A 57,671-nucleotide genomic window follows, 5' to 3' on the forward strand; every position below is an offset into this window, starting at 1 on the left:
GTCCTGATATTACTGTGACATTTTCTAATATTTAAAGAGGAGTTTAGCTATTATGAATACCTTAATAAGCTTGGTTATGATAGTATCAGATATTAATAACTTTCATTTTGCATTAAAAAACATTACATCTCAAAGCCTTATAAATTGGGAATTATTCTTAATATTTAAATCAAAAGATTTGAATATTATTACACCTTTATCTGATAGTAGAATTCATATAGTTGAAAGAAAAGATGAAACTTCTCTAATAAACTGTTTATTAACTTTATTTCCACATTTTGAAGGAGATTTAATAGCTATTTTAAATAGCTCAGATATTCAGCATCATAAAAGATTAGAGAGACAAAGTTCTTTTATGAAACAAAATAGTTCTTTATCTATTTGCTCATGTTTAGAACTACCACTTACTAGTAAGTCAAAACTAAAAAATATTTCAAATGACTCTAATAACTTTATTACAGCAAATGAAATTGATTTTGCAACCTTAGGAGGCTATGTTCCTCTAGATATATATACATTTATGATGCAAAAAAGTTTCTTGCTATCAATTACTAAATTTTTGTTAAACTACTCCTTAGACACCGAACTAGATTTTATACTATATCTTCTTCGTTATACATCTATAGAGAAAATACCCGAAGTCCTCTATTACTTTAGAAATGCACGAATACCCTATCCTGAAAGCATAATGATGGATAACAGTTTAAATAGTTCAAATAAGATATCTATATTCAATACAAATAAATGTATTGAATATAGAAATTATCTTTATGAAGCTATAATAAAGGATTCAAATATTAGCATTTTAAATAATGATATCAAATATAATATATTAGTTATTATAGATAGTTTAAATATTGGCGGTACTGAAACCTATATTTTTACTATTTCAATGGCATTACGTAATTTTGGGATATACACATATATTCTTACTTCCGGTGGCGTATTAGAGGATTTATTTGTCCAAAATAATATACCTGTACTCAAAATAAATCTACGTCAAACTAAAAATGAACCCCAATCTTATTGGGGTTTAATAAATTATATAAGAGAAATAATTGCAAAGTATAATATTAAGTTAATTCAATTTCATCTTCCTAATGATATCCCTTTATGCTGTGATTTGAAAAATTTTTCAGATATTCCTATAATATTAACACTACACGGAACCTTTTATTCTAAAGACCTTATTAAAAATTATTCAATATATCTATCAAGAATTATATTTGTTAGTAAGGAGGTTGAAACCTTCTATTCACACTGTCTACCAAATGATGATAAAGTATCTTATTCCCTAATACCAAATACTATTGAACCTTATGTATGTACACAATCAACTAACTTTCTTCACAAACTATTAAACCTACCTAATGATAGTAGAATCATACTATATTGTAGCAGACTTGCTTCCGGTAAAGCTCCTGCTGCAATTATGTTTCTTAAAAGCTTTGAAAAAATCACTTGTAATGACCCTAACCTTTATGCCGTAATTCTTGGAGAAGGAGATAGCAAGATACTAATTGATTCCTATGCTAAAACCATAAACTCCCTTTATAAATCTAAAAGAGTTTTTGTACTTGGAGCTGTATATAATGTTAATGATTATTATTCTGATAGCATTTTGGTTATAGGGACAGGTAGAGTTGCTTTAGAAGCAATGAATTGCTCTAAACCTGTAATAACTCTTGGGCTTAATGGGCTCGTTGAAATAGTTAATGAAAATAATATTTCAGATATGATTTGTACTAATTTTGGAGATCACACTTCAAAAGCAAACACTAAAAATTTAGGTATTTATTCAGAATATTTAACTCAAAGTATTACTTATCTGCTTAATAATACTAAGTTCTGTGAATCACTTGGGAGATGGTGTAAAGGCTATTGCAACAAAAATTTGAATTTAATAAATACAGCACATTCTATTAGTAAACTATTCGATGACCTATTAAATTTATCTGATATTTGAAGTTTTTTAAAAAATAAGCCCTTATATAATCTACTAAAAGTAAATTTATATAAGGGCTCATTCTTTTCTACAACATCACATTATTTTAACTATTGATATACTACCTGTCATATTTGAATTTACTGAAGATGACCTGATCAAAAAGTCTATATACCTCTTTGTCTCCATAGTTTTTACTAGAAAAGTAGCAGACATACTTATATTTCCACTCGTAGTATTATTTACATTTCTTACGGAATTTTCTTCTTGTTCAATACCGTCTAATCTCGCTATAACCGCTATAAATCCTGGTATATCTATAGTCGCACTTGTATTATGAGCTACCATATATATATGATTTTCAGCTAAACTAAACATTGTATTTGTTACTTGTATAATATCAGCTCCACTTACAAAATCCTTTTTATATGATATATTGCTATTATTTGGTGTACTCTTATTTAATATCGTTCCATTAAAAACTGTGTTAATTACACCAATGCCAGGATCCCCCTTTGGTCCCTGTAGCCCTATTGGCCCTATTGGTCCCATTGGTCCCATCGGTCCCATCGGCCCTACCCAACATTTTCCTGAGCATCTGTGTTCATAACAATAACATCTAAATCCTCTATTATAAAATCCTTGTATATTTTCAGAAATTCTTGTATCAAATTTGTTAATATACATTTCATGACTTTCAGCATAATAATCCATTTAAGCACCTCTTTTGCGAATATATTTTATCCCTACTATAATATATGTATTTTTTTAGTGTTTGTTCTTAACTTCTTACTTAACATTGCTAGATTTTCCATCTATTTTAGACAATGTTTTTTTATAGAAGATCGCAAAACATACCATTGTCGTGAGAGCTGCTAATATATCTGAAATTGGTTCTGCAAATAACACTGCTTTTAACTTGTCATCAAATAATGTTGGAAGTATAAACACTAGTGGTATTAATAATATTATTTTTCTAAGAAGTGCTAATATTAATGATATCTTAGCTTGCCCAAGAGCGAGGAATGTTTGTTGACATGCCATTTGTGCTCCAAATAAGAATATTCCTCCGAAGAATATTTTTATACTCCAAGATGTCATTTCTATAATCTCTGGCTTATCATTAAATATAGTTACAAATACTTCTGGGAAAATATTAAGTAATGACCACATAAATACTGTATACATTATTGCACATGTAAATAGTATTTTAAAAGTTTTCTTTACTCTTTCTATTTTCTTAGCACCAAAGTTATAACTCATTATAGGTTGCGCACCTTGAGCCAATCCAACAATAGGGAGTGTTACTATTTGCATGATACTACTCATTATAGTCATAGCACCAACAGCCAAATCTCCACCATACATCATTAATTTATTATTTAATGATATTAAAACTAAACTTTCTGTTGATTGCATTATAAATGGAGAAATTCCTAATGCTGTAATTGATAATACTATTTTCATATTTGGCTTTAAATATTTTCTCCTTATCTTTATTATACTTTTATCTCCAAACAAGAATTTCAATGCCCATATTGCTGAAATTAATTGAGCTATTATTGTAGCAAGAGCTGCTCCGCTAACACCCATGTTAAATCCAAATATAAATATGGGATCTAATACTATGTTTATACCGGCACCAATCAACACAGTTGACATACCAATTTTAGTAAATCCTTGTGTATTAATAAATGAATTCATACCAAGTGATATTTGAACAAATATAGTTCCTATTAAATAAATATTTAAATATTCTTTAGCAAATCCTATAGTAGTTTCGCTTGCTCCAAAAGCCCAAAGTAATGGTTCTGTGAATATTAAAAATCCTATTGTTAATATAATACCTATTATAATTAACATAGAAAAACTATTACTTATTATTTTTTCAGCACCATCATTATCTTTTTCGCCCATTTTAATAGCTGCAAGTGGAGCTCCACCTACACCAATTAGAGAACTAAAGGCAGATATTATTATTATTATTGGAAATGCTATTCCAACTCCAGCCATAGCAATATCTCCATCTATCATTCGTCCTATAAAAATCCTATCCACAATGTTATACAATACATTTACAATTTGAGCTATAATTGCAGGTAGTGCAAGTTTAAACAATAGCTTGCCTACATTATCTGTTCCTAAGTTAATTTTATTTTTTTCTTTTATTTCCATTTTTTCTCCTTACTTATTGACTATAAATCTATATTTTAAAATATACTATCTAGTATATACTACTTAGCGGTATATACATATAAAAAAGCCCTTGAATTAAAATTCAAGGGCTTTTACATATATAATAAGGGGTAATCATTATATATAATATTTATTTTGGTTATGTAACTATTATACTACTTATTATTTAATTATAAAAGGTGATTAAAGTCCCTTTTCCTATATGACGAAAGTCCCTATTTTTATAATATTTTTATCATTAATTGTCTAAGAGACAATAAAATAATCAGAAAGTCACTATACTAGTCTATTTTTTCATATCTCTAAAACCTTTAACTTTTTATTAACTACACCAATTACTGTTTTATTATTTTCAATATACTTATTTATAACTTTAATAATTTCTTTAGAAATTATTTCACCAGCACAAATTAATGGAATTCCAGGAGGATATGGAACTATTGCATCCTTAGATATTTCCCCTTCACACTGTTCTATATCAACAAATTTCCACTCACTCTCAAATACTTCATAAGGTTCCATTACCTTACTTGGTATCACATTATAATATTCTATATTACTATTTTCTTTTAAACTATTTAAATCTAATTCATTTATAGAATTATATATATATTCAAAATCCTTCTCTGCATTAAAAGGGGATAAAATCAATACTACTCCAGAAGAAAAGCTCATTTCTGCTTGTATTTTTTTAGTTCTTAAATAATCTAAAAGCTTATGTCCACTATATCCATCTTTAAGTACAATTAAATACCTACTTAAGTCTAAATCATATCCATCTTCCAAATCATCTTTATTTAAAATATGAACTTTATTAATAGTATTTATTTTTTTCTTCCACTCTTCTGCTAAAATAATTAACTTTTCATAATCCTGATCTGCATATTTATCTAAATAATATCTTCCATAATCTAAAGAGGCCATTATCAAATAAGAAGGTGACGTAGTCATAAAGGCACTTATATAAAATTCAATATTATTATTATATTCATTAACTAATAAATATGATCCTTGAGTTAATGCAGGCAATGTTTTATGAGCACTCAAGACAACATAATCTCCTAATGCCACTATTGATTTAGGTAATTTTTCACTAACCCCAAAATGGGCACCATGAGCACCATCAATTATTATTTTCATACCTTTACCCTTCAAATTTTTTATAACATTTTCTATGTCATAACAAATCCCAAAGTAATTAGGATATGTTAAAATAATTCCCTTTGGGTTATCAGCCTTTTTTAAAGCTTTATATATATTTTCTTCATTAGGAGGAAGAAAAATTCCATTTTTTTTATCTATAATAGCCTCTATATATGTAACTTTAAGTTTCCTAAGTATTAACCCATTATATATAGATTTGTGACAATTTCTTTCAACTAATACTTCATCTCCCTCTATAAAAGCTGAGAATATGGAAACTAAATTCCCACCTGAACTTCCATTAACCATAAAATAAGCTTTCTTGACCCCATAAGTTTTACTTAGTAGATCTTGAGCTTCTTTAATAATTCCCTCAGGACAATGAAGATTATCTAAAGGTTCAACTTCTGTTATATCTAAAAAGCCTAAATTATTTACAAATTCACGTCCTATATCATCTCTTAAAAATCCTTTTCCACACTTATTTCCAGGCATTGAAAGGATTAAATTATTTTCTTTATGATACTTTAATAATTCTTCTAATAAAGGTAATTCTTTTTTAACCATGTTATCTCCCTAATCTCTACTACAAACTATTTCGATAGATGGATTTTGCAATATATTGCATGCAGTTCTAACTATAAATCTACTTGTAAGTTCATCTAAACCATTAAATTCTTCTGAATATACTTTATAATCATTAAACATTGTACTATAAATAGATAATTCCTTAGCTAATACAATACCTTGCTCTTCTCTAAATAATCTTTTTAATTTTAATGTTTTTATAAATTGTTTAATTCTATGTTGATCTATATAACTTTCAAAATCTTTTACTTCATCTATACAGTCATTAACTAATCTTAATGCTTCATTTAAATTTCCCTTTGAAGTGCTAAAATTAATTTTATATAGTTTAATATGTTTTTCATATGCAATTTTTGTAATTACATCATAAACAAGTCCATTTTTAGTTCTTAATTTATCATAAAGTACAGAATTCACACCTTCACCAAAATACTCATTAAATATTCTAAGGGCTTTTAATTCATTATTATCTAATGAATGTATTGGAAATATAATTTCTATCTTACAAGTATTTATTCCATCTCTATAATTTATACAAGTTTTGACTTTAGGATTTTCATATATTACATTTTCTATGCTTTTATAACTAATATTATTCCAATTTGCAAAGTAATTCCCAATAATATCTTTAACTTTTTCAAACTCCAATGATGATACTACAGCAATGGTCATATTTCCTGGGTAATAAAATTCTTTATGAAAAGACTTTATTTGTTCTAAAGTGATAGATTTCAAACTTTCTGAAGTTCCTATAATAGGATACTTTATTCTTCTATCATTAAAAGCATTTAGAAATAAACAATCTTCACAGTATTGCTCAACTTCCTCATCCCACTCTTTTAGTTCTTCAATAATTACATCCATTTCTTCTTTAAATCCAGCTTCTTTAAATGTTGGATTTATAAGTATATCTGAAAATATTTCTACTCCAGCTTTGAAATCTTTACTTAACAAAGTACCATAATAAATAACATAAGGATAATTTGTCATTGCATTTTGAAATCCAAAAATATTAGTTAGATCTTTATTAATTTCACTTTCATTTCTTTTGCTAGTTCCCTTGTAAACCATATGCTCAGTAGCATGGGCAATGCCGAGGCTTTTCCCATCTACTGCAGCTCCAGCATCTAAAGAGATTGAAATAGAGGTTAACTTAGAAGTTGTTTTTTTATATATTATTTTTAAATTATTTTCTAAAATATACGACTTCAAAATACACCTCCAAGATTTTTTTTAAGATACCTTATTCAGACTTTAATGCAATTGCACATTCAATTCTTTTCTTTTGCATTTTGCATCCTATTTCATAAGGAACATTCATATCTCCATTAAAACTAACGTTATTTGCTTGGCATCCACCACTACAGTAGAATCTTGCCCAACATTCTCTGCACTTAGGCTTATTGTATATATGAGCCTTTTTAAATTCTTTTCCAAGCTCTGCATTATAACTATCATCATAAATAGTTCCAAGTTTATATTCTTCTCTTCCTACAAATTGATGACATGGATATACATCTCCTTGAGGAGTTATTGCAACATATTCAAACCCTGCTCCACAACCTGATATTCTCTTATAAACACATGGTCCACCATTTAAATCTACGTTAAAGTGATAGAAGTTAAATTCGTCCTTACCAGTTCTCTTTCTTTCTAACATTTCTTCATATAATTTATCATAATTATCCATTATTTTTGGTAGATCTTCTTCCGTAATAGCAAGTGCATGTCCCTTTTCTAAAACAACTGGTTCAATTGAAACTTGATCAAAGCCTTCATTTACCATAGCCATTACATCTTCATAGAAATCTGTATTTGCTCTAGTGAAAGTACCTCTAACATAGTACATCTTTCCTTCTGTTCTTTTCTCAATCATTTTCTTTATATTTGGGATAATATCATCATATGATCCACTTCCATCTATTTTAATTCTTACATTATCATTAACTGATTTTCTTCCATCTAATGAAAGAATGATATTCCCCATTTCCTTATCCATGAAATCCATCATATCATCATTTAAAAGAGTAGCATTTGTTGTCATTGTAAATCTAATATTTTTCTTCCAAGCTTTTTCATTTTCTCTTGCATATTTTATTATTTCTTTTATAGTACCCATTATCATAGTTGGTTCTCCACCAAATAAATCTATTTCTAAATTTCTTCTTGGGCCACTTCTTTTAACTACATAATCAATAGCTTGCTTTGCAGTTTCAAGTGACATAATACCTTTATTCCCATGATATTCTCCGTCTTCAGCAAAACAATATTTACATCTTAAGTTACAACCATGAATTATATTTAAACATACTGCTTTTATATAATCTCTATCATCCATAGAGCTATGTGCTATTTCTTCATAGTTATCAGTTGAATATAATATATTTTCACTGACAAGTTCCATTATTTCATCATAAGCCTCTGAAATAATAACCTCACCATATTTATTACCAAACTTATTTATAAGTTCTTCTTTAGATTCCATCTTTTCTTCATTTACTAAATCATATACTAGCTCATCTACAATATGAACTGCACCTGTACTTACGTCTAAAACAAAGAAATTTTCACCTTGTTTAAATTTATGAATTGAAGCCATGTTTTTTCCCTCCATTTATATTAACAATTTATATTAATAACTATCTATTTTAATTTTTCTACTAGTTTTAATTTACAATAAAGTAAGCAGTAACAATAAAGTTACTGCCCTTAAAAATTTAGTTTTCACATTCTAAGTTTGCAACTGTACAAGAAGTTTTACAAGCTGATTGACATGAGTTTGCACATTCTTTACATCCTGGTTTTGCTAAACTATTTTTGATATTTGGTTTGTTTATTGTTTTTATGTGTTTCATACTAATCCTCCCCTTTTTGCGAAATATAACATCTAATTATAACATAATTTCACACCATAACATAGTCCTATATGCAAGCCTTTATTTACCTTATTCTAGGATAATGCTTATAAAATCTCAATATTCATTAACTTTTTTCCAAATAAATAACTTCTCAAATTTAAATAAAGTTTTTTAAAAAAATATCCTATTTGTATATCATCCACCTCTTTACTATTTTGATATTTATGGTAAAATTAAAAAGTCAGTATTCTAATATGAAACTGAACCTAGTATTTTAAAAATTTTTACGAATTATATCCTAAAAGGAATAATAACGAGGGGGATTTATACAATGATTCAAAGCAAAGAAATTGGAAAATCGAGAGAACAAATTAGGAAAATGGTAGTAATCGCTATGCTATCAGGTATATCTATATTTTTAGGAGTCTCAGGATTAGGTTTTATAACATTACCAGCCTTCAGACTTACTATAATGCATATACCAGTTATAATTGGTGGTATAATTGAAGGACCTATTGTAGGTGCTCTTGTAGGGCTAATATTTGGTTTATTTTCAATGTATCAAAATTTTACAGCTCCTGGTCCAGTATCATTTATATTTTGGAATCCTATAATCGCACTTGTCCCAAGAATACTTGTAGGAGTAGTAGCCTTTTATGTTTATACTCTATTAAAAAACAAATTAAAAAAACGCAAATTATCAATTGGTATAGCTGCCGTTATAGCAACTTTAGTTAATACAATTGGTGTTTTAGGTTTTACATACATATTCTATTTGGATAGGTATGCTACTGCTTTAGGACTATCACCTAATATTGTAGGCACTACTTTGATAGGTATTGGTCTAAGCAACGGACTATCAGAAGCTCTATTATCAGCAGTAATAACCATTCCTGTTGTAATAGGAATATTAAAGATAAAGAAAAATTAATTATATATATCCAAAGCTCAAAACTATGTTTTGAGCTTTTTTTAATACACTTTTACTCATTTTATTACAATATTTTCTTTTTGTTATTCTTTTTCCCTATATTGGATTAATCTTTGCAGGTTATATATTTTACTTATGCACACAATAGTATTGTAAAGCAGAAACGCTTTACAATATAAAATATTAAATAATAAGGAGGAATTTATTATGGCACAAAGTGTAGTACCAGAAGCAAAAAAAGGTTTATCAAAATTTAAAACTGAAGTAGCTAGTGAAATGGGTGTTCCATTCACAGATTACAACGGAAATCTTTCTTCAAAACAATGCGGTAGTGTTGGTGGAGAAATGGTTAAGAGAATGGTTAATCAATATGAATCTGGAATAAAGTAATATTATTTACCAATTAGTTAAATGCGTTTATACTCTTTGTCCAATGAGTATATTAATTTATAATTTTAAACTAAATACGTTCATACCTTTTGTCCAATGGGTATATTAACTTGTAACATTAAAGTAAAAAAATATTTAATAGTTCATAAAATGCGTTTATACACTTTATCGAATAGTGTATTTGGTCACAACATTAAAGTAAATAAAAAATCTCTTAAATTTAAGGAGGAATTATCATGGCACAAAGTTTAGTACCAGAAGCAAAAAATGGATTATCAAAATTTAAAACTGAAGTAGCAAATGAAATGGGAGTTCCTTTCACTGACTATAATGGTGATTTATCTTCAAAGCAATGCGGTAGTGTTGGTGGAGAAATGGTTAAAAGAATGGTTAATCAATATGAATCTGGAATAAAATAAACTATTCATATTTACTCTTTAATTACATTAACTAATAAAAAAGTATTATAGCAGGTAATTATTTTTCAAATTTAAGGAGGAATTTATTATGGCAAAAACATTAGTACCAGAAGCAAAAAATGGATTATCAAAATTTAAAACTGAAGTAGCAAGTGAAATGGGAGTACCATTTACAGATTATAATGGAAATCTTTCTTCAAAACAATGCGGTAGTGTTGGTGGAGAAATGGTTAAAAGAATGGTTCAACAATACGAAAGTGGAATAAAGTAAATCATATAACGATAAAAAAAAGAGAAACACTTAAGTGTTTCTCTTTTTTTTATTAATAATAAATTATTAATATTTATTTTTGGTGGCTCACCCGGGAATCGAACCCGGGACACCTTGATTAAAAGTCAAGTGCTCTACCAACTGAGCTAGTGAACCAAGTATATGGTGCGCCTTAAGAGATTTGAACTCCTGGCCCATGCCTTAGAAGGGCATTGCTCTATCCAGCTGAGCTAAAGACGCTTGTTACTACTTATCCTATAATACAGTGTTTTCCTTTAATGGTCAACACTATTTTTGTTTTTTTAAAATGTTGTAATTCCGCAACAATTCATACTATTCAAAATCTCACTTAAGTTTATTTTTTATTTTCTTTTATCTAACTTATTTTTTTAAACATGACTTATATTTTACTATAAGCTATAAGTTGGGTATAATAGCTATATACTAAGAAAAGGTGATGTTTTATGAGAAAAGAATATATAAACTATCCATTAGATTTACCAATTAAAATTTCATACGCTAATATAAAAGAATATCCAATACATTGGCATAATTCTATTGAAATTTTATATGTATTAAAAGGAAGTATTAATATTAATATAGATACGGATTCTTTTGAAATTAAAGAAAAGGAATTAGAAATTGTAAATGTAGATGAAGCTCATAGAATTTATAGCAATGAAGATAATAAAGTACTTATTTTTCATATAGATCCTTATTTTTTCGAAAAATATTATAAAGATATAAACAATATTTTCTTTTATGCAAATTCTACTGACGATGATGCTCAAGAAAGCGAAGAATATTATGAACTAAAAGCCTTCCTTGCTCGTATTTTATGTGAAACTGTTCAAAAATCTGAAGATTATGATCAGGAAGTCGAATCCTTACTTGTTCATTTACTTTATCATTTAATTAATAATTTCCACTATTTAACCTATGAACAAGAGGAACTTAAAGAAAAAACAGAACAATTAGCTAGATATCATAGAATATCTAAATATATATTCAACAATTATAATAATAATATTACACTACAAGACATAGCTAAAAAAGAATTCTTAAGTCCTCAATATTTATCTCATGAAATTAAATATGCTACAGGAAAAAGCTTTACAGATTTAATAAATATTACAAGAGTTGAGGAATCTGTTAAACTCCTTCTTGATTCAGACTTGAGCATTTCTGATATTTCAGATGTGGTTGGCTTCTCTCATATAAGATATTTAAATAAAAATTTTAAAATTTATTATGATTGTACGCCACTTCAATATAGAAAGAAAAATAAGCTAAGTGAAAAGGCTCTTGAAAAGCTTAAAAATATTGAGTTATTTCAATTAGAAGATGCTTTAGATTGTTTATCCTATGATCTTGAAGATTATGAAAGATTTAATTACGAAAATAAGCTTTGGAAAGTACATATTGACATGGATGAAAATATCGATGTCTTTACTCCTCATTATAAAGAAATAATTAACATTGGTGAAGCTTTTGATTTATTAATTGAAGACAATAAAGATATTTTAGAAGGTATACAAGACGATATTCATTTTAACTATGGCAGAATAGAAAATTTATTTAATAGTGATATGGGGATATTCACAAGCTCAGAATTTTGTAACTGGAATAGAACTAAAAGTGTTATTGAATATTTAGACTATATTAGTTTAAAACCTATTATAGTTCTTGATAATCCACTATTTTCATTAGATAGGTTTAGACAAGTTCTTAATAGTTTTTTTAAATATTTTTCTAAAATTGATTTTATAAATTTATCTACCTTTAAATTTCAATTTTCAACTACTATAACAGATGAAATTAAAAATGAAATAACTAATTTATTAACTACTAAATATAATTGTGAAATTTTAGAGGATACTTTTAGCTCTGTAAAAAACCTAAACAAATTATATGATACAGCCTTTATGATTCCTTATATAATTCATAATAATATATTTAATAAAGATTCTTTAGATTTTTTAAGAGCTTTTGATGTTTTAGAAAAAGAAGTCTATCTAACTAACGAAGTATTTATAGGTGCTCCTGGAATAGTTAATGATATGGGAATTAAAAAACCTTCTTATTACGCTTACTATCTTTTAAGTAAGCTTGGAGATGAAATTGTATGTATGGATCCTGGCTGTATTGTAACTAAGAAAGATGATAAATTTTGCATACTATTGTACTCTCATAATGATGATGTAGAAAACGAATTAAATTATACGGAAATTTATAAAAAGAGATCCAAAGCAAAAGCTTCTAAAAAGAAACTTTCCTTAAATATAGTTAATGTTAAAAATGCCTCTCGTATAATTACTTATGAGGTTAATGAAGAAATAGGTTCCTCATATAATTATTGGTTATCTATGGGTTCGCCCGATAGATTAAATAATGAAGAAAAAGAAATTATCCATAAAGCATCCTTTCCTAAAATTGATTTTAAGTATGCTAAAAAAAGTACCATTCTTAACATAGTTGTTGAGTTAAAGGGATATGGAGCTAAACTAATTGTAATTAAAAACTTAAAATAATATTTTAAAAGTCTAAAAAAAATAACAAGTCAATCTATTTGACTTGTTATTTTTCTCTAAAATTTTCTTTCAATTTTCATTGCAAGTGTAAAATACTTTAAAGAGTCCTTTGGTTCATTTAAGTTATAATAGAGTTCTGCCATATTTAAATACCTCTTATACATCTTTTCTTTTGTACCACATTTAAATATGAAATCTAAAGAAAGGTTCATATACATTTCAGCTTGCATATACATACCTTTTTTTTGCAGTATCATGCCCTTTAAATAATAAGCCTCTTCCATTAATTCATTAACTTTAGTATTAATAGACATATCTACAGCTGTTTCTATTAGTTCATAAGCCCTATCATACTCTTTATTTTCATAAAGGGTATTTATACATTCGTTCAAGAATTTAACATATTTTTCCTTATTATCAATAGGAAAAGTTTCAATTCCATCTAATATCTCTTTTATAGCCTTTTCTCTCTCTCCTACGCAAAAATAACATTTCCCATTTTTACTTTTTGAAATTGCTAAAGCTATAGGATTATCCTTTTGATATTTATATGCTAAATCCTTATATAAATGTGCATCATCTTTACCTAAAACTATACTTAAACTAGCATAGAAATGATATATTTCACCTTTATCTATGTCATCTTGTATACTATTTATATATTTAATAGATTCACTTAAAATAGTGTATGATTCATTTATCATATTAATTTTTTCATAAACTACACTTTGATTATAACAAATATAAGCATATATACTTTTGTTTTTAATTCCACTGGCTACAATAACTTCTCTAATTCTACTATAATAATTTATAGACTCATTAAACTCTCCAATACTTAAAAAGAAAGTTGCCATATCTCTATAATAGTGAATAGTACTTTCTTCAGTATTATTTTTTTGATATAAATCATAATACTGTGAAGTTATAAGTTGTATTTTTTCAATTTTATTATGTTCAACATAATATAAAAATAATTTATGCATTAATTCAAATGCTAAATCATAATATTTATATGCTAAAGAATAGTGAATGTTATGATTTAACACTTCTTCTACTTCTTCTTCTCTAATTGAATTATTATTAATCAGACCTATATTAACTATTATTTCTTCATGTACATCTTGAACCAAATAGCTATAATCTACTGACAGCCTGCTCGCTATATATCTTAATATGCTCTCATCTGCTTTAATCTTACTATTTTCTATACAACTCATCTTAGAAATAGATATTTTATCTTCACATAATTCTTTTAGAGTAATATCTTTATATATTCTAGCCCTTTTTATTTTTTCACCTGTTGATAGTATTTCCATTTAAACCCCCGGTTGAATTACTCTTTAAGAATTCCAATTTTCTTAAAAATAGTAACTCCTTCATCTAAATATTTAGCTGCCTCAAAATCTTTCTTATTATCAATGTAATATTTGCCAATCATAATAGCAACTTGACCGGCTTTATTTAATAAGTCATTTGTCTTAGCTAGTTTATACGTATCTATTAGTATATATTCCGCTTCCTTATCCATTTCCTTTATTGTATAAATTCTGTACCATAAAAGGTTAACTTCTATTAACTCTTCAATGTCCTCTTCTCCTAAATAGTTTTTAATTTCTTCTAATATTTGTTCACACATATTAATATTTTTAAGTTTAATATAATTTTCACAAATATTAATTAAAGTTTCAATTACCTTATTATCTTTACGTCTAACTCTAATATCTTTTGAAATCTCATAATGCTTAAATGATTCTTCTAAATTATCAAATTCATAAAATAATTTCCCTAAGTTATTTTCAATTTGAGATACATTGCTTAATTCATCAAGTTCTTTATAAACTTCTAAAGTCTTATGTGAATATTTAATAGCATTTATCAAATCACCTTTTTTATTATATTCTTCCGATAATAATAATAATGTTTTAGCATATTCTTCTCTATTTTGAACTTGTTCAAACTTCTTTTTAGCTAAGTATGAATAGTTTATAGCTTTATCAATATGTTCTGTTTTAAAGTAAGCTTGTGCCATATAGTAGTATATTTCTCCCAATAAATCATCGCTTCCGCTCTCATTATCTAAATAAACTTTTTCAGCTTGCCTCAAATAACTACTTGAAGAATGATACGCTTTTAAACTTAGAGTAATTTTTCCTAAATTCAAAAATGTATTTACTATTTCTACATAATTGTTATTTTTTATAAAAATAACATTCGCCGATAATAAAAATTGCTGGGCCAATACTAATTCTTCTTTAGCCATGTAAATTTTTGACCTTAAATAAAGATTTTTAGCTTTTCTATACTCTATATTATATTTTTCTGCATAATATAATGCATTTTCAATATATTTTTCTCCGGTTGTATAATCACTACCTAATATGTATGATTCCGCTACTTGTTCATAATAAACACTTATTTTTTCTGCTTGAGTTTCTTCTGATTCCATTAAATACTCAACAGATGTCTCTAATGCCCCTGCTAGATACTCCAATAAATCCATTGAAGGATTTGATCTTCCTGATTCTACTAAACTTATTTGTCCTGGAGTAATTCTATCTGCTGCAAGATCCTTAAGAGTCATGCCCAATTCTTTTCTTCTTCTTTTAATTTTTTCACCTAATGCAAGAATTTCCATTGTTCACTCATCCTTTTTTATTCGTATCTTTATCTTAATGTTATAATTTTCTAAATCTTGTGTATTTATTCAATTGTATCACATATACAGCTATTACAATATAAAATTATTGTTTTTTAATTGAAAATCTAACTTATTTTTGTCAAAATACAGTATATTTTCTATTCTACTATGTTTTTTTTATATTTATTATATTATATCATTATAATACGGTAATAAACCAGTCATTTTTTTCCTAACTATAAAATACATTCCATTAATAATTAACTATTATTTAGTACTATCTATTCCTATTTCTAGCTCTATGCTATTATTATTTTTAAAACACCTTGTATAAGGTTTTTTTTAACTCATTCTATAACAATACATTTGTTTCCATAAGAAAAAAGGTATCGATGACTTTTTCATCGATACCTTTTTTCTTATAAAAATACTATTAATCTAAATATTTTTTAAAACATCCTATTTCATATAGTCTAAAATATTTCCATATGCGCCTTCAGCCATTCCCATCACTTTTCTTTTAGTCTTTTTAATTCCTCTTTGTGTTCTTCTATCTAATTGTGGGAATGCCATAATACCTACTGCAGCTCCAATCATTGCTCCTGCTGCTAGACCTTTAATCATTTTTGCCATAATAAACACCTCATTTAATTATTTTTACTTGGTACAATTATTATGTGTAATAAAACTAATGTTACTCCAAGAAATTTATGGCAAACTATTATTGATCTAATGCATCTTCAAAAATTTCACTTGTTATTTCCCTTCATATCCCTAATGTTTTAGAATAATTTAATACCTTCAATTGATCTTCTACTGATAATTTAAACAATATCTCATTTATATTCCTAATTACCTCTGCTCTATTCACTATATTTTCAACACTTTTATTATTACATTTTGTTTCTGTATTTATAACATTTAATACTGAGCCCTTATCTTTAACTACTACTATATTTACTTCTCTACCAGGTGCAATTTTTATAATTTCTTCTTTTACTTCCTCATTTGCAACTTGTATAATATTTTTATCTAACCACTTTGCTACTGTTTTGTCTGAATCTATTCCTAATTTTTCTTTACATTTTTCATCCACAAGTTCATTAAACAAATCTCCAGTATGACTATCCACTTTAACAAATATAACTTCAACCCCGGATCTCATTAATTCATTCATCTTGACATAATAATTTTTAGAAGACTCTTCTCTTCTTTCCCAAAAACCTGTTGCATGATAACAAATTCCTGCATAATCATGGAATATTACTACAGATTTTTCACCATTTAATAATGCATACTCAACACCTTTAACAGCACCTTCAAGTTCTCCTGCTATTTGTCTTATATTTCTCTCTGATTCATTTTTAGAGGCTCCACTTTCGATATGTAAAACCACATTATTTTTTATAGCAACCATTCCATAAGAATACTCTTCTGTGGCAGTGTTATAGCTACCATCAACATAAACATGAAGACAATCCATAGGATATTCATTATTCTCTTTTCTTAATAACTTTTCCCCATTATTTAAAAACTTCTTAGCCTCATTAATATCTTCAAAGCTTTTATACTTAGCTCCCTTTACCCCTTTTACAAATGTCAAACACTCCGCCCAAGTATTTACTATTATATTTTCTATTTTTTTACTGCTTTTAGAATCAAATCCTTCTTTTATAGCATAAACTTTTTTACCCATTAATTTTTTCTCCTTATAAAGATGCTAATTCATCTATAACACTATAGATTTTTTCAACATTTCTTGCGCCTGTAAAGTTTGTTACATATTCTATTATGCTCTTTAATGCACTAATAATATCAGTTTTACCTTCCCAATTTTCTAAAAGTATATGAACCGGTACATCATTTACTATTCTATTTAAAGCAAAAAATGTTACAGCTAGCTCATCTATTTTTCCTATGAAAGGAATATTATTTGGTATTATATCTGTTGGAAATGCAATATACGCAACTGATGCTGATATAATTAATTTCGTTTTAATAGTTACTCTACTATCTTTTAATAACCTGTATAATAAAGCTACTAAATCTGGAAGAATAAATATATAATCACTAACTTTCTTAACCTTCTGAGGAAGTTTTTCACAAGTAAAGTCTCTTGCAACCGTATATCCATCCTCTACTTTTTCAATAACAGTTACTTCCTTATTTTCTTCAATGACTTTTTGCTGACTTTCATCTATTATAGCTTCTTTTATTAATTTACCTTTTAATGATACATTTATGTTCTTAACTTTAACATTTAAAACTGAGTTTCCTATATATATATCATCCACATCAAAATCAACAAAAGGAACATCTTTTAATACTTTTTTAATATTTATAATTGTTTTTCCCTTTTCATAATGAATTCCCTTGTCTTCAAATGATTTAATAGCATACTTTAAGGCAAGTTTTCTAAACACAGATAAAATTCCTATATTTAATATTTTGAATCTAACTATTTCTCCATATATCTTATCCTCTTCTACCTTTCCTAGTTTAATTTCACCTGTAAAATTAATAGATATACCTTTTTTAAATACTCCTGTAATCTTTATATCCTTATTTATTTCAATTTTTGATATACTTAAACCTTCAACTTTAACAAATTCATCTAATATACTTAATAAATCATCGCCTGTTAAATTTACATTTGCTCCTGAAATATTCATATTATTTCCTCCCTTTTTTAATAATCCACTTTCAACCTTTTTATGCTATATTCAATAGCGTGTCCCTTATGTATGTATTACTAGTTATTTTTTAAAACTCCCTACCTTTATCCCCTTCTTTTCTATTCTTACATTTATAACAACTTTAATTTCTTCTATATCTAGTTGAGTCTTATGTTCTATATTTTTAATAGTTAACTCCATATCAATTATATTACCTATTATCATTTACCTAAATTGCCTTTTAAAAAACATCTATATAGCTTTCTTGATTATTCTATACCCTAAGTACTTTCTAATATATATAAAGTATACTCTATTTAATTAAGATTTAAAAGATTCTATTTACCTTTTTTACATTTTAGCCATAACTTACATTGGTAAATTATATGATTATGAATAGACTAAAATTTTAAAAATGTTATAATCTTTATTAGCAAGACAAATGATTATGAATTTTGGCAATTTTCAATTAACTAATTTATTAATTTAAAAAAAGTCTAATATCTGCATTTAGGAGGCAAACATGAATAAAATTAAAAATAAATTTATTCTAATACCTATAGTTACTGCGGTTCTTTCGTTATGCACTCTAGGCTTTTTTAGCTTACAAACAAAATCAAACTTAAGTAAAGAGTATACCAGCTTTTTATCAGATATAAGCGTGGATACTGTTTCTAAGGTAGTAATAAATAAAAGTGCAAATTTAACTGTCTTTTTAAAAGATGGTACAAAGTATATTACAGATAATCCAAATACATCTACTTTAAAAGAAGATTTACTACTTAAAAATATTCAAGTATTAGATGAAAATACAGAACCTTTAACTAAAACAGTATCTTCATCAATTCTTGTAATTTCAATTTTTGCTATAGTATTTATGACTTTAAACAAAGGTAGATCCGGAGCTTCATCTATGACTAACTTGGATGTTCAGGATTTTAGTGAAGATAATAATAAGAATTTTGGATTTCATACTGTGGCTGGTAATGAAGAAGCTAAAGAAAGCTTAATGGAGGTTGTAGATTTCCTTAAAAACCCTGATAAATATACTAAATATGGTGCAAGAATGCCTAAAGGAGTTATTCTTTATGGCGCTCCAGGAACTGGAAAAACTCTTTTAGCAAAGGCTGTAGCTGGTGAAGCTAAAGTTCCTTTCTATGCTCTAAGTGGTTCAGATTTTGTACAAGTTTATGTTGGTGTTGGTGCTGCAAGAATAAGAAGCCTATTTAAAAAGGCTAAAGCTAAAGGCAAAGCAGTTATATTTATTGATGAAATTGATGCAATAGGTAAGACAAGAGCCAGTGGTGCACAATCTCAAGGTGGTAACGATGAAAGAGACCAGACTCTAAATGCTCTTTTAACAGAAATGTCTGGTTTTGCAGAGCAAGAAGGAATAGTTGTTATTGCTGCAACAAACAGATTAGACACACTGGATCCAGCCTTATTAAGACCTGGTCGTTTTGATAGACATGTAGAAATTTCTCTTCCTGATATTAAGGCAAGAGAAAAAATTATTTCATTATATTTAGAAAATAAACCCTGTGGAGAATTGAATGTATATAATATAGCAAAGAAAACAGTGTACTTCTCTGGTGCTAAACTTGAAAATTTAATTAATGAGGCTGCTATACTTGCTGCAAAAGATAATGCAGATACAATAAATAATGAACATATAAATAGTGCCTATTCAATAGTTCTAGCTGGAAATGAAAAGAAAGATAGAGACCATTTATTATATGAAGATAAGCTTTTAACTTCTTATCACGAAGCTGGACATGCACTGATATCACTATTAAAGTTACCTGAAGATAATGTTTCAAAAATAACAATTATACCTACTACAAAGGGTGCAGGTGGATACACCATTACAATACCTAAGGACAGATCTTATCAAAGAGCTGATTACTTAAAGAATAAAATCATGGTCCTTTTAGGTGGAAGAGCCTCTGAAGAACTCCACTTTGGAAAAGAAAAAATTTCAACAGGAGCACAAGGAGATATTACCCAAACTACAGAGATGGCTATGGCTATGATAACAGAATACGGAATGGGTGAAACCCTTGGATTATTAAAACTATCAAGCCTTGGATCTTTAGCTTCAAGCTATGGAAACCCTGTAGTTGAAGAATGTAGAGAGCTTATAAACTCACTATATACTGAGACATTAGAAATCTTACAAAATAATAAATCTATACTAGACAAGCTAGCAACAGCTCTACTTGAAAAAGAAACGCTGGAAGATGATGAAATCCTATCACTAGTTAGCTAAGTTTATAATATTACTGAAAATTTTCATTTTCAGTAATATTTTTTTATAATGACTCATCAAAAAATAATAGTATTTTAAAAAAATCTGGATAAGCTTATAGTTAATAGTTAATAGTTTTCCTTTGTGAAATCACCTGTTCTTTTTAAACTAATTCGCCAAAGTCTAACTTTATGCAAATATAAAATCATGACAGAAAATGAATGTTTTTGACGGTTTTATGTAAACATTATATGAAAACATAAACATTTTAATTTTTTTATTCCTTTTTTCAACATTTTATGCTATTATTTATTTCGTACTTGATTGTATTTGAGTGCTATATATTTTATATAATATGGAGGTTTAAGTAATGAAAAAACTTAATTGTAAACAATTAACTAAGAAATTAGTATTCTTTTTTCTTGGTGTATGGATAATTCAAACAGGTGTTGCAATATTTATAGGAACTAATATAGGTTCTGATCCTTTTACAGTATTTACTCAAGGACTGGCTAAAATGCTTGGTATAACTCCTGGTATAGGAAATATGGCCATTACCTTTACTTTTTTAGTTATAATATTAATATTTTCAAGAAAATCTATAAATATAGGTACAGTTCTTGCAATGATATCTGCTGGGCCATTCATTGATTTAATGATAAGTCTTTTTAAAGATATTCATCTTGATAGTTATACTATGATAGTTAAAATGTTATTTTTAGTCCTTAGCTGTGTAATAATTGCTATAGGTTTTTCATTACTTAAGGCTACAGACCTTGGAGTTGCTCCAAATGATATTATTCCATTTATTATATCTGACAAATTAAAACTTGAATATCGTATAGTTCGTATAGGACTTGATGTAACTTTTGTTGTTGTTGGATTTTTACTTGGTGGCGTAGTTGGAATAGGAACTATAATTGGAGCCCTACTTACAGGCCCATTAATACAATTCTTTATGCCACGATTAGAAAAATTTGTTCATACAGTAGTGTATAGTGATGATAAGTTAGAACCAATGGCTAATGAGATAACTGAATAATTTATAGATAATTTTGAAGGGCGCTAATCTTAGTGCCCTTATTTTTATATCTATTCTAGTTGTTTTAAATAAATAAAAGTCGATCACTTTTTTGTGATCGACTTTTATTTAGCCTTCATATGGAACTATATATGCATCTTTAACTCCATTTTTATTGGCTTCCTCTAGAGCATTATGTGCATCATTATAATCTTTATAGTAACCTACACATATTCTCCAGGCTTTATTAGATAGTGGTTTTGGTTTCGTTATTGGAGTTTCAAGTATCACTTTATCAACCATAGCTAAGCATCCCTTAGCTACCATGTACCCATATTTTTTACTGTTGAATGTTTTCGCTACTTCTTCATTTGATAGAAAATCTGCTTTAATTAATACTGCTGGCATTTTTGTTTCTTTTAGAACACTAAAGTTAGCTTGTTTTATTCCTCTATCATCTGATTTTAAATTAGATAACACTTCATCTCGTATAAATTTCGTTAATTTTTCTGTCTTATTCTCTTTTCCAAATAAGAATATTTCTGTTCCTGTTATTAAATTATCTGATAACGAGTTCATATGAAAGCTTACAAAGTAATCTGCCTTCCAGTTATTTGCTATGTCAAATCTTCCCCTTGGATCAATAAATGTATCTGATTCCCTTGTTAATAAAACAGTCTCTCCATTTCTTTCTAAATGTCTTTTTGCTTCTAAAACCGCTTCTAAAACAATATCTGATTCTTTCCTACCATTTACACCTATTGCACCAGTATCATCTCCTCCATGCCCTGGATCTAATACCCACTTTGCCAATTAACTCCCCTCCTCATATACAACCTAAGCTATATATCTTTGTTATAATTATTCCTTTATATATTATATTAAATGGAGGGTCTGTTTGTTACTACTTAAACATAAATAAGGCATAGATTAAACTAAACTATGCCCTATCATCTATTAATATTTTTTCTAGTGTTAGAGCTCTTCAAAGAAATAACTAATCATATTCTGATGTATTTTCTTTTAGATCTCTTATAGTGGTAAGTCTTTTTCCTTAAATACCTTAATTCCCACTATATATAATACAATTCCAATGATAGTTAACACAATGAAATCTATCCCATACCCTTCTTTACTCATAATAGACTTTGTATCGAATAAAGTATTTAGTGTGAAATATTTCAAAAAACTTAGTTCATCAGAAAGGGTAGCCATAAGATTAATAACAAAAAATCCTAGAGGTACTCCTGCTCCAATTGCTAAGGAATTCTTTGATAAATTGAATATACAAGATGAAGAGAAACATATACTACTAATTGCAAAGTGATATAAAAAGCATCCCATATTCAGCATTAAAAATTTTTCTACATCTAAAGCATCTGGTTGAAATATTTCACCTGCTACAATACCAACAATAGATGCTATTATCCACATAAATGCTAGAGAACAGATAAAGTATAATGCTGAAGTAATAGTAATTTTATTTCTCTTAGTTGGAGTTGATAGTAAATATGCCATAGATCCCCTATCTACCTGACCTGCAATTAATCTATTACCTACTATTATTGAATACACCATAGGAAATATAATTGCCATCATTACATAGAAAGAATTTGACATGAATCCAATAAGCGTATTATTTCCAGCAAACATTTGTGCAATTACACTATCTGCTGCGATATTTTCAACGCCTTTTATAGTTGAAGGAGTAAAAACTATTGTCATAACAGTTAAAAACACACTTAATACCCCTGAGAAAAGTAACATCAATTTATAATTTGATTTTATTATTTGCTTAAGTAGCGGTTTACTTATCATATTCTTCGCCTCCGTAGAAATGCATAAAATAATCTTCTAATGTATGCTTAACTTCCTTTAAATATTTAATCTTATATCTTGATAATATTTGAATTAATTCATTAATTTCCTCGTCTTGCACATTTATATTAACTTGCTTTTTATCAATATTAACACTAATGAATTTAAGTTCTTCTTTACTGAATCTCTCGCAATGATCTTCACTTTCAAATTCAATTTTAAAGAATTTTTGCTTTCCATGTTTTAGTTTAGATGAATCAATTGTTTCTATAATTCTTCCTCTTTTTATAATTGCAATTCTATCACAGGTTTTCTCTACCTCTTCAAATATATGAGAAGACATCAATATAGTTTTCCCATTAGCTTTTTCAGATGCTATTAAACTTATAAATTTGCTTTGCATCAAAGGATCAAGCCCACTTGTAGGTTCATCTAAAATTAATATTTTAGGACTATGCATAAAGGCACACACAATACCAATTTTTTGCTTCATACCTTTTGACATTCTTTTCAAGTCGCCACTTGGGTCCAATTCAAAGATTTCTATAAGTTCCTCTGCTCTACTCATATTAGTCATTTCACGCATATCAGCAATCATCTTTATAAATGCAGTACCTGTCATATCACCAGGAAAAGTAATTTCACCAGGTAGATATCCAAGTTCCTTTTGAATAACTTCTGGCTTATCCCAACTATTAATCCCAAGAACTGATACGTTACCCTTTTTAGGTTTTGAAAATCCTAATATATGCCTAATAGTAGTTGTTTTCCCCGCTCCATTTGGTCCTAAAAATCCAAAAACTTCGCCTTCTTCAATCTCAAAGGATACATCAAATACGCCTTTATTATTACCATAATCTTTTGTTAAATTGTCAACTTTTAAAACTCCCATATTAGTCATCTCCTTATCTATAATGATCCAAAGAACTTGTTTCTCATTTTAAGGCATCTTCAAAAAACTAGTCTGTTTTTTTAAGATGCCTTAATTTATTGTTTCCTATTATTTAGATTTTACTTTGTTAAGTATAGATATACTAGTTTAATTGTATTCTCAATTCCTCTATAATGTGTTCTTTCCATACCATGTGAAGCATGAACCCCAGGTCCTATTAATGCCCCTCTAATATTATTTCCAGCCTTTAATGCAGAGCTCACATCCGAACCATACATCGGATAAATATCTACTGCAAAATCTATATTATTTTCTTTCGCTAGGTTAACTAAAGTTGTTGTCATATTATAGTCATAAGGACCTGATGAATCTTTTGCACATATTGAAACATCATATTCTGTGCAACTTAAATCATCTCCTATACATCCCATGTCTACAGCTATCATTTCTGTTATGTCTGATGGAATATATGCACTACCATGTCCAACCTCTTCATAAGTTGATATAAATATTTTTGTCTTATATAAAGGTGTTATGTTTTCTCGGCTCATAAGTTCCAACAATCCCATTAATGCTGCAACACTTGCTTTATCATCTATGAATCTTGATTTTATAAAACCACTTTCTGTTATTGTTGTTTTTGGATCAATAAATATAAAATCTCCAGCACAAATTCCCAATTTTTTTACATCATCCTTTGATGATACTACTTCATCAATTCTTATTTCCATATTTTTAGGATCTCTTTTCTTTGTAGAACTATCTTCAAAAACATGAGCTGCTGGACTTGTGCTTAAAAATGTTCCTGAATATAATTTTCCATCCCTTGTTCTGATTGTGCAATATTCTCCGTCTAAAGTTGGAACAATTGGTCCACCTATTAAAGTAAATTTCAAAGTTCCATTAGACGTTATTGACCTAACCATAGCTCCTAAAGTATCTACATGAGCAGACAATCCAATTACCTTTTCATTACTTTTGCCCGGCAGCGTAATTATTCCACAACCTTTATTAGTCTTTTCAAAGTTATACCCAAAACCCTTTGCTTTTTTCTCTATTATATCCATAATATCAAAGCAAAACCCACTTGGACTGTTAAACTCTAATAATTCCTTTGCAGTATTTAAAACGTATTGTCTATTAATTCCTAATTCCATGATTATTCCTCCAAAAAATTTATTTTACTTACTATTTCTAAAGTAACTCTTCTACCTTACTAATTCTATTGTCTCTTACTTTTATATTATTTTCAACATAGAATTTATAGCTTTTTCTTATGTATCTATTAAACTACAAGCCTTTATACGATATCTATAAATAATAAATCCCGGAATAAGATTGCTATTTAAAATCTTACTCCGGGATTTTAAGTTTTAATTTTTCATCTTAGAATGATGGAATTACAGCTCCATTATATTTTTCTTCAATAAATTTCTTTGTTTCTTCTGAAGTTAATGCTTTTGTTAAAGCTTCTATCTTTTCTATTTTTTCATTACCTTTTTTAACAGCTAATATATTTCTATAAATTTTAGCAGCTTCCGCATCTTTATCTTCTATAACCAAAGCATCTGATGATGGATTTAATCCAGCCTCTATTGCATAGTTACCATTTATAATAGCAGCCTCTACATCATCTAATACTCTTGGTAATTGAGCTGCCTCTAGTTCTTTAAACTTTAAATTTTTAGTGTTTTCTGTTATATCTATAGGTGTTATAAGCGCTCCATCTTTTACCTTAATTAGCCCTTGCGCTTCTAATAATTTTAATGCTCTAGCTTCATTTGATGGATCATTTGGAATTGCAATAGTTGCTCCATCTGCTATCTCAGAAACTTTTTTATATTTTTTTGAGTATAATGCAATTGGTTCCAAATGAATTTCTGCTGTGTATGTTAAGTCTAAGTTTTTACTTTCATTAGTTTCATTTAAATAAGCAATGTGTTGGAAGTAGTTTGCATCTAAGCTTCCATCTGCTAAAGCTTCATTTGGAGTTACATAATCTGTAAACTCAACTATCTCTAATGTATATCCTGCTTCTTCTAATTGTGGTTTTATGTGTTCTACTATTTCTTTATGTGGGACTGGTGTTACTCCTATTTTAATTATTTTGTCATCACCAGCTGTATTACCTTTAGATCCACAACCTATTAATGATAACGCTAAAACCCCTGTTAATAAAACTGAAATTATTGATTTTCTTTTCATAATTATTCTCCTCCATTTATCTTTATTTTTTATTATTTTCTTTATAACATTTTAACTTTTCATTACTTATAATTTTATTTCATAACTTATTTTTTTATCCTATAGTTCTTATATCATGAAAGTTTTTTGTATATATAATTTCCCAGTGATTGTAATCCTTGAACTATAATTATTAATATTATTACTGTAGTAATCATAATATCTGTTTGGAATCTTTGATAACCATATGTTATAGCTACATGTCCAAGACCTCCAGCACCTACAGAACCTGCCATTGCTGAGTATCCTATAATACTTATTATTATTAAAGTTAAACCTGATATTATTGAAGGGATTGCCTCTTTTATCATAACTTTAAATATTATTTGTGCATCTGTTGCCCCAAAAGACTTTGCAGCTTCTACAACTCCTGAATCTACTTCTTTTAATGATGATTCTATTACTCTAGCTACAAATGGTGCAGATGCTATTGTTAATGGTACAATTGCACCTATTATGCCTATATATGTTCCAACTAATGCTTTTGTAAGTGGAATCATAAATACCATTAATATTACAAATGGAAATCCTCTTAAAATATTTATTATTACATCTAGCGATTTATAAATTATTTTATTTTCCTTTAATCCCTTTGGTGCTGTAACTGTTAATATTATTGCAATAACAAATCCTAACATTACTGAGAATACTGTTGAGAAAAATACCATTATAAGTGTGTCACCTAAAGCTTCACTTACTATTTTAAACATTACTTAATCACCTCCAATATTATATTTTTATCTTCTAAATAGTTCATTACTTTTTCTTTATCTTTTTCTAAAATATTTATAACTAAGCTCCCAAGTACACTATCTCTAAATTTTTCTAGCTTGCCCCAAACTATTGAAAAATCCACATTTAAATCTCTAGCCATTTTTGTGATTAAAGCATTTTCTGAGGATGTACTTGGGAAAAATAGCTTTATGTTAACCCCACTTTCTGGTAGTGTTTCATCTTCCTGCTCTCCTAAGAATTTCTTAAGATATACTCCTGGTTTTAAGAAAAGATCTTCTGACTTGCCTTCTGCTTTTAAAAAGCCCCCTTCTATTAAAGCGACCTTCTCACAAACCTCCTTAACAACTTCCATTTGGTGGGTAACAATAACAATTGTTATTCCAAATTCTTTATTTATTTTATATAATAATGATAAAATATCCTTTGTAATTTTAGGATCTAAAGCTGATGTTGCTTCATCACAAAGTAATATCTTTGGCTCTAATGCCAGCGCCCTTGCTATTGCAACCCTTTGTTTTTGTCCCCCGCTTAGTTCTTCTGGCTTACTTTTAGCTTTATCTTCAAGACCAACTAATCTTAATAAATCATTCACTTTTTTATTTATATCTTCTTTTGTATATCCCCAAACTTCTAGAGGTAATGCTATATTATCAAACACATTTTTTCTCTTTAAAAGATTAAACCCTTGAAATATCATTCCTAAATCTTTTCTAAATTCTCTTAGTTCCTTTTGATTTAAATCTTTAACTTCTTTTCCCATTACTTTAATTGATCCACCATCATAGCTTTCTAAACCATTTATGCATCTAAGTAAAGTTGATTTACCAGCCCCACTATGTCCTATAAGTCCATAAATTTCACCTTGTTTTATATTAACTGAAATACCTTTTAACACTTCTACTTTTCCAAAACTCTTAGTTACTCCATTAATTTTTATCATAGAACCATTACTCCTCCTTATAACACCCCTGGGGTGTAAATTTTCCCATTTTTATTTTTATAAATAAAAAAGCACTCTAGAGAATAAATCTCTAGAGCGCGCATATCACCTATTAATTTACTCTCTCATCTTTTAGCTTTTAAAAAAAGCTACAGGAATTAGCACCAATTTGTTAATAACTACAATACAAAATTAACAACATAATAAATTTAGCAAAGCTAAGTTTATTTGCTTTTTTGCAATGTTTTTAATAAACATTGGTTGCTGGGTTTCACAGGGCCAGTCCCTCCACCACTCTAGATAAGAAATATCTTAAACACTATTTAGTTTTTGTTGTTGCTATTAATATATAATTTTCTGATAATTTTGTCAATACTTATTTTATAATTTTTACAATATATTTTCTTACAGTATCTTAAATTAATAATTCATAGCAATAAAATTCTCCAGGTTTTCCTTGTAAATTAACAGTTCCAGTGTATTTAAACCCTTGTTTCTTATAAAATCCTTGAGCACTAATATTTTCACTAAAAGTGTCTAATCTAATTGATTTTAAATTATTTTTTTTTGCAAGTTGTATACTTTTATTTATTAGTATTCTTCCAAATCCTTTGCCTCTAGTATTATATGATGTGAAAATTCTATGTATCACTAAATATTCTTCGTTATTTTTCCAAGTAATAGTTTTATAATTAGGATCTTCTATATTATTTAAAACTACAACACCTAAAATTTCTTTATCTACTAATACATATAAATGTTCATTGTCTATGTCTATTTGAAATACCTCTCTATTCGGATAAAAATCTGTCCAATTCATTCCATGGGCTTTATGTTTTACAACGTCCTTTAGAATTTCACAAATTTTATTCATATCTTCATTAGTTCCTAGTCTAAACTCCATTATTTATATACTCCCTCATCCACACTATATTTACTTATAATTTAATTTTCTTAGTAACCTTTGAATTAGCATTTATGTTAATTTCACCTGTATATTCTACTTTTTCAATAATACAGTTTTCCCCTATTTTTATATTGTGTCCCTTAACTGATTTTGCTTCAATATTTTCTAAAGTAATATCATTACCCTCAATATTATTTATTTCAACTAATGATCCACCTTTAGATAAACATTTACTTATAAATCCTTTTGATTTAGTCCCTATTATATTAATTTTTGTACCTTTAATTTCTTTTAAAGTTGTCTTTTTATTAAAGATTAAATCTATGTTATCACTTTCTATTTTTTCTAAAACTAATCCACCTTTTCCAGTTGCTACACTAGCCTTAACTTCTCCTCCAGAAGTTATAGTTCCAGATAATTTAATCTTATTACATTCTAACAATTTACCATTACATTTAAGTTTGCCATCAACAATAAGTTCATCTGCAATTATATTACCATCTATTTTACTTTCTCCACAGATTTCAAGAAAATCAATATTGCAGTTCCCACCTATTTTGCATAATCCTCCAAATCTTGCTTCTTTAGCTATTACATTACCTGTAAATTCTGCTGATCCTCTACTTTTTATTTTAATTGCATCTACATCCCCATCTAAAATAGCATCTAATTCAATTTGTATATCTCTATACTCACCATTTACTTCAAACCTTTTAAATTGCATTAATGCACTTCTTCTCATAACTCTTTCCCCAATCATATTTAATACTTCTATATTTAACATAAAAAGATACCTTGTTTTTATAATTATATCACCTATTTTTCCATTTTTCTACATAACTAAGCGATCTTCAAAAATTAACTAGTCAGATTTTTTCATCTCCCTAAAATTACTTTTTTTCCTTTATATATTCTTTCGAAAATACTTATTACTATGAAAAAATATGTTCTTCATTTTCTATATTAATGATTTCTGCATCTGTATTCTGTTCTATAAAAGTAATTACATTTTCCATAGTGGAATCTACCTGTGCACTACTTCCGCAAACTGCTGATATTCCTATTACAATAGTTTGATGTATATCCTGCTTGTCAACTTCACCTACGGATAAATTAAATTTATTTTTCAGCTTTTGTATTATGCTTTTTACAACCATTCTTTTTTCTTTTAAAGAATGTACCCAAGACGCTCTTAATGTAACTTTTATTAATAATATTTTAATAATTTTATCCTCCTTTTGTCTTGTATTTAATCTTTTACTTGTTATTTTCTTTCAGTCCCCTAAAAAATAAATAAGCCTATCTAAAAAAATAAGCTTATTTAATAGTTATATTTAATTAAAATTTATTTTTAATTTTTTTAAGTCCATCTTTCATATCATCCATCATACCGCCAAATTTTTCTTTTGCTTCTCCACCCATTTTTTCAATGCCATGCATTGCTTCTGTAGCTTCTTGTGCAATTTCTTTGGTAACTTCTCCTGATTTAATATCATTATATAATCTTTTCATTTTCAACTCTAATTCATCCATTCCCATAACAACACCTCCTATTATTATAAGGCATTTTCAAAAAATAACTAGTAGATTATGTCTGTTTCATACTATACCTATCACCTTTACTTGTTTTTTGAAATGCCTAATCTAATATTAGTATTCTCATATTTTTCTATATTATTCAATTTTATATTACTCTAGTTAAAATATATACCTTATACAAATCTCTATAATGCATATTCAAAAATAACAATCCACTAATCTATTTTTGCCACTCTAAATTTTAAGATTAATAACAGTAATTTGAGGTATGTTAAATAATCTAAACGGAACTTTTGTGTTACCAAGTCCACTATTAACATATAATTTGCCCTTATTTTCATTATGTATTTTATAAAATCCTTTTGTATATTTTTCTGCTAAAGCAGTTGTTTTTATAGGTCCATAAAAAGGTATATAGACTTGTCCACCATGACTATGTCCAGCAAGTGCTAAATCTATTGGATATTCCTTAAAATCATCTATTAAATCAGGCTCATGAATAAGAAGTAAATTCACATCTTTATTACTAATACCACCCATAGTTTCTTCTTTATTATAATCACCCATAAGAGCATCATCCAATCCAAATATATTTATTGTAGTGTTTTCAAGCTCTATTTTATCACTTTCATTTACTAAAATTTTAAAACCAGATTCCTCCATAATTTCATTGTAATATCTTACTGCTCCACCACCGTAATCATGATTTCCGTATATTGCATACTTACCTTTACTTGCTTGTATTTGAGCTAACACTTCTGATATTTTATATAAATCTTCATATTTTGATGCGTTATCTATTAGGTCTCCTGAAAAAACAACTATGTCTGCTTTTTCACTATTTATTCTATCTACTACCTTTTGTAATTGCTCCAAAGAAAAAAATTCTCCTAATTGAGTATCTGTAAATTGTACAACTTTAATATTCTCTTTCCAATTTTTATTTACTTCAATTCCATATTTTTTAGATGTTAATAATTTTCCTTCTATGTATGTTGAATATACTCCTATTATTACTCCTAACAACATCAATCCTACTATTATCTTCCTTAGTTTTTTCATTATATTAGCCCCTTATATCTTGTTTTATTCTAAAATCATCCTTTTTATTTTCTCCAATTATTATTACTATATCATAATTTTTATAATCATCTATTATCTTTACCTCTACCGTTCCTATCTTAAGGAGTATATATTGTTTTATTATTTCCATCAAATATTATAAGTGACTTTCCTTTAATCTCATTTCCTTCTATATTTACGCTCTTATCTGAGAAGTTCGCTATTACCTTTAAATCATCACCATATTTAGTCATTTGAACTAGTCTATCTTCTGAAAGTATTTCAAAATCTGTCATTTCTTTTGTTATTGCTTTTTTACTAAAATCTGACCAAACTTTTGTATGCGAAATCATTTCTTCTTTATGCTTTTCCCATTCATTTTTATCAATATGATATAACGGCGGTACATTATATAAAACTTCATACATCATTCTATTTTTCACTTCATCTTCTACTTTAAATGTTCCCCATAACCAGTGATATGCGGTTATAACAGAATCATTATAAACTAATTTATATAGTGGAATTGTATATGTTGAGTCCATAAATATACGTTTATACTTATCTTTTACTGGTATTTGTTTTGCAAACACCTCTGGAACCCCTCCCTTTGCTGAATAATATCTACCAACATAGTATTCACTTTCTTTATTTTTATTCATATCAGGGTCTATCCATGAAAATGCTGGAGTCTCTATCCCATGAGCAAATGCTATTGTTTTGCTGGCAAAATCATTTCCACCTTCTGATCCTATTACCATATTTTTTTCATCTCTTATATATTCCATCCTCTCAAGTCTTGCCTTTAAATCCTCTTCTTGAGTTGTTGTATGCTTTGGAGAATAATCATCAGCTATTTCTCCTGTTGCATCACAATCTATAAACCAAGAATTAAATTTAACTCCTGTGTCTAAAATCCCAGTAACCCGCTCTTTTACACTTGATAATGATAATGTTGGGTTTAATTTTCTTCCTTTACCTTGGAAACCTACATTAATCTTTCCATCTTTATTTATAACAGTAGCATTTTCGTATAATGATTTATCTTTAAAGGTTGCTGTTTCCCAACCTTCTTCTCCCGGCTTATGGATAGAGTGATATGAATCGTATGTTCCTATTAAATATCCTAGTTCATTAGCTTTTTCAACTAATTCTGGTTTTATAAACCCTTCATTCCAATCATCTAATCCTATCCACATTTTTTCTATTCCAGATTTATTAATATCTTCTAACACATCTGTAGTTTTTGAATTTCCCCAATTTTCTATAGGCTCTGCTATATCTCCTAGTTCAGATTTTAATAATCTTTTATTTAGTTGTATTAATTCCATTTTATTTAAATTATCTATTCCTTTGCTTAAAATATTATTTGTTTCTTTATCTATATTTTTAAATACATCTGGACTATAAAGTTCTTTTAGCAACCCTATTGAATTTATGCTTCTTACTATTAAACTTTTAGTATATTTATCTGCAAACTCTAATGTAGTTACATCATCAAAAGCTTGAACAAATTCTTCTCCACCTTCTACCTTAGTTTTTAATAATTCTTTTATCCTTTCTTTTAACTTAGGAGATAAATTTTTTCTTAATAAATCCCAATTTATATTTTCTTCTGAAATAATAGATCTATCCCAAAAATACATATACGGTGCCCCATAAAGCTTAGATATATCTTTATTATCTTTTTCTTTTTCTTCTAAAGTTTTAAAATCTCCCTTTTCTACAACATAGTTTTTATATGTTTTAGCAATATCTACAGGATTATTTTCTGTTAAATATATTTTAAATCCATATTCTTTATTTTTATTTATACTAGGATACTCATGAGTAAATCCCAAACTTATTCTATCCTTAACTTCAAATTTTATTTTATTATTAAATGGATTATCTATTATATACATAATTGAATAAGCCTTTTTATTTAAAGCAAAAAATTGCATTGAAAATGATTCTATTACATTATATTCTGAGCCCGTTAAATGCTCTTTCCAATATTCATCATCGCTAGGTATATATTTACCTTCATTTATAGGAAGCATATAGCTTTCTGCATTTACCTTAGGCCAGCTAAATTCTGATTCTTCTTTAGTATTAGATTTTATTTTAACATCTAAATAATTATCTTTTTTTTGTACTTTTACATCAATATTATCATTTGGATATGTCCACGTTACTTCTTCCTTACTTTTTTTCAAATTAGATACTTCCCTTTTTTCTAAAGGTTGCGCTGCATTTTCTTTAACTCCATTTGATTCTGTAGTTATTTCGAATGTTTCAGGATCTACTTCAAAATTAAACTCTAAATTTTTAACTTTTACATCTGATTTAGCTTTTAACTCTTTATTTTTGCAACCTACCATCATATTACTAGCAAGTCCTATAGTTATAAGTAACACTATTATTTTTTTCATTCTCACTCACCTCATATAATAAATTAACTTATCATTGTTACATGAATGTTACAAAAAAATAAGAACCCTATCTATTAATAGGATTCTTTAAATAATATATAAAATTCTATATTTCCATGTTTTGTTTCAACATCAAAATTAAATTTATGATTTTCTAGTATTGTCTTAACTATAGGCAAGCCAAGTCCTGTACCTGATAATTCCTTACTTCTTGACTTTTCAATTACATAAAATGGTTTCCAAATTTTTTCTATATTTTCCTTAGTAATATTATCTGCACCATTACTTATCAATAATTTAACTTTATTATTTTCCTTAAGTACTGTTATTTTTATTTTTTTATTATTTGTGTACTTTATGGCATTAGTTATTAAATTATTAAGCACTATATCTATACTGTTTTTATCTCCATAAATTTCATAGTTATTTTCATGATCTAAATTTAATAATAGTTCTATATTATTTTCTTCTATAATTAATTTATACTTTTCCAATATACTAAACAATTCATCTTTCAGGTCAAATTTACACTTATTCAATATATTTTTTTGAAACTTTGCCCAGTATAAAAGCCTCTCTATTAAATTTTCCATATTTTCTGTTTGCTCCAATATAGTTTCTATATAACTACCATCATCTAATCCATCTTCTATACCCCTAGCATAAACCTTTATTAACGCAACTGGAGTTTTTAACTCATGAGATGTATCCGAAATCATTGTTTTAAGATTTTCGTTTTTTAAATTAAGTTCACTATGAGCCTTTTCTAAACTTATACTCATACTATTTATACTTTTAGATAATTCTTCTATTTCATCATTTGTTTTTATACTTTCTGTTCTAAAGTTAAGTGATGCTATATCTTGTGATAATACTCTTAATTTTTCTATAGGTTTTATAATTCTTCTAGAGAATATTAATACTAAAATGCCTATTAATATTAATGAAAAAATCATAAGGTATATATTAAATTGATTTATTATATTTATGGTTTCATCTAAATGTGGTATAGACATACCAATTGCAACCACATGTTCATCCATAATTATAAATTTTGTTAAAAAACTATATTTGTTTTTACCTTGATCAAATATTTTATTTACACTTTTATACTGTAGGCTTTCTATAGTTTCTTCTGTAACCCAAAATTTATTTAACTTTATTTTCTTAATCTCAAATTGGCGAATTATTTGTTCATTTACTTCTTCAACACTTCCATCTAATCTTGCATAGGCAATTGTTAAATCATTTATATTTTCTATTTTTTCAATACTTTCTAATCCACCATTTTTAAGTTCTATAGCTATTTCATCTAATGACTTCTTTTTTTGATGTAAGTAATAATTACTTATAAAAAGATTATTTATTAATATAGAGATTATAGCTACTAAAACTATTATTAAAGATATACTTATAGAAAGTTTCTTATTTATCTTAATTAAAATCACCATCCAAACTATATCCAAGACCCCTATGAGTTTTTATAATTTCTTCTCCAATTTTGCTTCTTAACCTTCTTATATGTGTATCTACAGTTCTATAATCTCCTTCATATTCTAAACCCCATACTAAGTCCAAAAGCTTTTCTCTTGATAAAATAATTCCTTTATTTATTGTAAAACATTTTATAAGTTCAAATTCTATTTTAGTTAAAGTTAATAGCTCCTCATTTTTATATACCTTTTTCGAAGCTATATCTATATTCAAATTACTAATTTTTAGTAGATCTTTAAACTCTAGCAACTTTTTAGCTCTCATAATTAGGATTCTTGGATCAAATGGTTTTTTCACATATTCATCAGCGCCACAATTTAGCGCTTCTAATTCATCTTCATTTTCTCCCTTTGCAGTTAATATTAATACTTTTGTATTACTATTATCTTTTATATACCTGCAAACATCTATTCCATTTACCTTTGGCATCATCCAATCTAATATGGCTAAATCTATTTTACTCGAAGAAAATAAATTTAAAGCTTCTTCTCCATCTTTAGCTAGAATAGTATTAAACCCTTCTTTATTAAAATAAGCTGAAAGAATTTTAACCATTTGTGCTTCATCATCTGCAATTAATATATTCAATTCAAAATCTCCCTTACCTTATTATATATTTAAATTACTTTATAAAATAATAGACTTAAAACTTTTCTTTAATAATTACTAAATTATTAGAAATTAAATATCTAATTTAAGATTCATATACTATTTAATACAGATATTAATACAAATATTTTTATCTTTCAATAGAATTATTTATTAACAAATTAAATATAAGATTTTAGGCACTTAATAATCGAAATTATTATTGCTACTCTTCATTTATTATGGTAATATTATGAATATAATTTTAGGTGATGGAGTTCGCCATTAATTGCGTAAGGCATTTCTAAATAAATAACAAAAATACTAACTTGTTATTTATTTAGAGATGTCTAATGCTAATGACTCCTACAAAACAATAGGAAACTGTGGTTTTGTAGGAGTCTTTCTATTTAACTTAATACATCATAAGATAAAAAGAAATTTAAGGGGGTAGTAATAAATGAGTTCGCTAAACTCAAAACAAAAGAATAAATTTGCAATTATTAATAATGCAAACAGTATTACAACTATTGGTATATCATTTTTAAAATGGGTTCTTCTAGGCACAATTGTTGGTGTTTTAACTGGTTCTGTAGCCTCATTATTTTTAAAAAGTCTAGACCTTGCAACAAATTTAAGACTACAAAATGCATGGTTGCTATTTTTACTACCCTTTGGGGGTGCATTTGTAAGTTTCATATATTTAAAATATGGAAAAAATTCGTTAAAGGGTAATAATTTAATTTTAGATAAAATTAATAATGGTAACAGTATTATACCTTTGCGTATGGTACCTTTAGTTTTTATAGGCACATTTATTACTCATTTATTTGGAGGTTCTGCTGGAAGGGAAGGTACCGGCGTTCAAATAGGTTCAACTATTGCAGACGGTGTAGGTACTATATTTAAATTAGACAAGATAGATACTAAAATTATTTTGATGTGTGGAATTAGCAGTGGTTTTGCTTCAGTGTTTGGCACTCCACTTGCAGGCACTATATTTGGATTAGAGGTGGCTGTGCTCGGAATTATGAGTTATGAAGCCTTAATACCATGTTTCACAGCATCTTTTGTTGGAAATTTAACAACAATTTTTTTTGGTGTTCATCACACACATTATAAAATATTAGAAGTACCTAGTTTCACATATTATACAATAATAAAAGTTGTTATTGCTGCTATTCTATTTGGTTTATTAAGTAAGATATTTAGTGAATTAACACATAAACTAAAAGAAATTTTTTCATCACATTTTCAAAATCCAATAATAAAAAGTATAATTGGTGGCTTTATAATAATATTTCTCACATATATTATAAATAGTAGAGATTATTTAGGGCTTAGCCTTCCATTAATTACAGATTCATTTACTAAAGAGGTTAGTCCATTTGCATTCATAGGTAAACTATTATTTACATCAATTACTCTAGGTACTGGTTTTCAGGGAGGGGAGGTTACGCCTTTATTTGTAATAGGATCAACCTTTGGAAATACTTTATCTAGCATACTTAACATTTCACCTTCATTTTTAGCTGCACTTGGTCTTATAGGTGTATTTTCCGGTGCAACAAATACCCCTATTACATCATTTGTCCTTGGTGTAGAACTTTTTGGTTCTCAAGGTATTGAATTTATGTTTATGACTTGTATAATTAGTTACATCTTTTCCGGACATAGCGGTATCTATATTTCTCAAAAAATTGGTAGAAGTAAAAGTAAATTAATTAAAATTGCTGATGATTCTACGCTTTCAAATTTCAGAAATAAGCGAAATGAAAAATAAATAATAAGCTCCTACTCTTTAAAATATAAAAGTAGGAGTTATTAGTTTTAATATATTAAACAAACATATATATATCTAGCACTATAATTATAATTATTATTTTTTTTAAGCTTCTTTAGAATTTTTTTTAAAATATTCATTAAATTTTTCAGCTGAAATTTTTCTACCTATAAATACAGATAAATAACTACAACTTAGCCCTAATATAATTGCCGCAAATATATCTGTTGGAAAATGTACCCCTAAATAAATTCTTGAAAATCCTATTAACGCTGCTAGTGTAAATATATAAATTGATTTATTCTTAAAATTGATTGAAAGTACTCCTGCTGCTGCAAATGATGAGGTTGTATGCCCTGATGGGAAGGAATATGATGTTGGTGCTTTAATTAGCATATCTATACCTTCTATACTTACAAAGGGTCTATCTCTTTGAATAATATTTTTTAATATTCCTTCTCCAAGTATTGCCCCTAACACTAGTGCGCCTAAAACCATAAATCCTACCTTTCTATATTTCTTGCTTATTAATAGGGCTAACCCGATTAAAATCCATATAAGACCAGCATCCCCAAGTCCAGTAATTAAAATCATAATTTTATCCATAGTAGGATTATGCAAATTATTTTGTATAAACTCAATAACACCTATATCAAATACATTTATTAACTCTATCATATTAGTATCCCCCTTTTTATATATTAATATATCTATTTTACATTAAATACTAAATATTTATTACTATTATTATTCTTAAATATTTTTTTATAAATTTAAATCATCTTCAAAAAATACTACACTAATAAGCATAGTATTTTTTCTAAGTGAAATAACTTCAAAAAGTAAATTATCTAGAATTCTTCTAAGAACTTATTAAACAGTTTTTTTGGAAGTGGCTTACTAAAATAATACCCTTGAATATCATCACAGTTTATCTGCTTTAATATTTCAACTTGTGCTAATTCTTCCACACCTTCACATACAACCTTTAACTTTAATTTGTGGCATAAACTTATCATTGTTTCTACAATAGATTTAGCTTCAATGTCTTCTTCAATATTTATTAAAAGGCTCCTATCAATTTTGACTACATCTATTGGTAAAGTTTTAATGTGATTAAATGAAGAATAACCAGTTCCAAAGTCATCTAAATATACACCAATCCCAATTTTTCTTATTTCTTTTAAAAGTTTTTCAGTATATTCAGCATCATCTATAATTTCATCTTCAGTTATTTCTAACTTTAATGCAGAGGTCGGTACATTTTGATATTTTAATTCTTTTTCTATAATTCCTATAAAATTATTTTGTTTTAAAAATCTCTTTGAAGCATTTATAGAAACATAGAATTGCTCTTTGCCCTTATCAATCCACTCTCTACATAAACTTATAGCTTGTCTTAATACAAACATATCAATATCAACAATGTCACCTGTTTTCTTAGCTAACGGTATAAATTTATCTGGATAAAGCATTCCATCTTCTGTTTTCCATCTTACTAATGCTTCTGCTCCTATTATTTTGTTATTACTAATACAATATATAGGTTGATAATATACTTCAAATTCTTCATTTCTTATTGCATTCTTTAGCTTATTTTCAATTTCTAGAGATTCTAACATTTTCTTATTAAAGATATTATATTTATTTCCACCATTCTTCTTACTATGATACATAGCAATATCTGAATATTGCATTAGACTAACTTCATCAGCTGAATGTTGTGGATATAAACTTATACCCATACTAGCCTTTATTTTATATGAATAGTTCTTAATTGAATAAGTTTTATTTAATTTAATTAGCATAGAATCTGCAAACTTTTCAATTTCATCATTATTGTTTTTTCCTTTTCTAACAACTATGAATTCATCTCCACCAATTCTACTAATTATTACATTTTCATTTTCAGTATATTCTTTTAACTCTTTAGCTACCTGGCATAATAGTTCATCTCCAACATTATGGCCTAAGGTATCATTAATATTTTTAAAGTTATCTAAATCAATGAAAAACAATGCAAATTCTTCATTATTATTTTTCAATTCACTTATATACTCAGTTAATTTATTTCTATTTATTAATGATGTTAATAAATCATGACTTCCTATATATTCTAGGTTATTAGCATATTTTTTTAATCTACCAAACATCTTGTTTAAATCTCCAGTTAAGACTGAAATTTCATCATTATATATATCATTTTGAAGCTCTATTTCTAAATCTGTTCCTTTAGTAACTTTATTCACTACATTATTTATATTTATAATTCTTGCTAAAACTTTTATTTTTATAAATATGTATAATAATACATTACATATTATAGTTAAAATCATTATAATACCAATAAGTGTACTTATGTTTTTTGTTGCATTATTTCTTACCTGTCTATCATCTCTTAATTTTATATAATACTCTGGTCCATTTCCTAAACTTTCAAATTTGGTAAATATGTCTATAGACTCTTCATTAAGCTTACAATAAAAATCTCTTCCCTATAAGTTTACTTTCTTTATTTTTTTATCATTTTTAATACTTTCATTATCTTTAATTATTTCGATATTTCTTCCTGTAATTTCATTTATATTTTCCATAAATACTTCATTAATAGGATTTATTATTACTGTGTATGTATTATCTTTACTATTTTCTGTATTAATTCTTTTTACTCCAACTATATTAGACAATTCTTTTGTAGTAATTACGCCACCAAAAAATCCTTTTCCCTTATTTTCTTTTTTATTCATTATATCTTTAGCTTGATTTAATATATCTTGAGTATCAATATTATTTATATCTAAATTAGTTCCCTTTATTATATCATTTACTTCAAAATTATTATTTACTATTAACATATTTGTTATTGAAGCTTTTTCTATTTTCTTTTCAATATTTATTATTCTTTTTCTCTCTTCAACTCCATATTCATTATCTATTTTATCCGTTATTTCAAAATTTTCACCAAATTCCCTCGCTTGAGATGTTATTTTATTTATTTCTCCCTCAATTTGTTTAATAACTGCATTTGTTCTACCCGGCCCACGATCTAATTCTCCTGAACTAGCTACATTAATTATTTTTTTCCCTAAAGCATAGTATAATATGGAGCTTATTATTGTTACAGTAATAAATATTAGTGCAATTTTTCTCATTAGTTTTATAATATATCCCCCCTTACTACTATTTTTCATCTTTTTTTATAATAAATAACCTTAAATAATATAGCCTCTACTAATAAAAACATAATTATTATTAATGCATATATCATAAATACCATTTCAGGTAATGCATTTATTATAGGGTCTGTTCTTGGATCAAAAATCCAATAACTATTATCGAAAAATATATTATGAAATATAACAAACGTTTTAGAAAAATCTACTACTATCATTGTGGTTATAACTCCAAACAATATAAATATCATATTAGATGAATAATTTAAAGCTTTTATTAAACTAATATTAACTAAAACTTTTTTTATTACTTTAAACAATATTAATATAACCATTGAAATAAACATCATAATATATAAATTCATAAAAATATCTTTTACTTCTTCAAAATGTATTTGTCCAGATGAACTCATGGCAAAATCCTTAAATTTCAACTCTTCTATAAATGGATTTCTAATGTAATTTATCATACTTTTATAATTAATCATTAAATTTTCTGCTGATACGCCTGTATCCTTTACTAAATTAAATTTCTCTATAGAAACTTTATAAATAAATGTTAAATTTAAAACTAATATTACTGAAAAACATATTGAAAATAAAGTTATACATAATCCTAAAATAATATTTATAAATTTACTTATATTTTTTTTACTTTCTATTAACATACTTATAAACACCTCTCTACCTTTGCTTTAATATAAATAACACTTAGGTCATAAAAAATAACAGTTCACGTTGCCATATATGTTTTGCCCTATAATGAAATAAAATTCATTGATAGTATTATTGTAATATATACCTATATTATATCCATAATTTCACTATCAATAAATATAAAAGAAGCTTAGATTACTCTAAGCTTCTTAACATCCATAATAACATAAATTATATAACCTGTAGTCTTATAATAAAGCTTATATTTCTTTATATTTTGAATCCTGTTATCACCAAATCTAACTTTTCAGCAATTTCAGCTTGACCATTAACTTTTCTACTTACTTGTTCTATACTATCTGCTACTTCATTTATATTTTCTAATATATTCCCTGTATTATCAGCGGTTTTTTGTGAATTTTCAGCCATGTTTTGTATTGCTCCGCTTACTTCTACAAATGTAGCGTTAATTTCTTCTGCCATTGATGAAATATCCTCTGACATACTATTTACAAATATAGCGTCATTATTATATTCTTCTCCAATATTAACTAAAAGTTCATAATCCTTTATTACCTTTCCATCAATAAATTCTAATACTCCTGAAGCGTTCATAGCTAAATTATCAAAAGATACTTGAACTTTCTTTATTGTATCTTGAATTTTAACTACCACCATAGAAGTTTCTTCTGCAAGCTTTCTTACTTCATCAGCTACAACTGCAAATCCTTTTCCTTCTTCTCCTGCCCTAGCCGCTTCAATAGCCGCATTTAATGCCAGAAGATTTGTTTGTTTAGAAATATTAGCAATAGCATCGGCCATAGCAACTATCTCCGTAACTACTTTTCCTTCTTTTATTGCATTTACAATACTAATTTCTTTTTCTTTATATAATTCATTAGTATCACTACTTGATTTTTGGGCTCTTTCTTTTACGCCTATAGCCCTCTGGCTTATTATATTAGATTTCTCACTGCCATTAAGAGCTCTAGATGCAAGTTCTTCAAGACTTGCATTAACCTCTTCAACAGAAGCACTAATTTCTTCTGTAACTGCACTAGATTCCTGTGCATCACTTGATATTTCATTTACTGTAGAACTAATATTTTGAGCTTTAGAATTCATTATGTTCATAGCTACAGCTAATTCATTACTCCCTGAACTTATTAACTTTGAATTATCTGAAATCATTTTTACTACAGTCCTTAAGTTATCAGTCATTTTATTTATATGTGTAGACATTTGTCCAATTTCATCCTCTGAATTAATCTCTAAATAATTAGTTAAATCACCTTCTGCTACTGCCAGTGAAATTTTATTAACTTTACCTATATTAACAGTAAGGTATTTAGCTAATATTAGTACCGCTATAATAATTAATACTATAGCTATTAAACTAATTACTATAGATTTAATCATTAATTGTGTAATAGGCTGATATAATTCTTTTGTTGGTATTCTAATTGCTATTATCCAATCTACGTCTGGAATACTCTTGTAAAATACAAGGTTTTCTTCTCCATTTTCATCATAAGTTTTTTGTCCATTCTTTTTATCTATCATCTCTTTACCTAATTCTGCTAGGCTTTTATTACTATCTTCTGTTATCTTTTGTTTTAATATTTTTTCTTGATCTTTATCAGATATATATATACCATTTTTCTCAATTAAAAATGCATTTCCATCTTTACCAACCTTTATTTCTTGGACCATTTTTTGCATAGTTGCTAATCCAATATCTGCAGTTGTTACCCCTAAAAACTTTTTATTTTCATCATAAAATGGACTTGTAGATGTTACCATAGATATCTTTGTTACTTTATCTATATATGGGTCACTCCATTCTATTGCCTTTTTACTATCTATACCTACCTTATACCAGCTTTCTTCATGATATTTATTACTGTCTTCACTATATTCTGGAGCATATTTAATTTGTCCACCTTCTCTATATTCATATATCGCAAAACATTTTTTATTAGCATCAAATTTATATGGATCAAACCACACTCCAGCTCCTAATGTTTCTTCATTAGTTGAAATACTCTTACTCACCATTGAGATATAATTATCTTTCTTAACTAATTTATAAGACGATTCAATATTTTTTGATAAGGACTGCGTTAATTGACTATGTTTCATTAAGTTTTTTTGAATTGATTCACTACTTTCACCTAATTTATTATCAATCTTGCTCTTAATTTCTGAATCGATTATATTTCTAGACTCTCTAATACTTAAACCTGTTAAAATCACCATTGATATTATAACTATTGGAAGTATTGTTATTAAAGTTCTTTTTTTTAATGTGTTACTTCTTAAATTTATAAGTTTCATAGAATCCCCCCAAATAATATTATACAATATTATTTTTTTATTTTTACTACTTATATTATCGAACAAACTTATAATTACTTTAATTATATAAACGATAACACTCCAATATATTTATATTTCTCTAGTCAGAACAAAAATATAAAACTCACTAATAGTGCTACCATCAGTGAGCTTCATAAATAAAACATTGTATAAATCAAATTATTATATCCACTAGTTTATTTTAAACATCTTTTAATATTAAAATTGCTTTAATAAATTTACCATTTCAATAGCAGTTACAGCTGCATCATAACCTTTATTTCCTGACTTAGTTCCAGCCCTTTCAATAGCTTGCTCAATTGAATCTGTTGTTAATACTCCGAATATTACAGGTTTCTCAGTTTCTAATGAAACTGAGCCAATTCCTTTAGCAGCTTCTGCACATACATAATCAAAATGTGGAGTTGATCCTTTAATAACTGCCCCTAAGCATATTACAGCATCATACTTATTACTCTTCACCATTTTTTTAGCTACTAAAGGGAGTTCAAAAGCTCCGGGTACCCAAGCAACTTCGATATTATCATCTTCAACACCATGTCTTTTCAACCCATCTAATGCTCCCCCTAATAATTTAGAAACTATAAATTCATTAAATCTCCCTACCACAATTCCAACCTTAATACCTTCTGCGATTAAATTTCCTTCAATTATTTTCATTTTAATTCCTCCTGTATTTTTATTATTTAATAATCTTTTAAACTAACTATTCAATATACACTGTATCTTTAGCTATTATTTATTTTAATTAGATAACATATGACTTAATTTTTTTTTCTTAGTTTCTAAATAAAATTTATTATTTTCATTATGACTAATTTCTATAGGAACTCTCTTAACTATTTCAATATTATATTCTTCTAATCCAGTTATTTTACTTGGATTATTTGTCATAAGTTTAATCTTTTTTGCGCCTAAATCCTTAAGTATATCTGCTGCTGTTTTATATTCTCTCATATCTGCTGGAAATCCTAATTTAATATTTGCTTCTACTGTGTCAAGACCTTCATCTTGTAATGCATAGGCTTTTAATTTATTTATAAGACCTATTCCTCTACCTTCTTGCCTCATATATAACAATATGCCAGAGCCTTCTTCTGCAATTTTTTTCATAGCTGCGTCATATTGCTCACCGCAATCACACCTTCTTGATCCTAATGCATCTCCAGTTAAACACTCTGAATGAACTCTAGTTAGTATTTCTTGCCCTTCTTTTATCTCACCTTTAACTAATGCAACATGATGCTCGCCATTTAATTTATTAACAAAGCCATACATCTTAAAGTCGCCATATTTTGTCGGCATATTTATTTCAACTACTCGCTCAATGCTATTTTCCTTTTCTTTTCTATATGAAACCAAATCTGCAATAGTTATAATTTTCAGAGCATGTTCCTTTGCAAATTCTATCAATTCTGGAGTTCTTGCCATTGTACCATCATCACTCATAATTTCACATATAACCCCTGCTGGCTTTAAACCAGCTAATTTAGCTAAATCTACTGCTGCCTCAGTATGACCAATTCTTTTTAAAACTCCTCCCTCTTTAGCTATTAATGGGAAAATATGACCTGGTCTTCTAAAGTCTTCTTTACAACTGTTTTCTAAAATTCTTTGTATTGTTACTGCTCTATCAAAAGCTGAAATTCCAGTTGTAGTTTCTACATGATCAATGGATACTGTGAATGCTGTTTCATGATTATCTGTATTATTTTCTACCATTGGATGTATATTTAATTCCTTAAGTCTTTTTTCTTCCATTGGCATACATATAAGCCCTCTACCAAACTTAGCCATAAAATTTATAGCTTCACCAGTAACCTTTTCCGCGGCCATTAATAAATCCCCTTCATTTTCTCTATCTGGATCATCAATAACTATAACTATTTTCCCTTCTCTAATATCATTTATTGCTTCTTCAATACTATTAAATTTAATCATATAAATTCCTCCTCTTTTATAAAAATCCGTTATTCCTAAGAAAATCTTCACTTATTGAAGTCTTATTACTTTCCTCTGTATCAACTCTTATTCCTAAAAGTTTTTCAACATACTTACCTATTACATCACATTCAAGATTTACTGTATCTTTGATCATCTTAGTAAGTAATATTGTTTCTTCTCCTGTATGTGGAATTATGGATACTTTAAAAACTTCATTATCAACATAAGCTACTGTTAAGCTTATTCCATCTATGGCAATAGATCCTTTTTCAACAATATACTTCAATATTTTTGCTTTAGCCTTTATAGTTATCCAAGTTGCATTGTCCTCTTTAACAAATGAAACAATCTCTCCTACCCCGTCTATATGGCCGCTTACTATATGACCTCCAAGCCTAGTTTCTAAACTTAAAGCTCTTTCTAAATTAACCCGACTTCCGATACTGCAGTTTCCTAAATTACTTCTTCGTAGTGTTTCTGCCATAATATCTGCCTCAAATGTATTTGCGCTTATATCTGTTACAGTAAGACATACGCCACTGGTGCAAATACTATCTCCTAACCTTGTTTTTTCTAAAACCTTATTCGCTTTAATTAGAAGCTTTGAAGATTTTTCTCCCTTTTTTATTCCTTGAACTATTCCTATCTCTTCAATTATTCCTGTAAACACCTATATCTTCACCCCTTTTTGATATATCCTTCAATCAATATATCTTCTCCTACGGATCTTGAAGTTAACCCTTTTATTTTAAAAGCATCTTTTAATATCTCTATTCCATTTCCACCTACTGGAGTTTTAGACTTTTCTCCTCCAATTATTTTTGGCGAAATATAAATTTGTATCTTATCTACTATTCCCTGATCCAAGGCTGAAAAATTTAATATCCCACCGCCCTCTAAAAGAATGCTATCTATATTTAGATTTCCTAACTTAATCATTAATTCCTGTAAATCTACTCTTCCATCTTTTGATTTAATAATTAATACTGTTACTCCTGCATTTGTAAGTTCTAAAATCTTATCACTACTTCCCTTATCTGTTGTTGCAATAATTGTTTTAGCTTCATCAATATCAGATATAACTTTTGACTCAATAGGAATTCTTAGTGTGCTATCTACAACTATTCTTATAGGATTTCTGCCATTTTCTAATCTGCATGTAAGCTGTGGATTATCATTAATAATTGTATTAACTCCAACCATTATTGCAGAAACTTCATTTCTTAACTTATGAACTTGTATTCTTGATTTTTCTCCTGTTATCCACTTTGACTCGCCTTTAGATGTAGCTATCTTTCCATCTAAAGACATAGCTGACTTTAAAATTACAAAAGGTTTTTTCGAAACTATATATTTCATAAATACTTCATTAATTTTTGTGCATTCATCTTCTAAAACACCTGTTATAACTTCTATTCCTACATCTCTAAGCTTCTTAACTCCTTTTCCTGAAACTACAGGATTTGGATCAAATGCTCCAACTATAACCCTTGAAATTTTATTTTCTATAATTTTATCTACACAAGGTGGTGTTTTCCCATAATGAGAGCAAGGCTCTAAAGTAACATAGATAGTAGCTCCAGCGGCATCTTCAATAAGACTATTAAAAGCATTTACTTCTGCATGCGCCTGCCCAAATGCCTCGTGATATCCTTCACCTATTACTTTTCCATTTTTAACAATAATTGCTCCAACCATAGGATTAGGATTAACTTTCCCCATCCCATTTTTAGCTAATTCTAAAGCTAATTTCATATAATTTTCATCCACTCAAAACACCTCACAATCCTAATATTTTTTCAAATAAAACCTTCAGTATTTTTTCAAAAATAAAAGCCCTGAGTCAAAGACCTCAGGGCTTTAGTATACTGTTATATAAAGTTTTCTATCCCTTTTTATTCAAGGAATTAAAAAAAACAACTAGTCTATACTCTAGTGTATTTTTCCATATTCCTAAATAGAGATATACTTATTATAAGTATACAATTAAAGTATAGTAATTTTAATGTAAAAAAAGCTCTGAAATATATAATATTTCAGAGCTAAATACACTAAATAAATATAGTTATTTTAAGATTACTATACTGTATATTTTATCTTCTTTCATCCAGACTTTACTGTCGGCCTCGGAATCTAACCGAATCTGCCACTAAGGCTCGCGGGCTTTACCGCCGGTAGGGAATTACACCCTGCCCTGAAGATTTATTCAATTTTATAATTATATTGTATCATTATTTTTTTCTATATGTCAACAATTAGTTATATTTCTTCAGGTCAGTTACATCCTTATACTAGAAGATAGCTTCAAATCAGATTATATTGCAAACATTGAAATTTATTCTAAAAATAAAATAACTGGTTAAATTATCCCATCTATAGTTTTTATTTGTAACATTAGGCTACTATATCTCTTTTTGTAAAACCGATATATGAAATAACATTAAAAATTACAAAATAAACTATAAGCACAATAATTGAAAATTCTATAGTCATTCCTTCAACTAATGGCTTACCAGTACTATATTGAGTCAAATCTGTATTTGAAAACAAAATATATTTTGACCAATTAAATCTAGAAAGTATCATTGTTATACCATTCCCTACTGTTAAAAGAAAAACTCCGATCCCTATAGCCATTGCACTATTACGGAAAACTGTAGAAATCATAAAGGCTAAAGTGACCATCATAACTAAACTTATACACTTAAGTCCACAAAGCTGTATAATATGCACTATCATATTAACTTCATTAATTTGCCCATTAGAATTTGTAAGGAATGGTGCACTAGCCCCTTTGAAGCTAAACAATATTCCTCCTATTAAAAATGACACTACTAGAAGTATCAAAACCATAAAAAAAGTATATGTTATAACAGAAATGTATTTAGACACTAAAATTTTCCACCGCTTTGAAGGTCTAATTAATAATAGTTTAATTGTGCCCCCTGAAAACTCATTTGCTACTATTCCGCCACCCATTACAATGGAAAAAAGAGCAATTAAGGATATTAGCATACTTGCTATTCCTTCTACAAATCCCCATAAAGAGTTCCATTGTATAGGTTCTATATCATTTTTAAGACGATATTCATTAGTTTGAACCTCATCTTTAAGTGAATCCTTTTCCATTTTAGACATTTCTATATTATCTATGTTAGCTAAGCTTTCATTAATAGACTGATTTCGGGTGATTATATTTTCTTTCCAATCATTTTTAGGTGGAGCATTATCTCCAAATTTAGATATAAGCCCCACTATTACTATTATAAGAACCAACAGCCCCATCATTATCCATGTACTAATACTATGCGCAAGTTTCATATTTTCATTACGAATTAAGTTAATCATCTTATTCAATTTCTTTTCCCTCCGTCATTTCCAAGAATTTGCCCTCTAAACTTTGTTGCACTTTACGAATTCCGTAAATTTTAATTCCCTGATTCACAAGCTTTTCAACTAACTCAGGAACATTTTCTATATTTTCTATAATTTCAATTTCATTATTATTTATTTTAGAATTATATTCACTACTAAGACTTTCTAAATATGATTTTGCTTTTTCAATTGGTTGAACAGATAAAGCTATAACCGAGTCTGAGTTATCCTCAAGCATTTCCTTCATATCTTGAATCCTAACCAATTTCCCATTTTGTATTATTCCTACTCTATCACACATAAGCTCCATTTCTGAAAGTAAATGACTTGATACAACTACTGCAATATTTTCTTCTTTTGCAAGAGTCCTCAAATGATTACGCAATTCATGAATACCAGCCGGATCTAGTCCATTGGTAGGCTCGTCTAGTACCAATAGTTTTGGAGAATTAAGTAACGCTTGTGCAACCCCTAGTCTTTGACGCATACCTAGAGAATATGTCTTTATTTTGTCATGTATTCTTTTTTCAAGACCCACAATTTTTATAACCTCATCAATACGTTCCTTCTTTATATCTGGGTGCATTCTCCAAAAATGAACAAGGTTTTGATATCCTGTTAAATATTTGTATAAATCTGGGTTTTCAATAATTCCACCCACTTTGGCAACAGCCTTTTCAAAATCTTTCTCAACATCGAATCCGTCAATATACATTTCCCCTTTAGTAATAGACATCAGCCCTAAAAGCATTTTAATAGTAGTAGTTTTACCTGATCCGTTTGGTCCGAGGAATCCAAAAACCTCCCCTAAAAACACATCAAAAGTAAGATCATCTATTATTACCTTTTTACCAATTTTCTTTGTGACATTCTTGATTTGTACTATAGCTTTCGCTTCCATATTGAACCTCCTTAATTTATTATTGATTATATAATATCACATTTTTTATCGTTTATCAATAAAATTATTATATATATTGATATATTTTTTTCATAAATCAATATAAGCTCTATTATACAATCAATATATATATTGATTGCAGGAACAATACGAATGCCAAAAGCAACATGCTCCTCCGTTATTAATAGCATACACACGAGGATTTACATTCTCTATTTGAACATATATTTTCTTCCTATAGTTTATACATAGGTTCACAATGCCTTTCTTTAAAAGAAAATAGTTGCGCGCCATCAATTTCGATACCCCAGTATTTATCTAATAGCTTATACTTCTCTAATGATCTTTTTTGAATAATTCCTTTATCATATAATCTCTAACTTTATTACCTCTAAGTTTTTCAAAAAGTTATCTATAATATCATAGTTAGATATTTTTTCTAAAGAATCATAGCCTAAAGATAATGAAATATTTTTTAGATTATAGGTAATGTAACTTTGATGTCTTACATCTTTTACAATGCCTAATTTTTTATTCATATTCTTAAATTGTATACTTATTATAAGTATACAATTTAAATACAGTAATTTAAATGTAAAAAAAAGCTCTGAAATATATAATATTTCAAAGCTAAATACACTAAATAAATATAGTTATTTTAAGATTACTATACTGTATATTTTATCTTCTTTCATCCAGACTTTACTGTCAGCCTCGGAATCTAATCGAATCTGCCACTAAGGCTGGCGGGCTTTACCGCCGGTAGGGAATTACACCCTTACCTGAAGATTTATTCAATTTCACAAGTGAATCGTGTCATTATTTATTGAATTAAGACTTATCTTCTTGTGTTCTCAAATGATGGTGGTGTTGGATTTGGGGCTTCATGTGATGGTCCTGGTGTGGATAAATCAAAGTAAAGTTTAGAGTCCTCTGTAACTCCAAAATCTTTATTTGAACCTGTCTTTTGTACCTTGTTAAGTGCTTCTCTAAATAAAGCATTATGAGCTTCCTCTCTATTAAGCAAGAAGTCAATTGTTGCTCTTACTTCCTTATCTTCAATTTGGCGGTATAGATACTGATATACTACCTTTGCTCTTTGCTCAGATGCTATGTTAGATAATAAGTCTGCAACTAAATCTCCAGTAACAGTGACATAATCTGCTGTCCAAGGTGCTCCTGATGAATTAATTAATACAGGTGACAATCCACATTGTACGTGTGTTTGGATTTCTCCACTAGTAACTTTACAATTATCTACATCATGACCATTCAATAGATTTATTGTTTGAGCTACCATTTCCATATGGCTTAGTTCTTCTGCTCCAATATCTAAAAATAAATCTTTTATTTCAGGATCTTTTATCCTAAAACTTTGAGAAATATATTGCATTGCTGCCTTTAATTCTCCATTACCTCCACCTAATTGTTCTTGCATTAATACTGCATATTGTGGATTTGCTTTTTCTACTTTTACTTCATGTAATAATTGTTTTTTATGTTCAAACATTAATAAACCCTCCAGTCAATATATCTTTACTCTTATATCATTTCCCTTTACTAACTTAATAATTCATGTAAATATTACACGAATTATATTAAATAATTTTCAGAGTATATATTACTTAACAATTATTAGTTGTATCATAAATCCATTTTCCATTAATAAAAGCAATTAAAAAATTCCACCCACTTAAACCCAAGGGTATAAGGAAGGTGGAAAAGAATTAATTCAAATAAATATAGACATTTATAAACAGCCTATTTTCTCTTTAATTTCACAACAACTTCAGCATGTGGTGTATTTGGGAACATATCTTTAACTGTGCTACGCACAACTTCATATCCTCTTGCTGTTAGTGTTTCTAAGTTTTCTACTAATGTTTTAGGATTACATGATACATATATTATTTCTTTGGCATTGAATTTTATTACGTATTCTAATGCTTTCGGAGATACTCCGTTTCTTGGAGGATCTAATATTATTATATCTGGTTTTATTTTAATATCTTTTATTGTTACAGCTACATCTCCTGCTATAAACTCGCAGTTAGTTAATCCGTTTAACTTTGCATTTTCTTTTGCAGATTCAACAGCTTCCTCCACAAGCTCAAGTCCTATAACCTTGCTTGCATTTGCAGCTGCTATTTGACCTATTGTTCCTGTTCCACAATATAAATCAAATACTACATTATCTTTAGCATCTCCCATAAAATCTCTAACTATGCTATAAAGACTTTCAGCACCTTGTGAGTTTGTTTGAAAAAATGAGAATGGTGATATTTTGAATTTCAGCCCTAATAAACTTTCTATTATATAGTCTCTTCCATACATTATGTTTAATTTCTGTGGAATAACTGCATCTGATAATGAGTCATTTTCCGTATGTAGTACTGAAACTAATTCACCCTTATATTTTTTAGATTTCATAACTTCTACCCATTCTGTTAGGTCAAAATCTGATTGAGTTGTAGTTACTAGGTTAATCATTAACTCACCAGTATTTGTAGCTTTTCTTACTACTAAGTGTCTTAGGAAACCTGTTCTTTTCATAACTCTATAATAATCAAGGCCCTTACCTTTAAAGTAATCAACTGTTGCTTTAATTACAGTTCTAAAATCTTCATCAACTATCATACAGTTTTCAACTGTTATAATTCCAAATGATTTCCCCTTCATGTGCATTCCACAACCTAGTTCTCCACCCTTTTCCATATCTCCAAAAGTGAATTCCATTTTGTTTCTGTATTCCCATTGTTCACGACTTCCAACAACACCTAGATATTCACCCATTGGTGTATTTGATGTTTCAAATAGTTCTTTAACTTCTTCACTTAATAGATCTAATTGCTTTTCATAAGCAATATTTTGTGAGCTACAGCCTCCGCAGACACCGAAATATTCACAAGGGGCATCTATTTCATATTCAGCTTTTTCATCTATTGATATAAGTTTAAGCTCTGAAAATTCACTTCTATTTTTCTTAATCATCCCCGTAACAGTTTGACCTGGGAAAGTATTTTTAACATGTATTTCCTTTCCTTCATGGGTTCCTACTCCTGTTGATGGAAATTTTATTTTTTCTATTTTAACTGTAAGTTGGCTTCCTTTTCTCATATTACACTCCTAATTTTTAAGTCTTCTCAAAGAAAATAACCAGCATAAGAGACATAAAAAAAATAACAAGTCTATATTCTAGTTATTTTTTAAATGTCTAATTGCTAGTTATTTTTAAGTGACTAATATTATTTATTTAATAATATTTTTCTTCCTACTGTTTCTTTTAATTTAAGCATTTTACAAACTGGTACATATATAATATTTATAAGTATATATATTATTAAGAAAATAGTTTCTTTTTCTGATACATAATATCCAAATATCTTTAGTATTAAATTAAATACTAATAAAGTAGCTAAAGCTCCTGCTATAACAACTATTTGATCTATTACACCCACTAATAATTCTTTAATAAAACAATTATCTTTTACCTTTTGTTTATCTTCTACTTGTATGTCTTCTACCAAACTTTCTTTTACTAATATTTCTTCAACACTTTCTGATACAACCTCTGTTTCTTCAATTGTATTGTCTATGTTTGAAACTTCCTCATTTTCTACTACTACTTCCTTTTCTGACATTCTAACTTCCTCCTACTATTTAAATAATTTTAAAAATAAATATTCAAAACTACTCATATTATTTTTTCAAATTATATTTTTTGGTTTCTAATTTGTATAAAAGATAATTATCCTTTATGCTTACTGTTTCTATAATTCCATCTAAATTGTTTTCTATTGTTTGTTCCGAATTATCGCCATTTATAATTGCATATATCTTATTGTTTAATTCAGTATAGTCTCTATCATTTACCCCTGTAAATGCTTGTGAATATGAAGTTATTGAGGTTTCTTTAAAATCAAATTTACCAGCTTCTTTTATTGTCTTATTATCTAAGTTAAATCCTAATTTCATTAAAATTTGACCTTGTGATAAATCTTCACCATAGATTTTAAAACCATAGTACATGCTTTCTAGTCTATTTGGCTCTGGGTTTAAATTATCCACATATATTTCATTAGAATTAACCGTAACTCCATTTTCCTCTTTAACTATTTCTTTTTTTTCATATTTCAATTCATATATTTTCGTTAAATCTTCCACCCTACTCATTATATCTTTGTGAAAAGATGTAATTTCATCTTTTGTGTAATCTTTTGCCCAAGTCCCTTCAATTACGCGTTCCTCAACTTTAACTTTGGAAGTTTCTTTTTCAATTTTTCCATTGTTGTCTTTACAAGAAACTAAAGAAAAAGTTAGTATTCCACATATTAAAACGGCAATTAACTTTCTTCCCATAATGTAATTCCCCCTAGAAATTTCTTTATTTTTTATTTTCATAATTAATTCTATTATAACACCTTCCATTATGTTTTAAAAGTGTTGTAAATTGAATTAAATCTCCATAACAGGGCTCTTTGCACTATATTTTGTCATATATTACTATAATTTATTATAGTTTTATAGAATTATTTTCGCTTCCCTTTCCCCCCATTTAAATTTCTATAAATAAGTTTACCATAAAACACTACTTATTCAAACCTTAACTAACAAGAAATTTTATCTTTCATTTTTTCAAAGGTTTTATCACCTATTCTATCCACATTTTTAATATCTTCAATTGACTTAAACCCGCCATTTTCTTCTCTATAATCTATTATTTTTTGAGCTGTTTTTTCTCCAATACCATCTATATTCATTAAACCACTTAAGTCAGCTGTATTAATATTTATTGTGTTAGCATTTGAATCAACCTTAGCTGCGCTAACACCGCCACCTTCTATTTTACCATTTGCTCCACCTTGCGGAATAGCTTCCACATTTTTTATATTTTCTATTACTATTAAATCTTCATTTTTCAGAACTTTAGCTCTGTTTATATTTAAAATATTTGCATTGACTGTTAACCCACCAGCCTTATCTATTAAATCATTTATTATAGATCCTTGTGGTAAAGTATATACCTTTGGATTTTTAACCTCACCTTTTATCTCTACTGTAACTTCACTTTTCTTTAATGGAACTTCTGCCGATTCACTTTTAATTCCACTATTTTTTTCTACTTTTCCATTAACCTGCACACTTTCTTCTAAGCCTCCTTCATCTACAAATATATTTTTCATGTATTCATCTTTAAACACCTTATTTTTTCTTTGTCCATATATGAAAAATGAAGCTAAAAAGAATATCACAACTAAAGCCACACATCCTATAATTTTCTTATCTTTCAAATCTTTTAAATGCTTCATACCCTACTCCTCTTAATTTGTTAATGTAGCTTCAAAAAATAACTAGTCAGATTCTAGTATATTTTCTTTCAGCCCATAAGTTTCTTTATAATTATTGACCTATTTATTCTATTTTAATTCAATTTACTTAGGGTCTTGAAAAAAATAACTAGTCAATATGATAGTCTTTCTTTTTTGAACACGCCTTATTTTTACCATTTTAATACAATTTTTTTATTAAAAACAACTAATAAAGCAACAATAACTAGAAATTTGTAATTATTTTTGTTAGAATACTTATGCATGTTAAATAAATAATTATATATTCATAAATATTTATTTAATATACATTAGGCACTTGAAAAAAATAATGAAATTCGCGGGGGATTAATTATGAAAAATTTAATTGCAAAAATTCTTTTAATATTATTTATTTGTACTAACTTAATTATTACTACAGCTACAGCTACTACGGTTCCACCCTTAGATGCTAAGGGAGTAGTTTTAATGGATGGAATTACAGGAGATGTTCTGTTTTCTAAAAATCCAGATGTTCAATTTGAACCAGCCTCTACTACAAAGCTTATGACAGCTTTAGTAACTCTTGATAATGCTAACCTAGATGACAAAGTAACTATAGGTGCTAATCCACCACTAGTTGACGGATCTGCAATTGGTATATCTACGGGTCAAACTTATACAATAAAAGAACTCTTACTTGGTTTATTGCTAGAATCTGGTAATGATACTGCTGAAGCATTAGCTGAACACATTGCAGGTTCAAATGCTGCATTTGCAGTTTTAATGACACAAAAAGCTAAGGATCTTGGAGCTAATAATACCACCTTCAAAAATCCTAGTGGATTACATGAGGATGGCCACATAACAACAGCTTATGATTTAGCTTTAATTATGAAAGCCGCTTATGCAAGTCCTGAATTTAATGAAATTGATAGAACTCCTTATTATATTTTTAAAAGCAATCCAAATTATGATGGTAGTGAAAAATGGGCTAACAATAAAAATCATTGTTTAAACGCAGAAACTCCTTACTATTATAAATATGCTTATTCAGGTAAAGTAGGATATACTCCTGAAGCAAACCATACATATGCCGCTGCTGCTGTAAAAGATGGTCAAGTACTTATATCGTCTTTTTTAAATGCAGAAAATAAAGATGCTCAATTTTTAAGTGTTGGTCAATTATTTGATTATGGTTTTGATTCCTTTGAAACAGTTAAATTAGTTTCAAAAGGGGATAAAATAGCTGAATATAATATAAATGATGAAACTATAATACCCTTACTTTCGAATAAGGATCTCTATTATAGTAAAGCTAAATCCGATATAGTTCCCGAAGTTACATTCTCTTATGAACCTAAAAATTTATCAAAAGAGACACTAACTAAAGGTCAATCATTGTTTACCGGTAATATATTGTTAAACGGTAAAATTTACGGTGATTTAGAATTTATTAGTGCTGCAGATAGGGAATATACTTTTAAAATTGCTGTTGCCACATCTATAGATAACTTAAAGCAAAACAAAATGTCTATGCTAGGTTTAGCTTCAATTTTAGTAATAATATTAGCCCTTATGACCATTCTATTTGTTAAATTTAAACGACATATGAAATCTGAAAAATACTAGATTACAAGTCACCATATATATTTTTAAAAAT

General features: G+C 27.7%; 56 protein-coding genes, 2 tRNA genes and 4 riboswitches (1 of these 62 only partly in view). Of the genes, 11 read left to right on the forward strand and 47 right to left on the reverse strand.

Going from position 1 to position 57,671, the window contains the following annotated elements; translation table 11 throughout:
- Positions 1–35: the 3' end of a hypothetical protein gene (locus tag J1C67_RS02770; protein ID WP_167865704.1), read on the forward strand. Its footprint begins 265 nt before the window's first position; 35 of the gene's 300 nt are visible here — the last part of the coding sequence; its start codon lies off the left edge, out of view; the stop codon is at positions 33–35.
- Between the two features lie 17 nt (positions 36–52).
- Positions 53–1,966: a glycosyltransferase gene (locus tag J1C67_RS02775; RefSeq protein WP_167865705.1), complete on the forward strand. Its 1,914-nt coding sequence runs from the start codon at positions 53–55 to the stop codon at positions 1,964–1,966.
- A gap of 75 nt (positions 1,967–2,041) precedes the next feature.
- Here J1C67_RS02775 and J1C67_RS02780 read toward each other — a convergent pair whose 3' ends face one another.
- The 6 genes from J1C67_RS02780 to scfA all read right to left on the reverse strand — a co-directional run bounded on the left by J1C67_RS02780 (position 2,042) and on the right by scfA (position 8,727).
- Complete coding sequence (locus J1C67_RS02780; protein WP_207253555.1) at positions 2,042–2,659, reverse strand: hypothetical protein; 618 nt, start codon at positions 2,657–2,659, stop codon at positions 2,042–2,044.
- Positions 2,660–2,734: 75 nt separating this feature from the next.
- Positions 2,735–4,120, reverse strand: a complete 1,386-nt coding sequence (locus J1C67_RS02785) for an MATE family efflux transporter (protein ID WP_167865706.1) — start codon at positions 4,118–4,120, stop codon at positions 2,735–2,737.
- Positions 4,121–4,435: 315 nt separating this feature from the next.
- Positions 4,436–5,851, reverse strand: coding sequence for an aminotransferase class I/II-fold pyridoxal phosphate-dependent enzyme (locus J1C67_RS02790; protein WP_167865707.1), 1,416 nt, complete (start codon positions 5,849–5,851; stop codon positions 4,436–4,438).
- Positions 5,852–5,860: 9 nt separating this feature from the next.
- Positions 5,861–7,084, reverse strand: a complete 1,224-nt coding sequence (locus J1C67_RS02795) for a M16 family metallopeptidase (protein ID WP_167865708.1) — start codon at positions 7,082–7,084, stop codon at positions 5,861–5,863.
- Between the two features lie 31 nt (positions 7,085–7,115).
- Positions 7,116–8,471: a thioether cross-link-forming SCIFF peptide maturase gene (gene scfB / locus J1C67_RS02800; protein WP_089968779.1), complete on the reverse strand. Its 1,356-nt coding sequence runs from the start codon at positions 8,469–8,471 to the stop codon at positions 7,116–7,118.
- A gap of 118 nt (positions 8,472–8,589) precedes the next feature.
- Positions 8,590–8,727, reverse strand: coding sequence for a six-cysteine ranthipeptide SCIFF (gene scfA, locus J1C67_RS02805; protein ID WP_089968777.1), 138 nt, complete (start codon positions 8,725–8,727; stop codon positions 8,590–8,592).
- Positions 8,728–9,061: 334 nt separating this feature from the next.
- Between scfA and J1C67_RS02810 the strand changes: the two genes are divergently transcribed.
- From J1C67_RS02810 to J1C67_RS02825, 4 genes are all read left to right on the forward strand, one after another.
- Positions 9,062–9,661: an ECF transporter S component gene (locus tag J1C67_RS02810; protein ID WP_167865709.1), complete on the forward strand. Its 600-nt coding sequence runs from the start codon at positions 9,062–9,064 to the stop codon at positions 9,659–9,661.
- Between the two features lie 207 nt (positions 9,662–9,868).
- Positions 9,869–10,051: an alpha/beta-type small acid-soluble spore protein gene (locus J1C67_RS02815; protein WP_089968772.1), complete on the forward strand. Its 183-nt coding sequence runs from the start codon at positions 9,869–9,871 to the stop codon at positions 10,049–10,051.
- A 236-nt stretch (positions 10,052–10,287) separates the two neighbouring features.
- Positions 10,288–10,470: an alpha/beta-type small acid-soluble spore protein gene (locus J1C67_RS02820; protein WP_089968770.1), complete on the forward strand. Its 183-nt coding sequence runs from the start codon at positions 10,288–10,290 to the stop codon at positions 10,468–10,470.
- 88 nt (positions 10,471–10,558) lie between these two features.
- Positions 10,559–10,741, forward strand: a complete 183-nt coding sequence (locus tag J1C67_RS02825; RefSeq protein ID WP_089968767.1) for an alpha/beta-type small acid-soluble spore protein — start codon at positions 10,559–10,561, stop codon at positions 10,739–10,741.
- Between the two features lie 80 nt (positions 10,742–10,821).
- Here J1C67_RS02825 and J1C67_RS02830 read toward each other — a convergent pair.
- Positions 10,822–10,897, reverse strand: a tRNA-Lys gene (locus J1C67_RS02830).
- 7 nt (positions 10,898–10,904) lie between these two features.
- A tRNA-Arg gene (locus J1C67_RS02835) sits at positions 10,905–10,981 on the reverse strand.
- 224 nt (positions 10,982–11,205) lie between these two features.
- Between J1C67_RS02835 and J1C67_RS02840 the strand changes: the two genes are divergently transcribed.
- Positions 11,206–13,272 carry a helix-turn-helix domain-containing protein gene (locus tag J1C67_RS02840; RefSeq protein ID WP_167865710.1) on the forward strand — a complete coding sequence of 689 codons (2,067 nt, stop codon included), beginning with the start codon at positions 11,206–11,208 and terminating at the stop codon, positions 13,270–13,272.
- Between the two features lie 56 nt (positions 13,273–13,328).
- On the opposite strand, the gene J1C67_RS02845 is transcribed toward J1C67_RS02840, so the two are convergent.
- From J1C67_RS02845 to J1C67_RS02870, 6 genes are all read right to left on the reverse strand, one after another.
- Positions 13,329–14,591, reverse strand: coding sequence for a helix-turn-helix domain-containing protein (locus tag J1C67_RS02845; RefSeq protein ID WP_167865711.1), 1,263 nt, complete (start codon positions 14,589–14,591; stop codon positions 13,329–13,331).
- Positions 14,592–14,608: 17 nt separating this feature from the next.
- The gene (locus tag J1C67_RS02850; RefSeq protein WP_167865712.1) at positions 14,609–15,910 is read right to left on the reverse strand and encodes a helix-turn-helix domain-containing protein; all 1,302 of its coding nucleotides are present in this window, start codon (positions 15,908–15,910) and stop codon (positions 14,609–14,611) included.
- A gap of 462 nt (positions 15,911–16,372) precedes the next feature.
- On the reverse strand, positions 16,373–16,546 hold the full coding sequence (locus J1C67_RS02855) for a YtxH domain-containing protein (RefSeq protein ID WP_139164837.1): 174 nt from the start codon (positions 16,544–16,546) through the stop codon (positions 16,373–16,375).
- Between the two features lie 133 nt (positions 16,547–16,679).
- Positions 16,680–17,609 (reverse strand): ribonuclease H1 domain-containing protein, encoded by a 930-nt coding sequence (locus J1C67_RS02860; protein ID WP_167865713.1) that lies wholly within the window; start codon positions 17,607–17,609, stop codon positions 16,680–16,682.
- 13 nt (positions 17,610–17,622) lie between these two features.
- Positions 17,623–18,585, reverse strand: coding sequence for a YkvA family protein (locus J1C67_RS02865; protein WP_167865714.1), 963 nt, complete (start codon positions 18,583–18,585; stop codon positions 17,623–17,625).
- Positions 18,586–18,669: 84 nt separating this feature from the next.
- Positions 18,670–18,813 (reverse strand): hypothetical protein, encoded by a 144-nt coding sequence (locus tag J1C67_RS02870; protein ID WP_167865715.1) that lies wholly within the window; start codon positions 18,811–18,813, stop codon positions 18,670–18,672.
- 298 nt (positions 18,814–19,111) lie between these two features.
- On the opposite strand from J1C67_RS02870, the gene J1C67_RS02875 reads away from it, so the two are divergent.
- On the forward strand, positions 19,112–20,857 hold the full coding sequence (locus tag J1C67_RS02875; RefSeq protein WP_167865716.1) for an ATP-dependent metallopeptidase FtsH/Yme1/Tma family protein: 1,746 nt from the start codon (positions 19,112–19,114) through the stop codon (positions 20,855–20,857).
- A 349-nt stretch (positions 20,858–21,206) separates the two neighbouring features.
- Positions 21,207–21,878 carry a YczE/YyaS/YitT family protein gene (locus tag J1C67_RS02880; RefSeq protein ID WP_167865717.1) on the forward strand — a complete coding sequence of 224 codons (672 nt, stop codon included), beginning with the start codon at positions 21,207–21,209 and terminating at the stop codon, positions 21,876–21,878.
- Positions 21,879–21,986: 108 nt separating this feature from the next.
- Here J1C67_RS02880 and J1C67_RS02885 read toward each other — a convergent pair whose 3' ends face one another.
- The 16 genes from J1C67_RS02885 to J1C67_RS02960 all read right to left on the reverse strand — a co-directional run bounded on the left by J1C67_RS02885 (position 21,987) and on the right by J1C67_RS02960 (position 36,490).
- On the reverse strand, positions 21,987–22,670 hold the full coding sequence (locus J1C67_RS02885; RefSeq protein WP_167865718.1) for an N-acetylmuramoyl-L-alanine amidase family protein: 684 nt from the start codon (positions 22,668–22,670) through the stop codon (positions 21,987–21,989).
- A gap of 219 nt (positions 22,671–22,889) precedes the next feature.
- Complete coding sequence (locus J1C67_RS02890) at positions 22,890–23,675, reverse strand: ABC transporter permease subunit (protein WP_167865719.1); 786 nt, start codon at positions 23,673–23,675, stop codon at positions 22,890–22,892.
- Positions 23,665–24,567 (reverse strand): ABC transporter ATP-binding protein, encoded by a 903-nt coding sequence (locus J1C67_RS02895; protein WP_167865720.1) that lies wholly within the window; start codon positions 24,565–24,567, stop codon positions 23,665–23,667. Before J1C67_RS02895 ends, J1C67_RS02890 begins: the two co-directional genes overlap by 11 nt.
- Positions 24,568–24,686: 119 nt before the next feature.
- Positions 24,687–25,724, reverse strand: a complete 1,038-nt coding sequence (locus tag J1C67_RS02900) for a M42 family metallopeptidase (RefSeq protein ID WP_167865721.1) — start codon at positions 25,722–25,724, stop codon at positions 24,687–24,689.
- 229 nt (positions 25,725–25,953) lie between these two features.
- Positions 25,954–26,772: a MetQ/NlpA family ABC transporter substrate-binding protein gene (locus J1C67_RS02905; protein ID WP_167865722.1), complete on the reverse strand. Its 819-nt coding sequence runs from the start codon at positions 26,770–26,772 to the stop codon at positions 25,954–25,956.
- Between the two features lie 113 nt (positions 26,773–26,885).
- On the reverse strand, positions 26,886–27,521 hold the full coding sequence (locus J1C67_RS02910; protein ID WP_167865723.1) for a methionine ABC transporter permease: 636 nt from the start codon (positions 27,519–27,521) through the stop codon (positions 26,886–26,888).
- Entirely contained in the window at positions 27,521–28,486 is a 966-nt protein-coding gene (locus tag J1C67_RS02915) for a methionine ABC transporter ATP-binding protein (protein ID WP_167865724.1), read from the reverse strand. Before J1C67_RS02915 ends, J1C67_RS02910 begins: the two co-directional genes overlap by 1 nt.
- 122 nt (positions 28,487–28,608) lie before the next feature.
- Positions 28,609–28,793, reverse strand: a riboswitch (SAM riboswitch).
- A 108-nt stretch (positions 28,794–28,901) separates the two neighbouring features.
- The gene (locus J1C67_RS02920; RefSeq protein WP_167865725.1) at positions 28,902–29,390 is read right to left on the reverse strand and encodes a GNAT family N-acetyltransferase; all 489 of its coding nucleotides are present in this window, start codon (positions 29,388–29,390) and stop codon (positions 28,902–28,904) included.
- A 34-nt stretch (positions 29,391–29,424) separates the two neighbouring features.
- A complete protein-coding gene (locus J1C67_RS02925) occupies positions 29,425–30,177 on the reverse strand; it encodes a hypothetical protein (protein WP_167865726.1) in 753 nt (250 codons plus the stop codon).
- A gap of 148 nt (positions 30,178–30,325) precedes the next feature.
- Entirely contained in the window at positions 30,326–30,616 is a 291-nt protein-coding gene (locus J1C67_RS02930) for a DUF503 domain-containing protein (protein ID WP_089968710.1), read from the reverse strand.
- 115 nt (positions 30,617–30,731) lie between these two features.
- Positions 30,732–30,932, reverse strand: coding sequence for a hypothetical protein (locus J1C67_RS02935; protein WP_089968707.1), 201 nt, complete (start codon positions 30,930–30,932; stop codon positions 30,732–30,734).
- A 234-nt stretch (positions 30,933–31,166) separates the two neighbouring features.
- Positions 31,167–31,994: a metallophosphoesterase gene (locus J1C67_RS02940; protein ID WP_167865727.1), complete on the reverse strand. Its 828-nt coding sequence runs from the start codon at positions 31,992–31,994 to the stop codon at positions 31,167–31,169.
- 4 nt (positions 31,995–31,998) lie between these two features.
- Positions 31,999–32,145, reverse strand: coding sequence for a hypothetical protein (locus J1C67_RS02945; RefSeq protein WP_167865728.1), 147 nt, complete (start codon positions 32,143–32,145; stop codon positions 31,999–32,001).
- Positions 32,114–34,408, reverse strand: a complete 2,295-nt coding sequence (locus tag J1C67_RS02950) for a glycoside hydrolase (protein ID WP_167865729.1) — start codon at positions 34,406–34,408, stop codon at positions 32,114–32,116. Before J1C67_RS02950 ends, J1C67_RS02945 begins: the two co-directional genes overlap by 32 nt.
- 74 nt (positions 34,409–34,482) lie before the next feature.
- Positions 34,483–35,859, reverse strand: a complete 1,377-nt coding sequence (locus J1C67_RS02955; protein WP_207713848.1) for a HAMP domain-containing sensor histidine kinase — start codon at positions 35,857–35,859, stop codon at positions 34,483–34,485.
- A complete protein-coding gene (locus J1C67_RS02960) occupies positions 35,843–36,490 on the reverse strand; it encodes a response regulator transcription factor (RefSeq protein ID WP_089968698.1) in 648 nt (215 codons plus the stop codon). The genes J1C67_RS02955 and J1C67_RS02960 overlap by 17 nt, the downstream gene beginning before the upstream one ends.
- A gap of 259 nt (positions 36,491–36,749) precedes the next feature.
- Positions 36,750–36,866, forward strand: a riboswitch (Fluoride riboswitch).
- Between the two features lie 84 nt (positions 36,867–36,950).
- Between J1C67_RS02960 and J1C67_RS02965 the strand changes: the two genes are divergently transcribed.
- Positions 36,951–38,273: a voltage-gated chloride channel family protein gene (locus J1C67_RS02965; protein ID WP_167865730.1), complete on the forward strand. Its 1,323-nt coding sequence runs from the start codon at positions 36,951–36,953 to the stop codon at positions 38,271–38,273.
- Positions 38,274–38,378: 105 nt separating this feature from the next.
- Here J1C67_RS02965 and J1C67_RS02970 read toward each other — a convergent pair whose 3' ends face one another.
- From J1C67_RS02970 to J1C67_RS03050, 17 genes are all read right to left on the reverse strand, one after another.
- On the reverse strand, positions 38,379–38,951 hold the full coding sequence (locus J1C67_RS02970; protein WP_167865731.1) for a phosphatase PAP2 family protein: 573 nt from the start codon (positions 38,949–38,951) through the stop codon (positions 38,379–38,381).
- 173 nt (positions 38,952–39,124) lie between these two features.
- The gene (locus J1C67_RS02975) at positions 39,125–40,609 is read right to left on the reverse strand and encodes an EAL domain-containing protein (protein ID WP_207253556.1); all 1,485 of its coding nucleotides are present in this window, start codon (positions 40,607–40,609) and stop codon (positions 39,125–39,127) included.
- A gap of 159 nt (positions 40,610–40,768) precedes the next feature.
- Complete coding sequence (locus J1C67_RS02980; RefSeq protein ID WP_207253557.1) at positions 40,769–41,464, reverse strand: hypothetical protein; 696 nt, start codon at positions 41,462–41,464, stop codon at positions 40,769–40,771.
- On the reverse strand, positions 41,461–42,114 hold the full coding sequence (locus J1C67_RS02985; protein WP_167865734.1) for a TIGR01906 family membrane protein: 654 nt from the start codon (positions 42,112–42,114) through the stop codon (positions 41,461–41,463). Before J1C67_RS02985 ends, J1C67_RS02980 begins: the two co-directional genes overlap by 4 nt.
- A gap of 259 nt (positions 42,115–42,373) precedes the next feature.
- Entirely contained in the window at positions 42,374–44,440 is a 2,067-nt protein-coding gene (locus tag J1C67_RS02990; RefSeq protein WP_167865735.1) for a methyl-accepting chemotaxis protein, read from the reverse strand.
- A gap of 240 nt (positions 44,441–44,680) precedes the next feature.
- Positions 44,681–45,142 (reverse strand): 6,7-dimethyl-8-ribityllumazine synthase, encoded by a 462-nt coding sequence (gene ribH, locus J1C67_RS02995; RefSeq protein WP_089968680.1) that lies wholly within the window; start codon positions 45,140–45,142, stop codon positions 44,681–44,683.
- 84 nt (positions 45,143–45,226) lie between these two features.
- Positions 45,227–46,423, reverse strand: coding sequence for a bifunctional 3,4-dihydroxy-2-butanone-4-phosphate synthase/GTP cyclohydrolase II (locus J1C67_RS03000; RefSeq protein ID WP_167865736.1), 1,197 nt, complete (start codon positions 46,421–46,423; stop codon positions 45,227–45,229).
- 16 nt (positions 46,424–46,439) lie between these two features.
- Positions 46,440–47,096, reverse strand: a complete 657-nt coding sequence (locus tag J1C67_RS03005) for a riboflavin synthase (RefSeq protein ID WP_167865737.1) — start codon at positions 47,094–47,096, stop codon at positions 46,440–46,442.
- A gap of 8 nt (positions 47,097–47,104) precedes the next feature.
- Positions 47,105–48,196, reverse strand: coding sequence for a bifunctional diaminohydroxyphosphoribosylaminopyrimidine deaminase/5-amino-6-(5-phosphoribosylamino)uracil reductase RibD (gene ribD, locus J1C67_RS03010; protein ID WP_167865738.1), 1,092 nt, complete (start codon positions 48,194–48,196; stop codon positions 47,105–47,107).
- Between the two features lie 321 nt (positions 48,197–48,517).
- Positions 48,518–48,632: riboswitch (FMN riboswitch) on the reverse strand.
- Positions 48,633–48,820: 188 nt separating this feature from the next.
- Entirely contained in the window at positions 48,821–49,774 is a 954-nt protein-coding gene (locus J1C67_RS03015) for an ABC transporter permease subunit (protein ID WP_243175566.1), read from the reverse strand.
- Between the two features lies 1 nt (position 49,775).
- Positions 49,776–50,702: an ABC transporter ATP-binding protein gene (locus J1C67_RS03020; RefSeq protein WP_167865740.1), complete on the reverse strand. Its 927-nt coding sequence runs from the start codon at positions 50,700–50,702 to the stop codon at positions 49,776–49,778.
- A 365-nt stretch (positions 50,703–51,067) separates the two neighbouring features.
- Positions 51,068–51,241: a hypothetical protein gene (locus J1C67_RS03025; protein WP_167865741.1), complete on the reverse strand. Its 174-nt coding sequence runs from the start codon at positions 51,239–51,241 to the stop codon at positions 51,068–51,070.
- A 140-nt stretch (positions 51,242–51,381) separates the two neighbouring features.
- Positions 51,382–51,496: riboswitch (FMN riboswitch) on the reverse strand.
- Between the two features lie 44 nt (positions 51,497–51,540).
- A complete protein-coding gene (locus J1C67_RS03030) occupies positions 51,541–52,212 on the reverse strand; it encodes a manganese catalase family protein (RefSeq protein ID WP_089968654.1) in 672 nt (223 codons plus the stop codon).
- 251 nt (positions 52,213–52,463) lie between these two features.
- On the reverse strand, positions 52,464–53,819 hold the full coding sequence (gene rlmD / locus J1C67_RS03035) for a 23S rRNA (uracil(1939)-C(5))-methyltransferase RlmD (RefSeq protein ID WP_167865742.1): 1,356 nt from the start codon (positions 53,817–53,819) through the stop codon (positions 52,464–52,466).
- A 128-nt stretch (positions 53,820–53,947) separates the two neighbouring features.
- Complete coding sequence (locus J1C67_RS03040) at positions 53,948–54,343, reverse strand: hypothetical protein (protein WP_089968577.1); 396 nt, start codon at positions 54,341–54,343, stop codon at positions 53,948–53,950.
- Positions 54,344–54,401: 58 nt separating this feature from the next.
- The gene (locus J1C67_RS03045) at positions 54,402–55,061 is read right to left on the reverse strand and encodes a hypothetical protein (RefSeq protein ID WP_167865743.1); all 660 of its coding nucleotides are present in this window, start codon (positions 55,059–55,061) and stop codon (positions 54,402–54,404) included.
- 248 nt (positions 55,062–55,309) lie between these two features.
- Positions 55,310–56,011 carry a ComEA family DNA-binding protein gene (locus tag J1C67_RS03050; RefSeq protein ID WP_167865744.1) on the reverse strand — a complete coding sequence of 234 codons (702 nt, stop codon included), beginning with the start codon at positions 56,009–56,011 and terminating at the stop codon, positions 55,310–55,312.
- 372 nt (positions 56,012–56,383) lie between these two features.
- Between J1C67_RS03050 and J1C67_RS03055 the strand changes: the two genes are divergently transcribed.
- Positions 56,384–57,640, forward strand: a complete 1,257-nt coding sequence (locus J1C67_RS03055; RefSeq protein ID WP_089968571.1) for a D-alanyl-D-alanine carboxypeptidase family protein — start codon at positions 56,384–56,386, stop codon at positions 57,638–57,640.
- The last annotated feature ends 31 nt before the right edge of the window (positions 57,641–57,671 follow it).

The sequence above is a fragment of the Clostridium gasigenes genome, assembly GCF_017348895.1.
GTDB lineage: Bacteria > Bacillota > Clostridia > Clostridiales > Clostridiaceae > Clostridium > Clostridium gasigenes.

Excerpts from the sequence above, each read along its gene's own strand:
- J1C67_RS02915 (WP_167865724.1), bottom strand. The coding sequence starts at position 28,486 with ATGATAAAAATTAATGGAGTAACTAAGAGTTTTGGAAAAGTAGAAGTG.
- J1C67_RS02990 (WP_167865735.1), bottom strand. The coding sequence starts at position 44,440 with ATGAAACTTATAAATTTAAGAAGTAACACATTAAAAAAAAGAACTTTA.
- J1C67_RS02935 (WP_089968707.1), bottom strand. The coding sequence starts at position 30,932 with ATGGGAATGGATGAATTAGAGTTGAAAATGAAAAGATTATATAATGAT.
- J1C67_RS02850 (WP_167865712.1), bottom strand. The coding sequence starts at position 15,910 with ATGGAAATTCTTGCATTAGGTGAAAAAATTAAAAGAAGAAGAAAAGAA.
- J1C67_RS02955 (WP_207713848.1), bottom strand. The coding sequence starts at position 35,859 with ATGGTGATTTTAATTAAGATAAATAAGAAACTTTCTATAAGTATATCT.
- J1C67_RS02845 (WP_167865711.1), bottom strand. The coding sequence starts at position 14,591 with ATGGAAATACTATCAACAGGTGAAAAAATAAAAAGGGCTAGAATATAT.
- J1C67_RS03045 (WP_167865743.1), bottom strand. The coding sequence starts at position 55,061 with ATGGGAAGAAAGTTAATTGCCGTTTTAATATGTGGAATACTAACTTTT.
- J1C67_RS02825 (WP_089968767.1), top strand. The coding sequence starts at position 10,559 with ATGGCAAAAACATTAGTACCAGAAGCAAAAAATGGATTATCAAAATTT.
- J1C67_RS02910 (WP_167865723.1), bottom strand. The coding sequence starts at position 27,521 with ATGTTTAAAATAGTAAGTGAAGCTTTAGGTGACACACTTATAATGGTA.
- J1C67_RS02820 (WP_089968770.1), top strand. The coding sequence starts at position 10,288 with ATGGCACAAAGTTTAGTACCAGAAGCAAAAAATGGATTATCAAAATTT.
- J1C67_RS03020 (WP_167865740.1), bottom strand. The coding sequence starts at position 50,702 with ATGGAAGCGAAAGCTATAGTACAAATCAAGAATGTCACAAAGAAAATT.
- J1C67_RS02785 (WP_167865706.1), bottom strand. The coding sequence starts at position 4,120 with ATGGAAATAAAAGAAAAAAATAAAATTAACTTAGGAACAGATAATGTA.
- rlmD (WP_167865742.1), bottom strand. The coding sequence starts at position 53,819 with ATGAGAAAAGGAAGCCAACTTACAGTTAAAATAGAAAAAATAAAATTT.
- J1C67_RS02900 (WP_167865721.1), bottom strand. The coding sequence starts at position 25,724 with ATGGAATTAGGAATTAATAGACAATACGTTTTAAATACTGCAAAGGAA.
- J1C67_RS02895 (WP_167865720.1), bottom strand. The coding sequence starts at position 24,567 with ATGGGAGTTTTAAAAGTTGACAATTTAACAAAAGATTATGGTAATAAT.
- J1C67_RS02905 (WP_167865722.1), bottom strand. The coding sequence starts at position 26,772 with ATGAAAAGAAAATCAATAATTTCAGTTTTATTAACAGGGGTTTTAGCG.
- J1C67_RS03030 (WP_089968654.1), bottom strand. The coding sequence starts at position 52,212 with ATGTTTGAACATAAAAAACAATTATTACATGAAGTAAAAGTAGAAAAA.
- scfA (WP_089968777.1), bottom strand. The coding sequence starts at position 8,727 with ATGAAACACATAAAAACAATAAACAAACCAAATATCAAAAATAGTTTA.
- scfB (WP_089968779.1), bottom strand. The coding sequence starts at position 8,471 with ATGGCTTCAATTCATAAATTTAAACAAGGTGAAAATTTCTTTGTTTTA.
- J1C67_RS03015 (WP_243175566.1), bottom strand. The coding sequence starts at position 49,774 with ATGATTAACTTAATTCGTAATGAAAATATGAAACTTGCGCATAGTATT.
- J1C67_RS03040 (WP_089968577.1), bottom strand. The coding sequence starts at position 54,343 with ATGTCAGAAAAGGAAGTAGTAGTAGAAAATGAGGAAGTTTCAAACATA.
- J1C67_RS02975 (WP_207253556.1), bottom strand. The coding sequence starts at position 40,609 with ATGATTTTAACTATAATATGTAATGTATTATTATACATATTTATAAAA.
- J1C67_RS03000 (WP_167865736.1), bottom strand. The coding sequence starts at position 46,423 with ATGATTAAATTTAATAGTATTGAAGAAGCAATAAATGATATTAGAGAA.
- J1C67_RS03050 (WP_167865744.1), bottom strand. The coding sequence starts at position 56,011 with ATGAAGCATTTAAAAGATTTGAAAGATAAGAAAATTATAGGATGTGTG.
- J1C67_RS02860 (WP_167865713.1), bottom strand. The coding sequence starts at position 17,609 with ATGGGTAAAAAAGTTTATGCTATAAAAGAAGGATTTGATTCTAAAAGC.
- J1C67_RS02815 (WP_089968772.1), top strand. The coding sequence starts at position 9,869 with ATGGCACAAAGTGTAGTACCAGAAGCAAAAAAAGGTTTATCAAAATTT.
- J1C67_RS02940 (WP_167865727.1), bottom strand. The coding sequence starts at position 31,994 with ATGAAAAAACTAAGGAAGATAATAGTAGGATTGATGTTGTTAGGAGTA.
- J1C67_RS02855 (WP_139164837.1), bottom strand. The coding sequence starts at position 16,546 with ATGGCAAAAATGATTAAAGGTCTAGCAGCAGGAGCAATGATTGGAGCT.
- J1C67_RS02870 (WP_167865715.1), bottom strand. The coding sequence starts at position 18,813 with ATGATAATAGGTAATATAATTGATATGGAGTTAACTATTAAAAATATA.
- J1C67_RS02945 (WP_167865728.1), bottom strand. The coding sequence starts at position 32,145 with ATGGAAATAATAAAACAATATATACTCCTTAAGATAGGAACGGTAGAG.
- J1C67_RS02775 (WP_167865705.1), top strand. The coding sequence starts at position 53 with ATGAATACCTTAATAAGCTTGGTTATGATAGTATCAGATATTAATAAC.
- J1C67_RS02980 (WP_207253557.1), bottom strand. The coding sequence starts at position 41,464 with ATGAAAAATAGTAGTAAGGGGGGATATATTATAAAACTAATGAGAAAA.
- J1C67_RS02965 (WP_167865730.1), top strand. The coding sequence starts at position 36,951 with ATGAGTTCGCTAAACTCAAAACAAAAGAATAAATTTGCAATTATTAAT.
- ribH (WP_089968680.1), bottom strand. The coding sequence starts at position 45,142 with ATGAAAATAATTGAAGGAAATTTAATCGCAGAAGGTATTAAGGTTGGA.
- J1C67_RS02790 (WP_167865707.1), bottom strand. The coding sequence starts at position 5,851 with ATGGTTAAAAAAGAATTACCTTTATTAGAAGAATTATTAAAGTATCAT.
- J1C67_RS02780 (WP_207253555.1), bottom strand. The coding sequence starts at position 2,659 with ATGGATTATTATGCTGAAAGTCATGAAATGTATATTAACAAATTTGAT.
- J1C67_RS03055 (WP_089968571.1), top strand. The coding sequence starts at position 56,384 with ATGAAAAATTTAATTGCAAAAATTCTTTTAATATTATTTATTTGTACT.
- J1C67_RS02925 (WP_167865726.1), bottom strand. The coding sequence starts at position 30,177 with ATGTTAAATATAGAAGTATTAAATATGATTGGGGAAAGAGTTATGAGA.
- J1C67_RS02840 (WP_167865710.1), top strand. The coding sequence starts at position 11,206 with ATGAGAAAAGAATATATAAACTATCCATTAGATTTACCAATTAAAATT.
- J1C67_RS02890 (WP_167865719.1), bottom strand. The coding sequence starts at position 23,675 with ATGATAAGTAAACCGCTACTTAAGCAAATAATAAAATCAAATTATAAA.
- J1C67_RS02865 (WP_167865714.1), bottom strand. The coding sequence starts at position 18,585 with ATGAATATTTCAGGAGCAAATGTAAATTTAACAGGCGATGATTTATTA.
- J1C67_RS02970 (WP_167865731.1), bottom strand. The coding sequence starts at position 38,951 with ATGATAGAGTTAATAAATGTATTTGATATAGGTGTTATTGAGTTTATA.
- J1C67_RS02920 (WP_167865725.1), bottom strand. The coding sequence starts at position 29,390 with ATGGAGTTTAGACTAGGAACTAATGAAGATATGAATAAAATTTGTGAA.
- J1C67_RS02810 (WP_167865709.1), top strand. The coding sequence starts at position 9,062 with ATGATTCAAAGCAAAGAAATTGGAAAATCGAGAGAACAAATTAGGAAA.
- J1C67_RS02880 (WP_167865717.1), top strand. The coding sequence starts at position 21,207 with ATGAAAAAACTTAATTGTAAACAATTAACTAAGAAATTAGTATTCTTT.
- J1C67_RS02875 (WP_167865716.1), top strand. The coding sequence starts at position 19,112 with ATGAATAAAATTAAAAATAAATTTATTCTAATACCTATAGTTACTGCG.
- J1C67_RS02985 (WP_167865734.1), bottom strand. The coding sequence starts at position 42,114 with ATGTTAATAGAAAGTAAAAAAAATATAAGTAAATTTATAAATATTATT.
- J1C67_RS03025 (WP_167865741.1), bottom strand. The coding sequence starts at position 51,241 with ATGAATAAAAAATTAGGCATTGTAAAAGATGTAAGACATCAAAGTTAC.
- J1C67_RS02950 (WP_167865729.1), bottom strand. The coding sequence starts at position 34,408 with ATGAAAAAAATAATAGTGTTACTTATAACTATAGGACTTGCTAGTAAT.